Annotated in this window: 48 protein-coding genes; 21 read left to right on the forward strand and 27 right to left on the reverse strand. The window is 45.2% G+C overall.

Translation table 11 applies throughout. The annotated features are described in order from the left end of the window. Positions 1-404 precede the first annotated feature (404 nt). Positions 405-2231, forward strand: coding sequence for an AAA-like domain-containing protein (locus RIG27_RS07140; protein ID WP_446343741.1), 1827 nt, complete (start codon positions 405-407; stop codon positions 2229-2231). A gap of 209 nt (positions 2232-2440) precedes the next feature. On the opposite strand, the gene purB is transcribed toward RIG27_RS07140, so the two are convergent. Continuing rightward, complete coding sequence (purB, locus tag RIG27_RS07145) at positions 2441-3736, reverse strand: adenylosuccinate lyase (RefSeq protein ID WP_446343853.1); 1296 nt, start codon at positions 3734-3736, stop codon at positions 2441-2443. A gap of 176 nt (positions 3737-3912) precedes the next feature. On the opposite strand from purB, the gene RIG27_RS07150 reads away from it, so the two are divergent. From RIG27_RS07150 to RIG27_RS07175, 6 genes are all read left to right on the forward strand, one after another. Next, a complete protein-coding gene (locus tag RIG27_RS07150; protein WP_446343743.1) occupies positions 3913-4302 on the forward strand; it encodes a hypothetical protein in 390 nt (129 codons plus the stop codon). A 346-nt stretch (positions 4303-4648) separates the two neighbouring features. After that, positions 4649-5470, forward strand: coding sequence for a PEP-CTERM sorting domain-containing protein (locus RIG27_RS07155; RefSeq protein ID WP_446343745.1), 822 nt, complete (start codon positions 4649-4651; stop codon positions 5468-5470). A 297-nt stretch (positions 5471-5767) separates the two neighbouring features. Continuing rightward, positions 5768-6544 carry a PEP-CTERM sorting domain-containing protein gene (locus RIG27_RS07160; RefSeq protein WP_446343747.1) on the forward strand — a complete coding sequence of 259 codons (777 nt, stop codon included), beginning with the start codon at positions 5768-5770 and terminating at the stop codon, positions 6542-6544. Positions 6545-6746: 202 nt separating this feature from the next. Next, entirely contained in the window at positions 6747-7646 is a 900-nt protein-coding gene (locus RIG27_RS07165) for a hypothetical protein (protein WP_446343749.1), read from the forward strand. Positions 7647-7752: 106 nt separating this feature from the next. Continuing rightward, on the forward strand, positions 7753-9699 hold the full coding sequence (locus tag RIG27_RS07170; RefSeq protein ID WP_446343855.1) for an Hsp70 family protein: 1947 nt from the start codon (positions 7753-7755) through the stop codon (positions 9697-9699). A gap of 421 nt (positions 9700-10120) precedes the next feature. Beyond that, on the forward strand, positions 10121-10912 hold the full coding sequence (locus RIG27_RS07175; RefSeq protein WP_446343751.1) for a DUF4058 family protein: 792 nt from the start codon (positions 10121-10123) through the stop codon (positions 10910-10912). Between the two features lie 24 nt (positions 10913-10936). On the opposite strand, the gene RIG27_RS07180 is transcribed toward RIG27_RS07175, so the two are convergent. From RIG27_RS07180 to bchB, 5 genes are all read right to left on the reverse strand, one after another. Further along, on the reverse strand, positions 10937-11275 hold the full coding sequence (locus RIG27_RS07180; RefSeq protein WP_446343753.1) for an AAA family ATPase: 339 nt from the start codon (positions 11273-11275) through the stop codon (positions 10937-10939). A 93-nt stretch (positions 11276-11368) separates the two neighbouring features. Further along, positions 11369-11794, reverse strand: a complete 426-nt coding sequence (locus tag RIG27_RS07185) for a hypothetical protein (RefSeq protein WP_446343755.1) — start codon at positions 11792-11794, stop codon at positions 11369-11371. Further along, positions 11781-12002 carry a hypothetical protein gene (locus RIG27_RS07190; protein ID WP_446343757.1) on the reverse strand — a complete coding sequence of 74 codons (222 nt, stop codon included), beginning with the start codon at positions 12000-12002 and terminating at the stop codon, positions 11781-11783. Before RIG27_RS07190 ends, RIG27_RS07185 begins: the two co-directional genes overlap by 14 nt. 227 nt (positions 12003-12229) lie before the next feature. Continuing rightward, positions 12230-12352 carry a hypothetical protein gene (locus RIG27_RS07195; protein WP_446343759.1) on the reverse strand — a complete coding sequence of 41 codons (123 nt, stop codon included), beginning with the start codon at positions 12350-12352 and terminating at the stop codon, positions 12230-12232. Between the two features lie 213 nt (positions 12353-12565). After that, positions 12566-14092 carry a ferredoxin:protochlorophyllide reductase (ATP-dependent) subunit B gene (gene bchB, locus RIG27_RS07200; RefSeq protein ID WP_446343761.1) on the reverse strand — a complete coding sequence of 509 codons (1527 nt, stop codon included), beginning with the start codon at positions 14090-14092 and terminating at the stop codon, positions 12566-12568. A gap of 576 nt (positions 14093-14668) precedes the next feature. Between bchB and RIG27_RS07205 the strand changes: the two genes are divergently transcribed. After that, the gene (locus tag RIG27_RS07205) at positions 14669-17833 is read left to right on the forward strand and encodes a type 2 lanthipeptide synthetase LanM family protein (protein WP_446343763.1); all 3165 of its coding nucleotides are present in this window, start codon (positions 14669-14671) and stop codon (positions 17831-17833) included. A gap of 351 nt (positions 17834-18184) precedes the next feature. Here the strand turns inward: RIG27_RS07205 and RIG27_RS07210 are convergent, their stop codons facing one another. Beyond that, positions 18185-19192 (reverse strand): radical SAM protein, encoded by a 1008-nt coding sequence (locus tag RIG27_RS07210; protein WP_446343765.1) that lies wholly within the window; start codon positions 19190-19192, stop codon positions 18185-18187. Positions 19193-19347: 155 nt separating this feature from the next. Then, positions 19348-19542, reverse strand: a complete 195-nt coding sequence (locus RIG27_RS07215) for a hypothetical protein (RefSeq protein ID WP_446343767.1) — start codon at positions 19540-19542, stop codon at positions 19348-19350. 245 nt (positions 19543-19787) lie between these two features. On the opposite strand from RIG27_RS07215, the gene RIG27_RS07220 reads away from it, so the two are divergent. Continuing rightward, positions 19788-21941 (forward strand): peptidase domain-containing ABC transporter, encoded by a 2154-nt coding sequence (locus tag RIG27_RS07220; protein ID WP_446343769.1) that lies wholly within the window; start codon positions 19788-19790, stop codon positions 21939-21941. Positions 21942-22638: 697 nt separating this feature from the next. Continuing rightward, on the forward strand, positions 22639-23889 hold the full coding sequence (locus tag RIG27_RS07225; protein WP_446343771.1) for a glycosyltransferase family 4 protein: 1251 nt from the start codon (positions 22639-22641) through the stop codon (positions 23887-23889). A gap of 546 nt (positions 23890-24435) precedes the next feature. Here RIG27_RS07225 and rph read toward each other — a convergent pair. The 3 genes from rph to RIG27_RS07240 all read right to left on the reverse strand — a co-directional run bounded on the left by rph (position 24436) and on the right by RIG27_RS07240 (position 26393). Beyond that, positions 24436-25152 carry a ribonuclease PH gene (gene rph / locus RIG27_RS07230; protein WP_446343773.1) on the reverse strand — a complete coding sequence of 239 codons (717 nt, stop codon included), beginning with the start codon at positions 25150-25152 and terminating at the stop codon, positions 24436-24438. Positions 25153-25313: 161 nt separating this feature from the next. After that, complete coding sequence (locus RIG27_RS07235; RefSeq protein WP_446343775.1) at positions 25314-25910, reverse strand: adenylate kinase; 597 nt, start codon at positions 25908-25910, stop codon at positions 25314-25316. Positions 25911-26213: 303 nt separating this feature from the next. Continuing rightward, entirely contained in the window at positions 26214-26393 is a 180-nt protein-coding gene (locus tag RIG27_RS07240; protein ID WP_446343777.1) for a hypothetical protein, read from the reverse strand. Positions 26394-26412: 19 nt separating this feature from the next. Between RIG27_RS07240 and RIG27_RS07245 the strand changes: the two genes are divergently transcribed. The 4 genes from RIG27_RS07245 (at position 26413) to thyX (ending at position 30226) form a co-directional block, all read left to right on the forward strand. Then, the gene (locus tag RIG27_RS07245; RefSeq protein ID WP_446343779.1) at positions 26413-26949 is read left to right on the forward strand and encodes a P-loop NTPase family protein; all 537 of its coding nucleotides are present in this window, start codon (positions 26413-26415) and stop codon (positions 26947-26949) included. Positions 26950-27017: 68 nt separating this feature from the next. After that, positions 27018-27914, forward strand: a complete 897-nt coding sequence (locus tag RIG27_RS07250; protein ID WP_446343781.1) for a hypothetical protein — start codon at positions 27018-27020, stop codon at positions 27912-27914. A 59-nt stretch (positions 27915-27973) separates the two neighbouring features. Continuing rightward, positions 27974-28555, forward strand: coding sequence for a dCTP deaminase (gene dcd, locus RIG27_RS07255; RefSeq protein ID WP_446343783.1), 582 nt, complete (start codon positions 27974-27976; stop codon positions 28553-28555). A 315-nt stretch (positions 28556-28870) separates the two neighbouring features. After that, positions 28871-30226 (forward strand): FAD-dependent thymidylate synthase, encoded by a 1356-nt coding sequence (gene thyX, locus RIG27_RS07260; protein WP_446343784.1) that lies wholly within the window; start codon positions 28871-28873, stop codon positions 30224-30226. 365 nt (positions 30227-30591) lie between these two features. Here the strand turns inward: thyX and RIG27_RS07265 are convergent, their stop codons facing one another. From RIG27_RS07265 to RIG27_RS07290, 6 genes are all read right to left on the reverse strand, one after another. Further along, the gene (locus tag RIG27_RS07265) at positions 30592-31863 is read right to left on the reverse strand and encodes a sensor histidine kinase (protein WP_446343786.1); all 1272 of its coding nucleotides are present in this window, start codon (positions 31861-31863) and stop codon (positions 30592-30594) included. Positions 31864-32089: 226 nt separating this feature from the next. Next, positions 32090-32761, reverse strand: a complete 672-nt coding sequence (locus RIG27_RS07270) for a response regulator transcription factor (protein WP_446342951.1) — start codon at positions 32759-32761, stop codon at positions 32090-32092. A 70-nt stretch (positions 32762-32831) separates the two neighbouring features. After that, positions 32832-33140: a hypothetical protein gene (locus RIG27_RS07275; RefSeq protein ID WP_446343789.1), complete on the reverse strand. Its 309-nt coding sequence runs from the start codon at positions 33138-33140 to the stop codon at positions 32832-32834. A gap of 491 nt (positions 33141-33631) precedes the next feature. Next, entirely contained in the window at positions 33632-35596 is a 1965-nt protein-coding gene (locus RIG27_RS07280; RefSeq protein WP_446343791.1) for a mechanosensitive ion channel domain-containing protein, read from the reverse strand. Between the two features lie 192 nt (positions 35597-35788). Next, positions 35789-36163 carry a four helix bundle protein gene (locus tag RIG27_RS07285; protein ID WP_446343793.1) on the reverse strand — a complete coding sequence of 125 codons (375 nt, stop codon included), beginning with the start codon at positions 36161-36163 and terminating at the stop codon, positions 35789-35791. A gap of 264 nt (positions 36164-36427) precedes the next feature. Beyond that, positions 36428-36976 carry an FHA domain-containing protein gene (locus RIG27_RS07290; RefSeq protein ID WP_446343795.1) on the reverse strand — a complete coding sequence of 183 codons (549 nt, stop codon included), beginning with the start codon at positions 36974-36976 and terminating at the stop codon, positions 36428-36430. A 243-nt stretch (positions 36977-37219) separates the two neighbouring features. On the opposite strand from RIG27_RS07290, the gene RIG27_RS07295 reads away from it, so the two are divergent. Further along, on the forward strand, positions 37220-39244 hold the full coding sequence (locus RIG27_RS07295) for a protein kinase domain-containing protein (protein WP_446343797.1): 2025 nt from the start codon (positions 37220-37222) through the stop codon (positions 39242-39244). Between the two features lie 28 nt (positions 39245-39272). Here the strand turns inward: RIG27_RS07295 and RIG27_RS07300 are convergent, their stop codons facing one another. The 3 genes from RIG27_RS07300 to RIG27_RS07310 are packed head-to-tail and all read right to left on the reverse strand — an operon-like array spanning position 39273 to position 43320. Continuing rightward, positions 39273-39695, reverse strand: a complete 423-nt coding sequence (locus RIG27_RS07300) for a type II toxin-antitoxin system VapC family toxin (protein ID WP_446343799.1) — start codon at positions 39693-39695, stop codon at positions 39273-39275. After that, positions 39695-41341 (reverse strand): restriction endonuclease subunit S, encoded by a 1647-nt coding sequence (locus RIG27_RS07305; RefSeq protein WP_446343800.1) that lies wholly within the window; start codon positions 41339-41341, stop codon positions 39695-39697. Before RIG27_RS07305 ends, RIG27_RS07300 begins: the two co-directional genes overlap by 1 nt. After that, positions 41335-43320: an N-6 DNA methylase gene (locus RIG27_RS07310; protein WP_446343802.1), complete on the reverse strand. Its 1986-nt coding sequence runs from the start codon at positions 43318-43320 to the stop codon at positions 41335-41337. Before RIG27_RS07310 ends, RIG27_RS07305 begins: the two co-directional genes overlap by 7 nt. Positions 43321-43567: 247 nt before the next feature. Between RIG27_RS07310 and RIG27_RS07315 the strand changes: the two genes are divergently transcribed. The 3 genes from RIG27_RS07315 to RIG27_RS07325 all read left to right on the forward strand — a co-directional run bounded on the left by RIG27_RS07315 (position 43568) and on the right by RIG27_RS07325 (position 45815). After that, positions 43568-43951, forward strand: coding sequence for a hypothetical protein (locus tag RIG27_RS07315; protein WP_446343804.1), 384 nt, complete (start codon positions 43568-43570; stop codon positions 43949-43951). Beyond that, positions 43929-44288 carry a DUF5615 family PIN-like protein gene (locus tag RIG27_RS07320; RefSeq protein WP_446343806.1) on the forward strand — a complete coding sequence of 120 codons (360 nt, stop codon included), beginning with the start codon at positions 43929-43931 and terminating at the stop codon, positions 44286-44288. The genes RIG27_RS07315 and RIG27_RS07320 overlap by 23 nt, the downstream gene beginning before the upstream one ends. A gap of 228 nt (positions 44289-44516) precedes the next feature. After that, positions 44517-45815 (forward strand): ABC transporter ATP-binding protein, encoded by a 1299-nt coding sequence (locus RIG27_RS07325; RefSeq protein ID WP_446343808.1) that lies wholly within the window; start codon positions 44517-44519, stop codon positions 45813-45815. Positions 45816-45880: 65 nt separating this feature from the next. Here the strand turns inward: RIG27_RS07325 and RIG27_RS07330 are convergent, their stop codons facing one another. Then, positions 45881-46642 (reverse strand): MinD/ParA family ATP-binding protein, encoded by a 762-nt coding sequence (locus tag RIG27_RS07330; protein WP_446343810.1) that lies wholly within the window; start codon positions 46640-46642, stop codon positions 45881-45883. A gap of 311 nt (positions 46643-46953) precedes the next feature. Further along, positions 46954-47781, reverse strand: coding sequence for a type I methionyl aminopeptidase (map, locus tag RIG27_RS07335; protein WP_446343782.1), 828 nt, complete (start codon positions 47779-47781; stop codon positions 46954-46956). 335 nt (positions 47782-48116) lie between these two features. On the opposite strand from map, the gene RIG27_RS07340 reads away from it, so the two are divergent. After that, positions 48117-48731 carry a Uma2 family endonuclease gene (locus tag RIG27_RS07340; protein ID WP_446343812.1) on the forward strand — a complete coding sequence of 205 codons (615 nt, stop codon included), beginning with the start codon at positions 48117-48119 and terminating at the stop codon, positions 48729-48731. A 354-nt stretch (positions 48732-49085) separates the two neighbouring features. Further along, positions 49086-51467, forward strand: coding sequence for a VIT domain-containing protein (locus RIG27_RS07345; RefSeq protein WP_446343813.1), 2382 nt, complete (start codon positions 49086-49088; stop codon positions 51465-51467). An 81-nt stretch (positions 51468-51548) separates the two neighbouring features. On the opposite strand, the gene RIG27_RS07350 is transcribed toward RIG27_RS07345, so the two are convergent. From RIG27_RS07350 to RIG27_RS07365, 4 genes are all read right to left on the reverse strand, one after another. After that, positions 51549-52370 (reverse strand): tetratricopeptide repeat protein, encoded by an 822-nt coding sequence (locus RIG27_RS07350; RefSeq protein ID WP_446343815.1) that lies wholly within the window; start codon positions 52368-52370, stop codon positions 51549-51551. A gap of 607 nt (positions 52371-52977) precedes the next feature. Next, on the reverse strand, positions 52978-53406 hold the full coding sequence (locus RIG27_RS07355) for a pentapeptide repeat-containing protein (protein ID WP_446343817.1): 429 nt from the start codon (positions 53404-53406) through the stop codon (positions 52978-52980). 293 nt (positions 53407-53699) lie between these two features. Beyond that, complete coding sequence (locus RIG27_RS07360) at positions 53700-54344, reverse strand: DedA family protein (protein ID WP_006098423.1); 645 nt, start codon at positions 54342-54344, stop codon at positions 53700-53702. A gap of 257 nt (positions 54345-54601) precedes the next feature. Then, positions 54602-54850, reverse strand: a complete 249-nt coding sequence (locus RIG27_RS07365; RefSeq protein WP_446343820.1) for a Ycf34 family protein — start codon at positions 54848-54850, stop codon at positions 54602-54604. A 126-nt stretch (positions 54851-54976) separates the two neighbouring features. Here RIG27_RS07365 and RIG27_RS07370 point away from each other — a divergent pair, with 126 nt between their 5' ends. Continuing rightward, the gene (locus RIG27_RS07370; RefSeq protein ID WP_446343822.1) at positions 54977-56218 is read left to right on the forward strand and encodes a CCA tRNA nucleotidyltransferase; all 1242 of its coding nucleotides are present in this window, start codon (positions 54977-54979) and stop codon (positions 56216-56218) included. Between the two features lie 325 nt (positions 56219-56543). Here the strand turns inward: RIG27_RS07370 and RIG27_RS07375 are convergent, their stop codons facing one another. Beyond that, positions 56544-57398 carry a hypothetical protein gene (locus tag RIG27_RS07375; protein WP_446343823.1) on the reverse strand — a complete coding sequence of 285 codons (855 nt, stop codon included), beginning with the start codon at positions 57396-57398 and terminating at the stop codon, positions 56544-56546. Positions 57399-57671: the final 273 nt, after the last annotated feature.

Genomic DNA, 57671 nt, shown 5'->3' on the forward strand with positions numbered 1-57671 from the left:
ATGGATAGGCGGTCAATACAGCTTGAATATACTACCTTAGTAAGATACAGGTTAATCAAATAAAGCTAATCGCTTCCTGTATATTGAACCAAGACAACCTGGCATAGCGGGTTCCGTCCAGAAACAGGCTACACGTAGTCGCATCTGTGGACGGGTAAAATTTCAGCAGCTACATTGGTGTTGAACATTTTTGTATTGTTCCGGCGCGGTGGGGCATCCCGTGCCGTTAATAAAGCTCAGTTAATGTCCCGTCCCAATAGGTGGAGTCGCTGAGAAGCCCACATCATAATCTTTTTGATTTGATGTGGGAGTATGTCACTAGTGACAAGTCGTTTTAGTGGCTAAACCCGCCCCTACGATTGTGGCTAAACCTGTCCCGACAATTAACCTATTACTTCAGGGTAATGGAACAGCAAGAGTTCACCAACGCATTTACCAAACTTACCCAGCGACAAAAGGAAGTTTTACAGAAATTTGTCGCCGGGAAAAATGATAGTGAAATTGCGGCGGCACTCTGTATTTCTCAAGGAACGGTGCGAAAACATATCCAGAATATCTGTCATATATTTGCCCTAAACAATGACGAAGATAAAGGATCATCTCACCGTTCTAAGTTAATTACTGCCATTGCCCATAATTTACCCAATTTAATCCCAGGGGATACTCTGGCGGCGACCAATCAGCCTCAGGTTATCCTGAGTTATCATTGCGGAAATGACCCCGATAAAAGCCTTGCTATACAATTAGAAACGGCGTTAACTGCCCAAGGGTGTCAGGTGTTCATTGCCAATAGTAGTCTCCGCATGGCAACTCAGGGATTGCAGCAAATCTACGCCGAATTAAACCGTTGCGATCGCGTGGTGTTATTATTATCCCCTCTGGCGGCGTCCAGTGAGATGGTAACCGAAGAGGTACAATGGGCAAAACGGCGACGAGATCAACATCCAGAGGGGAAACCCGATATTTTGGCGATTCGGATTAATTGCCCGTGGACATTACTCAACCATGACTTACGCGGTTATCTCCAAGGCGTGTCTCAGCAGGAATGGCGATCGCCTGAAGATACGCCGGTTGTGTTAAACTCAGTTCGGGATTGGCTTTGTACTGATCAACCAACCGTTACCCCAGAAGGCAATCCAAAATCCGCAACGTTTCCCAGTGCCTATTCCCTCACCCCTAATCATCCGCCTCAACCTGTCGCTGAACCGGAATTACCCCGAGGACAAGTCGAATTAGCCTCGGCGTTTTATGTGGAACGCCCTGGTGTTGAACAGCGTTGCTATGAAGCGGTGGCTAAACCCGGTTCCTTGATCCGAATTAAAGCGCCGCGACAAATGGGCAAAACCTCGTTAATGGCACGGATTTTACATCGGGGAACTCAGCTTAATTATGCCACCGTTCCGTTAAGTTTTCAACTAGCGGATAGTAATGTTTTTACGAATTTAGATCGCTTTTTGCAGTGGTTTTGTGCGGTGATTACCCTCGAACTAGAATTACCCGATCGCTTGGATAAGTATTGGAGTAAAATGTTTGGCAGTAAGGTGAGTTGTAAGTCCTATTTTGAGCGGTATTTATTGGCAACGATTGCCACACCGTTGGTGTTAGGGTTAGATGAAGTGGATCGGGTGTTTCATTATCCTGAACTCGCGGCAGATTTTTTGGGCTTGTTGCGATCGTGGCATGAAGAGGCGAAAAATAGAGAAATATGGCGTAAATTGCGATTAGTCGTGGTGCATTCAACGGAAGCTTATATTCCCATGGATATTAATCAGTCTCCCTTTAATGTGGGATTACCGATTGATTTACCGGAATTTGCAGCCGAACAAGTTCAAGATTTAGCCCAGCGTCACGGATTAGGCTGGGAATCGAATCAGGTGGAACAACTAATGGCAATGGTGGGGGGTCATCCCTATTTAGTCCGACTAGCGCTGTACGCGATCGCACGTCAAGAGATTACGTTAGCACAACTGTTAGCGACAGCGCCAACGGATGCTGGATTGTATGGCGATCATTTGCGGCGACTTATGTGGAATTTATCCCAACATCCTGAGTTGGCTACAGCCTTAAAGAAAGTGGTTACGGCTGATTATCCGATACAATTGGAACCGATGCAAGGATTTAAGTTACATAGTATGGGATTGGTGAATCTGCAAGGGAATGAGGTGACGCCTCGGTGCGATTTGTATTGTCAATATTTTCGGCTGCGTTTGAATCGTGTTCATGATTCATAAACAGGGAACAGGAAACCGGGAATAGGGAACAGTACAAGAGGGCGGGTTTTGAACAAATGTTATCATCCACAAAGAAACAAATACCGTCTAAACCCGCCCCTACGCAATACTTAACACTCCCATTTTACCGATGTTTTTGGTTGGGCAATTTCTAAGAGTTCTTGCCAACTTTTTAAGGTTTCCTGAACTACCATACTCCATCACCTTTCTTAAATGCCTAAACGTTGATAAACCTCGTCGAGATGGCGAAAATGATGTTGGGGATTAAAACAGTCCTCAATTTCATCGGGTGTTAGCTGACTCTGAACACGAGAATCTTGGGCGATGAGTTCCCGAAAATTTCCCCCAGGTTGATTCCATGCCTGATGAGCGCAAGACTGGACAATACTGTAGGCGTCTTCTCGACTGGTTCCCTTTTCTACGAGGGTTAACATGACTCGTTGACTAAAGATGACCCCTCCATAGCGATTGAGATTCCGCTTCATGTTTTCTGGGTACACCAATAGGTGTTTGACTAAATGAGTCATTTCATGAAGCATAAAATGGGTCAAAATGCAAGTGTCTGGCAAGATAACCCGTTCCACAGAGGAGTGAGAAATATCGCGTTCGTGCCATAGTGCGATATTCTCCAATGCGGCGACAGCATGACCCCGGAGAATCCGCGCCATTCCACTTAGGCGTTCAGACCGAATCGGGTTACGCTTATGGGGCATGGCAGAAGAACCTTTTTGTCCTTTGGCGAAGAATTCTTCAACTTCTAAGACATCGGTGCGTTGTAAGTTGCGAATTTCTACTGCAAAGCGTTCCAGGGAAGCCCCTAACAGTGCCAACTGCTGGACAAATTCACCATGACGATCGCGGGAAATCACCTGAGTTGATGCCATATCGGGATCAAGTCCCAGCTTCTGAGTCGCGATCGCTTCCACACGGGGGTCAGTATTGGCGTAGGTTCCCACTGCACCGGAAATCTTCCCCACAGCAATATGTTGACGCAAATTCACCAAGCGATCGCGATGTCGCAGGATTTCCGCCAACCACCCAGCCAGCTTAAAGCCAAAGGTAATTGGTTCCGCATGAATTCCGTGCGATCGCCCAATCATCACCGTGTAGCGATGTTGTTGCGCCTGATAGCGAATCGCTTGAATCAGTTGCTCTAAGGATTCCACAATCAGATTCAGACTGGCAACCAGTTGTAATGCCAACGCCGTATCTAAAACATCAGAACTGGTTAATCCCAAGTGGATGTAGCGCCCCACATCCCCCACATACTCATTCACATTCGTCAGGAATGCGATCATATCATGACGGACTTGAGCCTCAATTTCCAAGATGCGATCGACATCAAAATTTGCCTTCGCCTTAATTTCCGCAACCGCATCCGCCGGAATATCACCCAATTCCGCTTTTGCTTCACAAACCGCAATTTCCACCTGTAGCCAGGTTTTGAATTTATAGGTATCCGTCCAGAGTTCGCCCATTTCAGGCAAGGTATAGCGCTCGATCAATGCCTGTATTGCCCAATACAACCGTCATATTGTACAACTGTACTTTGGTTTATTCCATTTTTTTAGCTATTGGATTGTAAAAGCTTTGTAATTGGGAGACATAAGTCCGCCTTTGTGGACAGGTATCTTCAGGGCTAGCAGGCTAGACTAGCAAAAGTACCTATTGCAATATTTCCATGTTTGATCCTACGTCCCTACTTGAATTCTCCCGCGCCCATTGTGTGGCGATTTGTGGGGGGTTAGTTCCCCTTAACTTACTACTTACGTTACAGACGATGATTTTGACGGGACTCCAGCGCCCTCAACGTCAGGTGCGGTTAGCGGCTGCATTTGCTTATATTCCGGCTGGGGTGATGGTTCTCCATGTTTGGACATGGTTGATGATTGGGGTGGTGATGGCACCCACGTTTATCTTATTAGGTTTAGCTTGTATCTGTGTGGGGATTAATAGTTGGGCAAGTCTTTCCCCCCAAACGATGGCGGGTTTACTGCGAGGGGGGTGGTTCTGGGTGATGAGACGTATCCGCCATTCCGATAAGCGTCGTGATTCGGTGGTTGTTTCTTAAGTTAAACGAACAAGATCCCCGAATTCTCAGGAAAATCGGGGATTTTGCTTGTGCTAATCGCCCCAGTTGCCCAACCCCTCGGTAATTACCTACGCCCATCACTGAGGAAAGGGTGACTTGATCTGACGTTTAATTCTCTGCAACGCTTGATTTTCCTGGTTTTGAGCCGTTTTCGGGGTGGGGGTTCGTGGTGAAGTTTTGAGAACATTTGTCGATTCTTCATAAAAACTTTATATAAATACTGAGTTTTGGGGCTACATCTTTACCACAACTTCATAGACTTAAAGCTTTATCATACTAATATCTATATAGAGAGACAAATTTACATCTACTTCAAGAGAAATTTATGATGAGTCAAAGATTTATAAAGTCTACTCAACAATTATCGATAGCTGCTACAGTAGGAGCAATAGCTGCTACTACATTAAGTGTTAATCCCGCTAGTGCTTTTACGATTACAACGGGCGGTATAGCTAAAGGTAGTCCTGCTGGAATTGAAGGACTAACCACTAATGTATCTAACGCAAGAGTCATCACTTTCAACGAAGCTGTTGACTCTCCGTTTACGACAGTTGATCAAATAGATCAAAAGGGCGCTACTTACTCTCCGGGAAATGCCTTAGTCATCAATAACGGTGGCGCTTTTGTTAGTCAAACAGGTGCTATTCCCTATTCCGGTACACCTAGCGGCACCACTAACAACACTTCAGCCTATCTTTCACTTCCTACAAATAATAACAATGGTGTAAGCCAAGTTACCATTACGTTACCTACACTGTCAAACTACTGGGGTTTACACTGGGGTTCAATGGACGATGCAAGTGCCAATAGCCCAGCTAACCAAATTGAATTTTTGCGAGATGGTACAGTCTTAGCAACTTTTACCCCAGATAATTTAACAGCTTTGGGTCTAGATGTAGAAGCCGGAGGCGGTCCTGATAACCAAGGACTTGCAAGAGCGAATCCCTACGTTAATTTCTTTTCTGATAACTCAGGAGAATGGTTTAACGGAGTAAGACTGACTCAACTGGGTAACAATAATAATATTGCCTTTGAAAGCGACAACCACGCTTATCGTCCAGTTCCCGAACCTCTCACCATTCTAGGTTCCGGCTTGGCTTTAGGATTTGGCGCTATCTTCAAAAAACAACAGTCACGGCGACGTTAGTTAATTCACTCCTGATCTCATAACCTTTACTTCTGTGTAGAGACGTGCCATGGCACGTCTCTATAATTTTGCGCGGAGTCCTGAAACGGATTGATAAACATCAGAGTTTTCTTCAGACCCCCGACTTCGCCAAACCAATAGTAATTCTCCTTTTACTAAATCTTTATATAAACACTGCTATTAATTCTGCTATCTTCACTGAAGCTTCACCTAAAATCCAGCTATATTAAATTAACATCTACCTAGAGAAACATATAAAGTTCTCTTTATTAAAGATTAGATGAGCTTGATAAACCGATGACAATGAATAAGGATGCATCAATCATCACTACCGTAGCAGCTACAGCAACGGCTATGATCGGGGTTATTTACCTCAGTGGGTTTACGATTACCACGGGCGGTGAACTCAAAGGTAGCTCAGCCGGAAGTGAGGGACTGACTACCAGTAGACCCGGTGCTGTGGTTATCGATTTCAATGATGCGCCTGACCTTGACTTAACCAAGGTTGGTGCAGTTAATCAAAAAGGAGCAACCTACTCTCCAGACGACGCATTAGTGATTAACAACGGTGGCGCACTCGTACCAACCAAAGGAGCAGTTCCTTTTTCCAGTGTGACTCAAAATAACACGTCAGCTTACTTGTCACTACCAACAAATTCTCAGGATGATGGAGACATTAACCAAGTCTCGATTCAGTTACCCAAACCATCCAACTATTGGGGAATGCACTGGGGTTCTATGGATTCGAGTAATCAAATTGAATTTTTCCGAGGTAATACCCGTTTAGCTCGGTTTACACCCGATAATTTTGTCAGTTTGGGAGTGGGTCCTGGCGTTGGGGGGGATAATCAAACGGAAGAGTCTAACAATCCCTATATGAATTTCTCGGCTGAGGGATCAGAGCAATGGTTTGATAAAGTCGTGCTGACTCAACTGGGTGATGATGAAACCCTCGCCTTTGAAAGCGACAACCACGCTTATGATGCGGTACCGGAACCCCTGACGATTCTGGGCTCAGGGCTGGCTTTGGGATTTGGCGCTTTGTTTAAGAAACAACAGTCACGGCGAGGTTAGTCAATTACATTCCTTTTTGATTACCTTTGGTTCTATGTAGAGACGTAGCATGCTACGTCTCTACACTGTTGTTGGAATGACTTCAAAGCCAGAGGTTGACCGAGGATGAACCATCAACGATAAGCTTAGGAATGTATTCCACACAACTAAGAACTGCTATAGGGTATCTCTTAGGAGCAGTGCGACAGTCTCAATATAGGCGATGACCACATTACTAACGCTTTTTAGCAAACAACGACAGGAACTGCAAGGCGCGATCGATAAAACCACGAATCCAGAACAGGTGGTGATGCTGGTGCAAAACCAACTCAATACTCTGGAAAGCAGTTACATTGGGGGACTGAGTGTCTCTCAAGTGCGTCTGGCGGCTTTTTTCCTGGATGCACTGCGCCAGTCTGTGGCGACGCTAGCCGCAGCGAATCCTACCCACCCGATGCAGTTTACCACCCCTGAACCGGAGTCTGAGGCTAAACTAGGGCGACAATTGTCTCCCAAACGCCTGATTCTTAAAGTTCTCCAGGGACTTCTCTGTATCGGTATCTTGGATTCACTGTTCAACTTGAGTTCCGATGCGCCTGGGGCGTGGTTAGATATTTTGCTGATGGCTTTGTTGGTTGGGCTTGAGGTTGTCTCTCAACTGGATAAAAGTTCTCTAGAAAACCCCACAGACACACCTGAATCAACCGCCTCTCAGCTTACCCTGCGAATCGATAGTCAAGTCTTGTTAGACAATATAGCAGAAGCTCTCAACACCATTGATTTAGCCGTTGCTCAAGCCCAAGATGGGAAGAAAACCGTCGAGGCGAATGCAATTGAGGAACAACCCGAACTATTAAATCTGCTACAACGGTTGATAGGCGCATCTTTTCTAGAAAAGCCTCAGATGGCGCTAGAACTGACTAAACTTATACCCCAAATTTTGATCGAGCAGGGTATTGAAGCCAAACTCTATCAACCGGATGATGTCAAGAGTCATCGGGAGTATTTTGACTTTGAGCCAAGTATCAACCCCAATGCTAACGAGTATATTACAATCGCGCCCGCTTTAGTGAAAGGCGATCGCTTATTGCGGCGGGGACGGGTAATTGAACCGAGACGTTAATAAATAATCAATTATGAATGATGTAGTTTCCTTGACCAACTCTGAACACAACGAAAGCATTTCACCCCTAAACAGGTCCCCATTATCTCCTATTATTCCAGATAATATGCACGTTTTAGAAACAATTGGATTTGATTTAGGACACGGTGAAACAGCCGTGGCTAAAGCGCTAGTGGAGAGCATTGATCCACCAGAAATGCTGGAGGTGAATAATAAGAAAGTGCAAATTACCGCCTTAGGCTGGCATCCGGATCTGGGTTATTTGGTGGGGGAACAGGCTTTAATTCAAGTGGGTGTAACTCAACTGGATATTGCCTTTAAACAAAAACCGAATGCAGATCTAGATTACCGCAAAACCATCCGCTATTTTCTGGAAACCTATTACAGTCTTTTGCAAAAAAGCAAGCAACTGGAAGGGGAAGAAAAGAGCCATTTTTTCGTCGGTTGTCCATCCGGCTGGTCAAAGCGCGATCGCCAAGAGTACCAAACCATCTGTAAAGCAGCTGGAATTCCCCGCCTCAGCGTAGTTCCCGAATCACGGGCGGCGTTTATGCAGGCGAAGGAAGGGGGTAAGCTGGACTATGATAAGCTCAAATCGGCGGTACTGATTATTGATATTGGCTCGTCCACAACCGATTTTACGTTAGTCAAGAGTTTACATGAAATTCCCCTGGATTTTGGTAGTAATACCCTAGGTGCTTTCCTAATTGACCGAGCAATTTTTGATCGCACCGTGGCGAACTATGAAGATACCGCCTTATTAAACTGGGTGTTTGAAGAATATCCCCATCATAAATCCCGTTGTCTGTTGGCTAGCCGTAAAGCCAAGGAAGATTATTTTTCTAACGAACAACTCTACAACCATCCCCAATCCTTTGCCCGTGGCTTTGAATCGATTAACGAACAGATTTATTTTATCCCCCAAGTCAACAAAGCCGTCATGACAGAGATATTAAACCAACCGTTAACGGAATTAGAGGGGAAAAGTTGGATTGAATCCTTTCGAGAGTCAGTCATTGAGGCAAAAGAAACCCTCGCCAAACAAAAGATAATCCCAAAAGTGATATTAATGACAGGGGGAGCATCACGGATGCAATTTACCCGTCAGATTTGTGAAGAAATTTTCCCCGAACCCGCCACCCAGGTGCGTCCTGATCCCGAACCGGAACGGTGTATCGCCCTAGGATTAGCACGAGTTGGACGCTGGGATTTACGGGCGGAAGCGTTTAAAAAAGAAGTGGATCAACGGTTTGATTCTCAGAAACTAAAATCGATTATTGAACGACATATTCCTGAGTTAATTGAACTGCTGATTAAACCGCTATCTCAGGGGTTAATTGACAACGCCGTTAAACCCAGTTTACAAGACTGGCGCATGAATAAAATCCGGACGTTAGGTGACTTGGAAACTCGGATGAAGCAGCAGGCGCAGGCGTGGATTAAACATGATTCTCTGGGGAAGAATGGCACTGAATCCGCACGACAGATTGTCAAAAATCAATCAATTACCTGGTTTAACAGCAAGATTCAACCCGAATTGTCGGTAGAAACTGACCCGATTTGTCAAAAATATCAGATACCCCGAAGCAGTTTACGATTTGAGGAAGGGATTGATCCGGATGTGGTGAACCCCGAAATATCCGTGGGCGATGCTATCTTGGCGGATACGGTGTTACTAATTGTCAATATCGTGATTGGCGGGGGAACGGTTGGGGGGATTATTGCCTTGATTTTAACCGGACATTTGGCTTGGCCCCTTTTAGCCATTTATGGGATTTCGGTACTGGCGGCTGGTGTAGAAATTACGCGCAGCAAAACCCAGGAAGCGATTAAGACCAAGTTAGATATTCCCAGTTGGAGTCGTCAATTTCTGTTGAATGATAATAAGATTAACTCAACGTGCGAACAAATGAAACCGGAGTTAGAGAAGGTGTTTCGGGAACAATTAATGGAAAATCAGGAGGCGTTTGATGAATTAATTAATAAGGTGGGGCGAGACTTGAAGAAAGCGCTCAATGCGAAGGCACAAGAGGCTGTAATTTTAATTCAGTAGAGAATGTTAGTAATAGAGATAACAAAAAACTGTAGGGTGGGCAAGGTTAATTAACTCTAGCGTTGACTTTCCCAACTTTATCGCACTTGCCCACCTTCCCCAGGTTATACTTTCTGGTTTTATCCGATAGATTAAGAAGGCGAATATTGCTGCTACCCTACGATTCACAAAGGGCGTATACCCCAAATCTTGCAGCCCTGGTAATAAATCTCAACTTACCATTTGGTGGGCAATAGCAACAAACGATAATATAAGGCTTTCAAGGTTGATAACTCTTGCCCACCCTACATAAAATTTACAATTGGTGGAATGGAGTTTGCAGGTTTTTTGGGCGCATATCGCTTTTTCCGGGCGCAGTGCGCCCCTACAGGTATAAATAGCGCTAACCTATAACTATACAGCCTCACACCCCAGCAATCTCATGCCCTCACCGTTTCCTGGGATGAATCCCTATCTCGAACAACCAGAAATTTGGTCGCAGGTTCACAAATGGCTGACGCTTCTCATCGCCCAAACCCTGAACCCGCAACTTCGCCCCAAGTATCGGGTGGCGATTGAGGAAAGAGTTTACGACGCGAAGGGGGAGGATTCGCTGTTAGTGGGAATCCCTGATGATGTGGTTGTGCAATCTTCTCAAACTTCAACCCCTGAGCAAAATTCAGCTAATATTGCCGTCGCGACTCCGGCGGTGAAACCCAAGAAAGTTACTCTTCCCATGACTGAGACAGTTAGGGAATGGTATTTAGAAGTGCGTCAAGTGGAAACGGGAGATGTGATTACTGTTATTGAAATTATTTCCCCTAAGAATAAACGTTCTGGAGAAGGTCGAATAAAATATGAAAGCAAACGGCAAAAACTTTTAGATAGCCGCACTAATTTAATTGAAATTGACTTACTTCGTCAAGGAAAAGCCCTACCCATGAATGGGCAATCTCTCACTAGCCATTATCGGATTCTCGTCAGTCGCTCATCTGAACGTCCCCAAGCTGACTTGTATGGGTTCAACTTGCAACAAGAAATTCCTGTATTTCCGTTACCCTTAAAACTAGAAGATACAGAACCTCTGATTAATTTACAAGAGTTGCTGCATCGCCTCTATGATCAAGGTAGTTATGATCTAGCAATCAATTATCACACAGAACCCAAACCTTCTCTATCAGAAGCTGATGCTGCTTGGATGGATCAAATCTTGCGTGAACAAGGATTAAGGTAAAATTTGCTAGTCAGATGTGCCAGATTAGTCTCTACATGATGTCTTATGACAGCTAACGGCTATTCCTACAACAAGGTGATCAAAAGCAAGGTCTATCAAATTACTTCCTTGCCAATTGAAGTCAGTGGTTGGCGGAAAAAAATAACTAAACTTATAATTTATACTTTTACTTTCATCAATTGGCTGATAGCAGCAAGCTAAGGTATGTAAAATTGTAGACTTTCCACACCCATTAGGTCCTAAAATTGCTGTTAATCTTTTGGGTTTAAAATTAATACTAAAGTCTCTCAGGTTTTTTAGCGAATTAAAGTATAAGCTAATTGCTTTTTGCTGCGAAGGAGCTGATTGTTGTGAGGTTGACATACAAGGCTATGGAGATAATTTCAAGATAAAGTCAGGAGGTGAATAGAGAGTGCGATCGCAAATACTCAAACAGACCAAGCAAGCACGACATCCTTACGCTGAAGAGTCTTTCGGTCGTATCTCAAAAGCAGATTGAGAGCGATAGAAACAAACATCAAATTCCAGAAAAAAATTGGCTTGTCCTAACAACAAGGGAATACCAGAGGCTTGAGTCCATGCAAACACCAACTGCACAGGATTAAATTGGGCGACTACCGCTGACATAATTAGGACACGAGCCTCAAATCGAGCGAGATTACCTGTTAACTGTAGTGGCGTTGTCGCTTGCTCCCAAACTGCACCCAACTCAATACCTAGCTCATGGGGTAGTACGTTAACCGCTGCTCCCGTGTCAAGCAAGCCCGAAGATGTAATCGATTTTCCTTGATATGTCAGGGTAATGGGCAAATAGGGTCGAAGACTCGCCGCACCAAATGTAGGATCAGCTACGGTGAACGAGTATCGTTCAGCATTCTGCATGGTCATTACTCTTTTGTGCTTCCAGTGCTTTGAGCATAGTATCCGCCGCCTCAAACGCATCATAGGGAGACCAAACGGGATAAGTTTGACTAGACTGTAACCCATCAGTTTCTTCTTGAGCTAGCTCTGCAACTAAGAATTCCATAAGCCGAAACTTATCAGCACGAGATAGTTTTTGCAGTGTTGGTAGTAAGTCTGTTACGGACATGGCACAAACCTTAGAGGAGCTAACTCTAATTATAGACAGTGCGATCGCACAACTCGAACCTGACTTTTCACCTGAAGCATAGAAACCTGCGTAGGGGCGGGTTTAGTTACTTATGGGTGCAACCGAAAAGATAGTAGTGAAACCCGCCCCTACAAGATCAAAACTTATATCCCTTCATTGCGCCACATACCCTGAAACGTAAGAACTCGAACCCACGGGACATCCTACTACCGCAAGAGTTGCAACGTTTCCCGAATTCGCTCAAACGCCTGTCGATACGCCGCCTCATTGCCACTTCCTTTCGCCAGACTAATCACAATCATATCTTGACCATCGCGACTGGGAAGCACAATAGTCTCAAACTCGTACAGAGCAAAACGATATTATGGATGCTATTGAAGCGTGTTCTGAATTAAAGGCGTTTATCAATACAATTTTATCTTTGTCTGGAGGAGACGCAATTCCATAACAACAATTAATCTTAACCTCCAGAACGAGTAGAGACGTTGCATGCAACGTCTCTACAGATTTAGGTGTCTGGACTTAAACCCAATAGGTATATCTTACGCGCCGACAGATTCTTTGGCGGCGTACATCACCTCAAGGGTAATTTCACTAAACCCTCGTTCCCGGGCAAATTTCTCTGTATTTCGCTTCACTTTACCGCGCACGAAACCTGGAACTTTATTCAATTCAGTTTGTGCTTCTTTATTCCAATTCAAATCAGAACCAGCGGAAATCCCTTTAGTAATTACTTCCTTTGTATCATGACCACCGAAGATTTCCAACAGGTGATCTTCCATTCCCAAGGTAAAGGAATTGTACACTAAATCAGCCATTTGATTTGTCCCCTCGTAACCCATGAATGGTTTATAACCAATGGGGAAGTCTTGGATGTGAATTGGTGCAGCAATCACACCACAGGGGATATCCAACCGCTTACCTACATGGCGTTCCATCTGAGTGCCAAAAATAGCCGAGGGTTCAATCCGCGCGATCGCATCCCCAATTTCGCCGTTATCCTCACTAATTAGGATCTCGTCACAGTACTCGCTCACCTGTTCCTTAAACCAGTCCGCGTCGTACTTGCAGTAGGTTCCCGCTAGCACCACATGAATCCCCATCTCCCGTGCCAAAATCTTGGTCATTGCGGCGGCGTGGGTATTGTCACCAAAGACAACGGCTTTCTTCCCAGTCAAATTCTGACAGTCAATGGAACGGGAGAACCAAGCGGCTTGGGACACATACAGCGTCTGATTATCAATAAACTCCTCGTAATTGACATCAGCACCTTGCTGATTGAGTACCTGCTGAATCTTACGGATACACCGCGCTGTTTCCACTACCCCCATCGGCGTGATATCCACATAAGGCATATCGAACTCTGCTTCTAGGTAACGCGCCGCCATCATGCCGATTTCCCGATAAGGCACTAAATTAAACCAAGCGCGGGGCAAATTCTTGAGATTGTGAACCGAAGCGCCTTCTGGGATTACCTCGTTCACTTCAATCCCTAAGTCAGCCATTAACCGCTTCAATTCGGTGCAGTCATGCTGATTGTGGAAGCCGAGGGTGGAAATGCCAATGATGTTCACTGAGGGTTTTTCCGTCTTCCCTTCTGGTAATTCCCCTTTCTTGTTCGCTTTCTTCAGGTAAAATTGGACAATTTGTTCTAAAGTGCGATCGGCAGCTTGCAGTTCATTAACCCGGTAGTGGTTCACATCTGCCAGCATCACATCGCTATTGGCTTCAAGTTCAGCGCGTTCCACGAAGTTAGCCAAATCTTCTTGGAGAATGCTGGAGGTGCAGGTGGGGGTCAATACAATCAGATCTGGGGTGACTTCCTTATCCTTACGGATGATATTATCCACCACTTTTTCCTGAGAACCCCGTGCTAAAACGTGTCGATCTACGATGCTGGCGGTGACTGGGGTGTAGTCTCGTTCCCGTTCCAGCATCGATCGCATCACGTTAAAATAATCATCGCCCAGTGGTGCATGCATGATCGCGTGGACATTCTTAAACGAACTGGCAACGCGGAGGGTGCCAATGTGAGCCGGACCTGCATACATCCAGTAAGCTAATTTCATACCGAGTTTCTCCCTTGTATTGGTTGCACAAAGCCCAATTGAGGACGAATGGGCAGTGTTATTGATGAGTTTATGGTTGAGGTCGTTTCTGATTGTCTCAGACTTTTCGCATTTCGTGAGTAGGTATTAACACTGATTTTATAGGCAGGTAAATCGCCCAAACCCCTTGAGTGACTGGGATTCAGTCTCATAATAAAACAACTACACGGTTGTTTATTGCAATCATTCTTAAACTTTCGCGAAATTCCTCAACGTTCCTGTTGCACGCTTAACAGTCGGAGCTTCGGTACAATACAATATTTATATTTGTTAGTAACCTGCTCCCGAATCGCTGAATCTAGAATTTCCATTGAACTGTTATTTTGTCTTGAATTACAATAGGAATCATCGCCATCAACTTAGTAAAGCAGGACTTACGCACAAACGCCATTTATGGTAGGGGCACGGCAATGCCGTGCCCCTACAGGTAGCTTTGATCTATTATGAGCGATTAGCTACCGATCACAAATCGGTAAGCAATCCCAACCTCCTTTCAACACAGACTCATACTTCGCTCAACGTCTAGCAATTGATGGCATGACTGAGGATGAATTGATTTACCTCCTCGGTGAGCCAATTGAAGCGGTAAAAAATCGTTTACCTGATGTTCCCGATTGGTTACAGGAGTTAGCCTATGGATGGGCCAATTATACTGACACGGATACTAGCGTAATCCTGCCGCCAGAAGAGTTGAGAGAGCAAAAAGAAGCTGGTTTCTTGTACGCCATTGAGCCGCTAATCAACCAAGGAATTGAGCGGCTTAAAAAAGGAATCGAATCCCTCAGTCAGAACCAATCAGATTTGCCCTTTGACCCCAACACAGTAGCCCGGTTGCTATTTGCCAATCTGCCAGCAGAATTGCTGTGGAGGTTGAGTCGCACAATGGTACTGGAATTGAATGTGGCTCGTCTACAAGGGCAATTACAAGGCGAGACGGCTGAAGCACGATTTTTCAGCTTCTTACAACGCTTACGCGATTTCCAGGGGAATAGCTGCGCTTACCGCGACATTGCTCTGTCTCTACTCCAAGAGTACCCGGTTCTGGCTCGGCAAGTTGTTATCTGTATTAATAATTGGGTCAGATTTAGCCGAGAATTTATCCAACATCTCTGTGCCGATTGGGAGGCTATTTGCACCACATTTACACCAGAAGCCGATCCAGGTGTATTAGTACAACTCGATACAGGTGCGGGAGACAAACATCGGGGCGGGCGTTCGGTAATAATTGCTAAGTTTAGTTCGGGATTTGAGATAGTCTATAAGCCCAAATCTCTAGCAATAGACGTGCATTTTCAGGAACTCCTCACTTGGCTGAATGAACGGGGCAATCACCCCCCATTTCGCACCCTAAACGTGATTAATCGCCATACCTACGGTTGGGTAGAATTTGTTCATACCCAAGCTTGTAATTCCCCAGCAGCCGTTGAGCGTTTTTATCAAAGACAGGGGGGCTATTTGGCATTACTTTATGCTGTAGGGGCAACCGATTTCCATCATGAAAATTTAATCGCCGTTGGCGAAGATCCAGTTTTAATTGACTTAGAATCTCTGTTTCACCCGGAAAGTGAGGAGTTTGATACTCAAAAATCCCTGGTTGTTGCTAGTAAAAGGATAGTTGACTCCGTTTTACGGGTAGGATTACTCCCGCAGCGAATATGGGCAAATCGGGAATCTGAGGGGGTGGATATCAGTGGTTTAGGGGGTGCAGCTGGGCAGATGACACCAAATCCTGTACCATCTTGGGTGGGAATGGGTACGGATGAGATGCGGTTGACGAAACAGCGGAAGGCGATGCCAGGAAGTCAGAATCGTCCTAGTCTTAATCATACTGAGGTGAATGTCCTCGACTACACCGACGCGATCGCAACTGGGTTTACAGAAGTTTATCAGTTACTCCTGAATCACCGAGACGAGTTGTTATCAGACAATGGTATATTAGCCCGGTTTGCCGAGGATGAAGTGCGGGTGATCTTGCGCCCCACCCAAACTTATGGGTTAATATTACAGGATAGTTTTCATCCCGACTTGTTGCGTAACGCCTTAGATCGCGATCGCTTTTTTGATCGCCTTTGGCAAGAGGTTACCCATCGCCCGCATCTGACAAAAGTAATTCCGGCTGAACGGGATGATTTATCGCAGGGTGATATACCCATGTTTACCACACGCCCTAATTCCCGCCATTTGTGGAGGAGTACCCATTCCCAATTAGACTCCCCTCTCCTTGCAGGAGAATTAGACTCCCCTCTCCTTGCAGGAGAGGGGCTGGGGGAGAGGTTAACCAACTCACAAATTACTGATTTTTTCACTGAATCCGGAATGGCATTGGTGCAACGCCGCCTTCAGCAACTGAGTGAAGCGGATTTAACTCGCCAACTGTGGTTTATTCAGGCTTCCCTGACAACCTTGTCAGTGGATGCAGATCGGGCAGGATGGACAAGGTATCATCTTAAGGAAACCCAGACTCCTGTCACTCGCGAACAACTTTTGGCGGCGGCTTGTCGAATTGGCGATCGCATCGAAACCTTAGCCTTGCGGGGTGAGGAAGATGTTACCTGGTTGGGGTTAACCTTAATTAAGGCACGCCACTGGACATTGTTACCCTTAGGTATGGATCTCTATGATGGGATACCAGGAATTGCTTTATTCTTGGCTTATTTAGGCGCGATCGCAAAGGAGAAACGCTACACCCAGTTGGCACGAATAGCCTTAAGTTCCATTCAACATCAAATAGAGCCAAGTAAATCATTAATTCGCTCAATTGGCTGTTTCAGTGGCTGGGGTGGAATTATCTACAGTCTCACCCATTTAAGTGTACTGTGGCAGCAACCGGAACTATTGGCTGAGGCGGAAGGATTACTCGATCCACTCACAGAATTAATAGAAAAAGACGAGCAATTCGATATCATTGGCGGTGCGGCTGGGTGCATTGGCAGTTTACTGAGTCTGTATCACTCTCACCCATCTCAACCCATACTTGATACAGCGATTCAATGTGGCGATCACCTGTTGGCTTGCGCTCAAAAGATGGCAGTGGGGATGGGTTGGAAGCCAGTGGGTATGGGCAAAAAGCCACTGACTGGATTCTCCCATGGTGCGGCGGGTATAGCCTGGGCATTGTTGAAACTAGCTGCTGTCACAGGCGAAGAGCGATTTCAGGAAGCCGCACTCTATGCGATCGCTTATGAACGCAGTCTCTTTTCCCCAGGCGTCGGAAATTGGCCCGATCTACGCGAATTTGAGACTACCGTAGGTTCTGGCAGTCCAGGACAAGTCAATTATATGACAGCTTGGTGTCATGGTGCAACCGGAATTGGCTTAGCTCGATTGCGCTCTATGCCTCATCTCAATGATACCGAAACTCGTACAGAAATCGACACCGCCCTCAACACCACGCTTACCCAAGGATTCGGGATGAATCATTCCTTGTGTCACGGCGATTTGGGTAATTTAGAATTACTCCTGCAAGCCAGTCTTACCCTCAATGATCCTCAGTGGCAGGAGCATTTAAACCGTTTGAGCGCGATGATTCTCCAGAGTATAGATCAATATGGCTGGCTATGTGGAGTACCTTTAGGCGTTGAAACACCAGGATTGATGACAGGGTTAGCAGGGATTGGTTATCAACTGTTGCGATTAGCCCAACCTGATTATATCCCCTCGGTGCTAGTGCTTGAGCCTCCTACTCTTAACCATAGCCATTAGAATACTTTTTTAGTTATTGTAGGGGCGCACGGCGTGCGCCCATCAAACTGTCAAATCTCTTCCACCATTTTAGCTGTGTCAGTCCATTACTGGCGTGATCCACTTAAAATAGGGCTTTGTTTGTAGTAAGCACGAAGAGTGCTATAACACATAGCTATAGAGGGCTAAGGTTCCCCTACTACGAAGCCAATCTCTTCCACCATTTTAGTTGTGTCAGTCCACTACAAAGTATAGAGTGGTAGTAATTCTAACAAAGATAGGCATGAATAATGTAGCTCTAATGCTAATATTTATGATTATTGCACAGTGACCAAATATCAGAGTTTTACGACTTTTCCAAAATGTTTACCCTCATTCCTCGGCGTGAGAGGCGATTGCTTCATACCAGTCAGTGATGGGTATTTCAGTCGGTGCCGTTAGCTCATCAAATACCCGACGGCAAAGTTCTAAAAAGGAAGGGTAGCATTCCCGACGCCAATTAGCAGCCAGTTGCTTGAGAGACGCTTGTCGCAGATTTCCCAGAGCATATTGGCGAGCAAATCCATGTTGAATTGGCACAACTGTACCATCAGCCTCAATAATCAGTGGCGACAAAATATCAGCAAATAAGCCCTCCGTATTCTCAAGTAAAGACGTATCTGCAAAAACCATACCAGGATATGCCCGCAACACATCTCGGTGGGCAAGATCAACTTGCACATAAAGACGATCCCCAAAGGCTTTTTGCAGGCGCATCCCTTGCAGATAGGCATAGGCGGATTGGCTCTCGTTTGCTCTTACTCCCGCTAAACGCTCCTTAGCACGTCCAACTTCTTCAAGGGGATGAATCTGCAATAATTTCGCTCCTTGTTCAATGGCGAAATTGGCTACCCAGTCTAAGTCCTGAAGATTGTACCGTGTTAGAGTAAAAATAAATCCGAAAGGAATGCCCGATTGTCGAAGCCCTTCAAGTCTTGATGCCATTATCTCAAAAGCTTGATCTAAAGAGCGCATTCGGTTATGGAATTCAGGTACACCGTCAAGACTAATTGCTAGTAAATCCACCCGGTTACGTAGCTTCTCCAGGTGTTTCTCATCTAAGAGCATCCCATTTGAGGTAACGGTTGTTACCATACCACATTGATGAGCCTTTTCCAGCAGCTTGTCGAGTGGTTTGTAAACAAGAGGTTCTCCACCTGAAATGTTAGCAACTGTATAGCCTTCTGCACTAGCGTCAGCTATTGCCTGTTGGAGAAGTCCCTCATCCAGTTCCTCCTGTTCTTGAGGACTAGAAGAGGAGTAGCAATGAAGACATTGTAGATTACATCTTCGAGTTGGGTGGATGTGTAGAATTTTCCGACACTCTCCAGTTGATGCCATAAAATCATGCTACTCCAAGCACTAAAAACTTCCTAAAATGTTTAGGGAGCGCACTCCCTATAACACTGCCTTTTTCATGAGTCAGTTTTCAGGTAGGCGATGCCCACCTGACCGAAAAATGCGACGTTGTTTTTGGGCAACTTCTTGACGACTTCTTAAAAACGAATAGTTCCGTCTTGTATATTTTGCAACTCGTTCAACAAAACAGGAGGTAAAATTATTCCATAGGGAAAGAAGTCCTTGGGATAAATCCCACCGGGAGGGAATGGATATAGGAATCCCCCTTTCAACTCTTCTAGTTCTTCAGGGGTAAGTTCGACAAACAATTCTTTATCTTTAAATTCTTCCATTTTTCGTTAACCTAGGACAAGTAAATTTACATTATCATCGGATATACTACCACGAGAATCTTTAAACGTCAAATGGCGCGTAGTACGCCATGACTATAATGAAATCGGGGTAAACACAAGTATTTATACTTAGTTCAATTCTTCAAAAATTCAAAAGAACATTTATCGGGTTAGGATTGTTGTGGAAAATAAGGCTTGCTCGGCAAGAGTCAATAACGATACAATAAGGTTTTGCCTTCTTAGCGGTGACCAAATATCAGACTGTTCTCCAACACAGCGAAGAAGATTGCGGTGCAGCTTGTCTGGCGACGATTACCAAACACCACGGGCGTTCCTTTACTATTAGTCGTATCCGAGAAGCCGTGGGCACCGGACAACAAGGAACCACATTATTGGGACTTAAACGAGGCGCAGAAACCCTAGGATTTAATGCCCGTTCCGTCAAAGCCACCCCAGAAATTCTTAACCAATTAGATCAAGCCCCCTTACCTGCCGTCATTCACTGGAAAGGCTATCACTGGGTCGTATTATATGGGCAACGGGGCAGAAAATACATCATCGCTGATCCCGCCGTCGGTATCCGTTATCTATCCAAATCAGAACTCGCCCAAGGTTGGATAAATGGGGTAATGCTCTTACTTCAACCTGATGCGAGTCGCTTTTTCACCCAACCGGATGATAGCGATAAACCCAGTGGCTTTCTCCGCTTCCTCAAGCGAGTCTTACCCTATCAAGGAATTCTCGGCGAAGCATTATTAATTAACCTAGTTCTCGGTTTACTTTCCCTAGCTTACCCCTTCTTTATTCAAATTCTCACTGATGAGGTGTTGGTACAGGGAGATACCCAATTGCTAACCGGAGTCGTGATTGCAGTGATGATCATGAACCTGGTGCAAAGCAGCCTACAACTCGTCCAATCAAATCTAATTGCCCACTTTGCCCAACGCTTAGAATTAGGACTTGTCCTGGAATTCGGACGGCAAATCCTGCGATTACCTTTAAGTTACTATGAATCCCGTCGCAGTGGCGAAATCGTCAGCCGCCTCCGCGATATCCGCGAAATTAATCAACTTGTCTCCCAAGCGATTATCAGCCTTCCCAGCCAGTTTTTCATTGCCCTGGTTTCCTTGGGCTTCATGGTGTTCTATAGCTGGAAACTGACAATAGCGGCGGCGGTGATTGCTGTGTTAATGACCCTTTCCACAATCATTTTCCTCCCCACCCTACAACAGAAAACCCGCCGAGTTCTAGTCACCGATGCTGAAAACCAAGGGGTTTTAGTCGAAACCTTTAAAGGCGCACTTACCCTCAAAACCACCAACGCCGCCCCCCAAGCCTGGGAGGAATTTCAAAGTCGATTTGGTCGTCTTGCCAATGTCACATTCCGCACGATTCAAATTGCCATTTATAATAACGTATTCTCCGGATTAGTCTCCAGTATCGGTAGTATTACCTTACTATGGTTTGGTAGTCGTTTAGTTATTGGAGATGACTTAACCATCGGTCAATTACTGGCATTTAACAGCATGAATGGTAACTTTACCACCTTGATCAAAACCACAATTACCTTTGTGGATGAATTCACTCGTGCCAAAACCGCAACCGAACGCCTCACCGAAGTCATCGACGCCACTCCAGAAACCCCAGATGACAGCAAAAAACCCTTTGCCAAAATTCCCGAAGCAGCGGATATTATCTGCACCAATCTTAACTTCCATCATACCGGACGAGTTAACCTACTCACCGATTTCTCCCTGACAATTACTGGCGGAAAAGTCACCGCTTTAATCGGCAAATCCGGCTGTGGTAAAAGCACCTTAGCCAAACTCATCGCCAGTCTCTATTCCCTGCAATCGGGCAATATTCGCATTGGCATTTATAATCTCCAGGATCTCTCCCTAGATTGTCTGCGACAACAAGTCATCTTAGTTCCCCAAGAACCCCATTTCTGGAGTCGTTCCATTTTAGAGAACTTCCTCTTCAGCTATCCCAACGCCACCTTTGAGCAAATTGTCACCGCCTGTCAAATTGCCAATGCAGATGAATTTATTACACAACTTCCCGATAAATATCAAACGGTTTTAGGTGAATTCGGGGCGAATATTTCTGGGGGACAACGCCAGCGATTAGCTATCGCCAGAGCAATTGTTACTGACCCCCCGATACTAATTTTAGATGAATCAACAGGCGCTCTTGACCCCGTAGGCGAAGCCGAGGTTCTGGACAAGTTACTGTTTAATAGACAGGGTAAAACCACAATTATGATTAGTCATCGTCCTCGCGTAATTAACCGCGCCAATTGGATTGTTCTCCTCGAAAATGGACAACTCAAACTCACCGGAACCCCCGATGAATTACGCCAAATTCAAGGAACTCATCTAGACTTCCTCAACCCTTAACCCTCAACTAAAGTTGGGGCTAAAAGCTAAAACCCGTTGAAACGGGTTCAAAGAGTTAATTCATTCTAACCGCAATAAACCCGACAATCTCAATTGAGTCAATACCCATCCCAAAACCGTAGGGGCGCATGGCGTGCGCCCGGTTTAACCCTGAGCGAAGTCGAAGGGTTAAACGTCAAATCTATTCCACAATTTTAGCTGTGTCAGTCCACTACAACCAGCGAATTTGGTATAACTTCTCCATAGCGGCTAATAATTATACTATATCAACCTAATAATGTCAAAAAAAAATTCTATTTTTTACAAAAATACATACATCCAAGCTCTACAGTTTTTTGCGCCTATATGTGCCAAATTAGCGCATCACTCTCGCTAAATCAGGCATGACAGCGACTCTTGAGCCGGAATTGTTTAAAAATAGACACACCAATCCCCAATTTTCAATTCTACCAAATCGCTGAACTAACGTAAACTCGTCGCTTATTGAGAATAATTCTCACACTTTTTTTTGCCGTAACGTTCTGTAAATCAACAAATTTCTCATCTAAACCCATGAAAACGAAAAGGTTTAATTATCACCGACAGACTAGACTCTGAACGAATCCCCGATCTGTGATAATGGACACGAGATCCCCCAGTTATCTAGGAATAAGCCAACAAGGGAAAAACTGTATCCCAGACTACGAACCATCACCTAATGCGAATCTTATTTTTGCATTCCAACTTTCCCGCCCAATTCCGCCACCTCGCCGTTACCTTGGCGCAAAACCCGCGTCACCAGGTCGTCTTTGGCACAACCCGCAAAGAAGGTCAATTACCGGGTGTTGCTAAAGCTATCTATGCACCGTCTCGCCAAGCCCGTCCAGAAACCCATCACTACGTCCGCCCCTTGGAAAATGCGGTACTACAAGGGCAAGGGGTTTATCGTTTATGTGAGCAACTCAAAGCCCAAGGATTTATCCCCGATGTGGTTTACGGTCATTCCGGTTGGGGTTCTACCTTCTTTATCAAAGACAGTTTCCCAAAAGCGAAACTATTATGCTATTTCGAGTGGTTTTATCACGCTCATGGTTCAGACGCGGACTTCGATCCAGCAGAACCCCTCAACGCCGACGACGAAGCCCGGATTCGGATCAAAAACGCGCCGATTCTGATTGATTTGTACAGTTGCGATCGCGGACTCTCTCCCACCCATTGGCAGCAGCAACAATTCCCCCCAGAGTATCGGGAGAAAATTACGGTACACCATGATGGGATTGATCCGAACTTTTTTCAACCAAAACCGGGACATAAATTAGTCCTACCCAGGTTAAATTTAGACCTATCTCACGTCGATGAACTTGTCACTTATGTCGCCCGAGGAATGGAACCCTATCGCGGCTTTCCCCAGTTGATAGAAACCATTGCCTTACTCCAAGAAAAACGCCCCAATTGTCATGCGGTTATCGTGGGGGAAAATCGTGTCGCTTATGGGAAATCGCTTCCCGATGGCAAAACCTATAAGGATGCCATGCTAGAAAAATTCCCCCTGGATCTCAACCGCATACATTTTACCGGGTTACTTCCCTATTCCGATTATCTGCAAGTATTACAAGCCTCAGCGGTTCATATTTATTTAACCCGTCCGTTTGTTTTATCCTGGTCAATGTTAGAAGCCTTATCAACAGCGTGTTTAGTGGTGGCGTCGAACACTGCACCTGTAACTGAGGTAATCCAGGATGGGGTGAATGGTTTATTAGCCAACTTTTTTTCGCCCCAAGACATTGCTGAACGGGTGGAAGAGGTGCTGAATCATCCTAACGGGATGGCGGCGCTGCGAGTTCAAGGGCGAAAAACGATTCTGGAGCGTTATGATTTAGCTCAATTATTAGCGCAGCATATCCAGTGGATCGAACAAACTGTTTTAGCAAAAGTTCAGAATGCTTCCTATTCATCACAATCGGGTTGAATGCTTTACTCTTCCATCAAACACCCCCGAATCCCAGGTTTAATCCCAATCCCAACCCATTGGTTAACCACTTTGTCCCAAGTTAGTCCCAAGTTATACCAAGTTGCGTTCTATCATGTCTAGGACGAGCGAAGCGAAGAATCTGGACAGATGCGCGAGCGTCACGGAGCCTGCTCTCGTGAAGGGTTTCACTGCGTTTTGCTCAGCATGACAGATTCTACCTTAGACTGCAACTTGGTATTAGTCCTAGGGCGGATTATTGCCATTGATATACTGAGAAAAAGATTGTGCGATCGCGCTGGTTAAATTCTATTTGTTACCCCAGTAGTTTTGTTGCTTCGGTTAGGGCGCACGTCCGTGCTACGGGATTGTGGTATTGTTATCCTCATTAACGGAATTGCGATCGCGAAGATGGGAAATCCCTTCCGGATGGCAAAACCTATAAGGATGTAATGCTGGTGGGCAATGCCCACCCTACGGTATATCAAGGGTTTTGGCGAGCCGAACATGCAGAAGGCGAGCGTGCCATTCAACTTAAAATCCAGATTAGCTCAGGGCGTGACGTTGAGCGTCTAACAACTCCTTAATGCCTATTTCTGCCATATCAATTAACTGATTAAGCTGAGTCCGACTAAAGCTTTCTTCTTCCGCCGTCCCCTGAATTTCAATAATATTTAATTCGTCGTTCATGACAATATTGAAATCCGTTTGCGCGGCGACATCTTCTTCGTACTTTAAATCCAAAAACGGCTCACCCGCCAACAGTCCCACCGAAACCGCTGCGATTTGGTGACGGATTGGCGATCGCTCTAATTCTCCAGCTTGGACTAATTTATCTAACGCCTCAGCTAGGGCGACGTATCCCCCAGTAATCGAAGCGGTGCGAGTTCCTGCATCAGCTTGCAACACATCCGCATCCACAAACACCGTGCGTTCTCCTAAGGCGGTTAAATCTACAGCCGCTCTTAAACTGCGTCCAATTAGCCGTTGAATCTCTTGAGTTCGACCCGATAGTTTGAGTAATTCCCGGGTTTGGCGTTGGGGTGTGGCGCCGGGAAGCATCCGATACTCGGCGGTTAACCAACCACTACCCGTTCCTTCCAGAAATCGCGGGATTCCCGGCTGAATGGTGACATTACACAACACCTGGGTATCACCACACTTGGTTAATACAGAAGCTGGTGCAAACTTAGTGAATCCGCGTACAAAACTGATGGGACGCAGTTGGTTGGGTTGGCGATGATCAGGACGTTGCCAAGACATGGTAGTTAAGTAGGTGTGAACAATTAAAGTTAACGGTGGGGATTGTCATTCGTCATTCGTCATTCGTCATTTGTTTATGTAAGGGTTTGAGGACTATTGACATAACTTGTCGGGTGTTAGGTTTATTTCCACTAACCTACTTATTTCCGATTCAAAAAATTTTAATCGTCCAGTTCAAGTTTGTGCAAGATATTCTGCTGAACTTGCTCTGACGGTTGGTTGCCGTTTATCGTCAACAGCTTTTGACGATAGCCATAGTACTCCAGGATGGGAACGGTGCGCTCGTAGAATAACTCGATGCGGCGCGGGACAATTTCGGGATGGTCATCCAGACGAGACTTGGTTGATGGGGTGCTATCTTGAGCTTGGTTTTGGGATCGCGCCACGGAACGAGTCATCATCACCGATTCGGGTACAGTTAAGTAAATTGCCCAATCTAGCTGCTGATTTAAGTCCTCCAGCAGAAAATCCAATTCCTCGGCTTGGAACGCGGTACGGGGATACCCCTCTAACACCCAACCTTTCGCCGTGTCGGGTTGCAGCAGGCGCTGGCGCATGAATTCGATCAGGATTTCATCCGGGACTAATTCTCCCTTCTCGACGTAGGGCTGCGCCTTATGACCTAAGTCGGTTTGAGACGCGATCGCACGACGCAAAATGTTACCACTGGAAATCTCCACGATCCCCAAATGGCGACACAACTGTCGCGCCTGTGTGCTTTTCCCTGACCCTGGACCTCCCAGAATCACTAGTCTCACGATAATAGCTCCTCTGTTCCTAGCCTGGACAAGTCTTTCATCAATGTTGCACAAATCCTTTGCATCTGGGCAGGTTTTGACGCTACTGACCGTCATTTTGCCACGAATCCCCCTGGATGAACATTCTCCGGGACTTACTCTTGACGGACTTGTAGATATGGTGTTTGATTAGGGATGCCACTGAAAAAAATACGCTATATCTTGTTCGCTGCATCGATTGAATTTCTAGTTAAGTTCCTTGAATTACTTGTAGGTTTTGTGATACAGTGACAATGTAGGCAGGGATAGGGGAGAAGGAAAGAATTATTGGACTTGAGTTAAGTTGTAAACGGCTATAATCCCCAACCCAAAAGGATTCGGTGGAATAGTAGCAGAAACAGGCGATCGCGAGACACGGTTAACAGCGAATTCTGCCAAAAAGCTGTCTAAAGCGACCATGAGACACTGATCGAGGAAAGCTTGAGCAGTGTCCATTAGATTCATTGCTCTTTAATAGTTGACTATGGTTTCCCAGTTAGAAACTCCTACCCTTAATTCAGCGCATCACCTGACCTACAGCCTAGAAGGGCTGGTACAAGTCTTTACCAGTGCCCAGCGCAGCTTTTTTACCAATGTGATTGCCCAAGGCTTGAGAATCGCTGGACAGGGGACACCCGTGCTGGTGGTTCAGTTTCTCAAAGGGGGTATTGGTCAAGGACACCAGCATCCGATTCGGTTGGGACAGTATTTAGAATGGATTCGCTGTGACTTGCCACGATATATTGATACCCCAGAGTTAGATGAGGCAGAACATAAATCCCTCAAGCAGTTGTGGCATCATACTCAACAGTTGGTGTATGAGGGGAAATATTCTGTCGTTGTCCTTGATGAATTGAGTTTAGCCATCAACTACGGCTTAATCCCCCTCAGTGAAGTCTTGAGATTTCTGGAAAGTCGCCCCAGTTCAGTAGATATTATTCTCACAGGACCCGATATGCCACCAGAACTTCTAGAGGTGGCTGACCAAATCACAGAAATTCGTCGCAGTCATCAGCCTTAGTAGGGGCTTGGTTACTGTACAATTTTGTACAGGAAAGTGTTTTGTCGCTCATTCTAAGGTAAAGTGACATGGCAACGGAAGCGAGAGCGGTTCGTTTCCAGATTGGAAACATTGAGGTTTCTGGTTATCAGCTAATCTCTGATCAGGATCAGCGTCTGTTGTTCACCCACAGGCAAATCGCCGAAGTCGTGGGTAAAAGCAAGGGAACAGCGCAAAAGTTTTGTAAATCAAACGAAAACAACTTGCCAGAAACCGTCAAGACTGTGGTTCCGGATAAACCCAGACCGATCGCGTTATCATCCTGGGATGCAGCCGTAGCGTTTTGGCAACATCAAGCTAATGCTGGGAATGAGACAGCAACAGCTTTGGTGGAAGTGGTGAGTTGCACACCGCTAGAAACGCTTCAGATTGAACCAGCGAGTGAGATAGAGCCAGTTGAGACATCCTATCCCAAAGACATCGAAGGCGCGATCGCACAATTACCCCAAACCGATGAATTCCCCCTCGATAATGAACTCCAACAACTGGATCAGGGGTTACGGTTAATCGCTAAATGGTTAGAAGAAGCGGGATTGGATCAACGTGCGATCGCGTCTTGGAAATTGAATGTACTCACCCAGCGTTTTCCGGCTTTAGCCAGTGCTGCGAATCAAGCACAGCAGCTTTTAGTCACCCATTCGGTTGAGGAACCATCGGGGATGATCGCCTCCCAAGTCGCACAGAAGGTGTCAGAGCAATTAGGACGAAAAGTGAAAGCCGCTCAAGTCAACGCTGCACTCCATGAATTAGGCATTCAGGAATGGACTAAACCCGGTTCTAGGGAGCGACGACTCACCGAGAAAGGAAAAGCATACGGGCGAGCCATGCTAGCCACATCCAAAACGAATGCCTGGAGTGGAGCGCAGTTGCGATGGTTTGATAATGTTGTGCCTTTGTTATGTGAATATTTGGCAGCTTCAAAATAAAATCCGTTAATTGGTGGCTATTTAGGTTATCCTATTAAACTGGCTATAATTACCTGACGATGATTAAAAACGATACCTGGATAACTCAAATGGCTGACAAGGGTATGATTACACCTTTTGAGCCAAAGTTAGTTCGTCGCGTTGATACGCTACATGTTATCTCCTATGGTTTGAGCAGTTTTGGCTACGATATCCGGCTTTCACCCGTGGAGTTCCGTATTTTTAGGCATATCCCGGGAACGGTAGTTGATCCAAAAAACTTTAATCCAGAAAACTTAGAACCGACTCAATTACATCATGATCAACAGGGAGACTATTTTATTCTTCCTGGACATAGTTATGGTCTTGGCGTCGCCTTGGAACGTATTGAAGTGCCAGAAAATGTCAGCGTCTTATGTATTGGCAAAAGTACGTATGCCAGAGCCGGTATAATCGCCAATTTAACTCCTGCTGAAGCAGGGTGGCGGGGGCATTTAACCTTGGAGGTTAGCAATAGTTCTCCCGCCGATTGTCGGATTTATGCGAATGAGGGCATTGTCCAATTGCTCTTTTTTGAATCAGAGCTATGTTCGGTGACTTATGAGCAACGTAAGGGTAAATATCAAGATCAGCCGGAAAAAGTGGTTTTTTCTAAAGTTTGATATGATAATTAGTTGGGCAAGTTTTAGCCGGTATAATTACGATATAATCTCGCCTATATTGGCGTGACACGCCAAATCAATAGGGATGATGATTGTGTCCAAAAACTGTAGGGGCGCAAGGCTTGCGCCCAATTCAACGGTAAAATCTATTCCATTATTTTAGCGAGTACAATGCTCGGACTACATACAATAATTTCGCTATTATTGACATTAAAATTTAAATAATAAATAGCTTATTAGGGGTAAGCTTGAGTGTACCCGATAAATTTATTGTCAATAAGATCAAGCTTGGATTTATATTGAGGTAATAACGAAGTGGAAAAATTTTGTATCGATATAATTGCGGCGACACCCAATCCGCAACAATTGGTTTGGGCAGCAATGCACCAAGATTACTCAGAAGATTATGTTTGGCATAGCCGCGATCGCTGGCCCCATGAGCAACGTTCAGGTGAACTGATTGTCAAGCATTTGTTAGCGGGTGAGCGAGGACACTATGGATGTTTAGAACATCCCCAAATTACATTTAATGTTGGCTATTTTCCTCACTCAATGATGCAGCAAGTTCGCACCCACAGAGTTGGCGTGAGCTTTGACGTTCAATGTCTGACAGCTAATACTCAGGTGACGTTTGTCAACGATAAGGGAGAAGCTCACCTAGAACTAAAAAAAACAATTGGAGAGTTGTATGAGCTGTGGACAAAGGGTGAACAAAGCTTCCCTCAGAGAGCTATCCCAGTAATCAAAGGAGAGTCGTCTGGATGTTATCACCGCGATGGCAAGAACCACATCCGCAAAATGAATTTGCGCGTTCTTAATGAAAACAATGGTTTATTTGAAACAGGGACGATTAAAGATGTCATAATACGTGGAATTCAGCCTGTTTACCGAGTTACTTTAGCTGATGGAAAAACCCTCGATTGCACGGTAAATCATCGATTGTTTACATCAGCAGGTTGGCAGACAATGGGTGATGCCGTTGGCTTAGTTACATCTGCTGATGGCTGTGTTATTAAACTAACGAAGTCTTGCTCAGTTATGTGTAATGGCATGGCAGTGGCTAACAAGACTAATCCGTTAGATTGGCAATCTCAGTTACAGTCTGCTGACACTAACATTCAGGCACACCCTGTCAAGGTTACTAAGGTTAAGTATCTGGGTGAGCATAAGACCTATGATTTAGAGGTAGAAAGTCAATGGCATAATTTTGTCGCTAATGGAATGGTGGTTCATAATTCCTTTCGCTATACCGGACAGCGAATTATTAATGTTGCTCAAGGAAAGCAAGACATCGAAGAGGTATTTTACCTACGCCCTGTGGGAAACTATACCAACCGTCAGGGAAAGCGTTATTTCTATTCTGAAGCCCAACGGAATGAAGACCTAAAGTGGTGTTTAGAGGCTTGTAAACGGTATCAGCAACGAATTGAAGAAGGGTTATCTGAAGAACACGCGAGAGGCTTGATTCCCTTCGACGCCAGACAGAATTTTGTCCTGAGTTGTAATATGCGATCGCTGATGCATCTTTTGGACTTAAGATGGAAAAAAGATGCTCAACTAGAGGCGCAAAAGTTCTGTGAGCTTCTCTATGTACATTTTGAACAATGGGCTCCGGCTGTTGCTCAATGGTATAAAGAAAACCGTGCCAAAAAAGCGAAATTATCGCCCTAGTACAATAAGGTAGATAGCAGAATTTATAGTAAGCTATTCGGCATTTAAAACTTAATATCAATAATGGCGAAATTGTTATAGTGCGAGCATCTTGCTCTCTACTAATACCCAATGTTAAATGCATGACAGCTTATCTGCGTTTTAGTTTATTCTTTGGTTGGGGCGGGTTTAGTCACATCAGGGTGGGAAAAAATGATAATAGTGAAACCCGCCCCTACATTCGGAAAAACTCTGGATAAGATGTCAGTTAAACTAAATCCGGGTTTCCCACCCCGCTATAATTTAGTCCGCGTAGGCGGACTTTGTTTGTATAGCAGCGATTTTAATCGCCATGGCAAAAAGGGGTAACAAAGGCGGATTTGTTATTAAACGGCAGGTAAACGCACCTGAAAGCAGCTACCCACTCCAATTTCACTCGTCACCGTGATTTTCCCACCATGACGTTGCGCGATCGCTTGAGCAATAGCTAAACCCAACCCTGTCCCCCCTTCTCGGCGAGAACGGGCTTTGTCCGCCCGCCAGAAGCGATCAAACACAAAGGGTAATTGTTCTCGCTCAATGCCAATTCCTGTATCCTTAACACTAACAACGGCAAAGCGATTATTTTTCGCTAAAATTAGGTCTACTTTCCCTTTAGCAGGCGTATATTGAATCGCATTTTCCAGCAAGTTACAAAATAAACGACTCAGTTGTGATTCATCCCCCACCACAGAAACTGTAGCTAGCCACTGAGACTGGATTTTCACCTCTTTGTCTTGTGCAAAAGGTTCTAATAACTCCAGCAAGTTATTTAAAATCTTATTCAGAGAGATTGTGATTTTCTCACGGCTAGGCGTTGATATCTTACTATCGTTTCGCGCTAAAAAAAGTAAGTCTTCTGATAAGTGACTCATCTGATCCGTAGCACTCGCGATCGCCGCTAACTTTTTCGCATCTTTAGGATGAATTCGTTCCGGATGATTTCGCATCACATCAACCGATGCTTTAATTGCCATCAAAGGACTGCGTAACTCATGAGACGCATCCGCCGTAAACTGTTTAAGTTGCTGAAAACTTTGCTCAATTGGCTCCAAAGCCTTCTGTGTTAACCACAGTCCGCCCAAACCCACTAAACCTAACCCCATAACACCACCCATTCCCAATCCCCACAGCATTTGGCGTTGGAAGATTTGGATATCCTCCATCGATTGTGAGGCACGAATATACCCTTCTAGAGAGGGCTGATTGGGGGTTGAGCCATCTTTAAACACCGAAATTGTATACGTGCGAACCTGTCTAGGCTTTTGCGTTTCCTCTTGAGTTTGAGAACCGACTTGGAGTCGAGAGTCCAACTCTAATGCACCTCGACTTGCCAACAGTTGACCTTTGGCATCAAACCATTCCAAGCTTTGCTGATCCCGATTAAAAATATCGCGCCAGGGAACCGCATCCACTTGATTCAGATATCGATGTCCCTTCATTTTGACAGGCGTAAACGAGGCGGCAGCGGCTTGAGCCAGAGTCAATAGTTTTTTATCCAGTTGGTAATAAAGATTGCGGCTAACAAAGACATAAACTCCCGTGCCAAAGAGACTCAAAATTGCTGCCATTACAGTTAGGTAAGACAACAATAGACGCCAGCGTAAACCTTGAAACATTCTAAGAACCGTATAGATGTAGCATCCTACGTCTGAGTTTTGATTGTGTAGGGGCGGGTTTATGTGCTTTCGTTTCACTATGTATGATAAAATTTATTCAAAACCCGCCCTGACCGATTGTAGGGGCGGGTTTTACCGATAACGTTGAGGATAAAACCTCTAACTGAACTAAACCCGCCCTGACTAAATTATGAGGTTTTAATTATAAATCTTCCCCAATCACCAATCATTGTTTTAAACGATAACCCAAACCATAAACCGTTTCAATCAAATCACTGGGAGCGCCACCCGCTTCAAGTTTCTGTCGTAAACTGCGGATATGCGCTTTCACCGTCGCTTCTTCCGGGAGTCGCTCAAAGGGCCACAGGTGTTCTAAGATTTGAGCGCGGCTAAACACACGACGACCATGGCGTAAGAAAAATTCTAACAACGAATATTCTTTGGGTGAAAGTGATAAGAGGCGATCTTGATAAAAAACTTCACAGGTACTTGGATCTAACCGTAGTTTACCCCACTCCAATACCGGGGGGGCGGTGGAAACACCCCGACGCAGTAAGGCTCGAATACGAGCTGATAATTCTTCTAGGTCAAAGGGTTTAACCAAATAGTCATCAGCTCCTGCATCCAATCCCACAACCTTATCAGTAATTGTATCCTTAGCCGTTAGCATCAGAATCGGAGTACTACAGCCTTGGGAGCGTAGTCGCCGACAAAGTGTAATCCCATCGATTTTGGGTAACATAATGTCGAGCAAAATTAAGTCATAGGTGACAGAATCAGCGAGATTTAACCCCTCCTCTCCATCATGCACCACATCGATCGCATAATGTTGATCGGTGAGATCTTCTTCTAGGGCATCGGTAATGCGCTCATCATCTTCCACGAGTAAAAGTCTCATTCTGACACCTGTTACTTAATATGACTTGTCACTCCCAAGGTAAGCTGTTCACGTTCTGATCAAGCTATGGTTATGGCGTAGCCTCACCGTCTTCTTCTTCTTCTTCTTCCTCTCCAGGCATAGCCTCAGTTTCTTCCTCTTCTTCCTCTCCAGGCATAGCCTCAGTTTCTTCCTCTTCTTCCTCTCCAGGCATAGCCTCAGTTTCTTCCTCTCCAGGCATAGCCTCAGTTTCTTCCTCTCCAGGCATAGTCTCGGTTTCTTCTGCTGGAGTTGGCTCTTCTACACCCGTCTCATCAGGTGTAGTTGTATCAGTCTGACAAGCTCCCAGCAATGATGTCAAACCCAACAACAGTGAAAAAGCGATAATCTTCAGCTTCACAGCATTACCTCCTAAAATTTTCCAAATTCAACCTTCTTACCGGGGTAATCAAGTTGCTTATACGTTTCTACTTGGCGTTAATGGCCGTTAAACCCTTAAACAGCCCTGAATTTTTCGGGTTCATCTGCCAAGTTAAACTCAAAAAGTAAAAAACTCGATAAAACCGCCCAATAGTTTCCGTCTTGCCATAAAACCCGTAGCCACTCCGGTAGGCATCATCTTGTCATGAGTCCGATCTCCGACGCCCTAGGTTCAAGTCATAAGCTGTCACACATTTAAATTGGGAATGGGTAGCGAGCAAGATGCAAAGCCTGCGGCATGGCTTCGCTTAACGCATTACAAGGGTTTTGCCGTTTTTGACATTAAGGTTTAAATGCCGAACAGCTTACCAGACGGGTGACTTCCATCGATCTGAATTGCTTTGTCGCCAAATTCTGCGGGAGCAACCGTATTGATAAATGCCTGTGCTGTCTTCAGCCGAATCCCCTGTATCAGAAATTATCTTGATAAAATCGGTAAAATGAATAATCATCTTGGAATGCATAGTCATCAAGAACATGATGAATAATACTGCTATCAATGAAAATTTGTCCGATGCGAATCGCTTCTTGTCGAGAACTCTGAGTCCGTTGTGCTAGCCATTCCACGGCTTCTGCACCAATGAAGCATTGAGGATAAAGATTTCCTCGATAGCGACGATCTTTTATTTCCACACCATCTGCACCCCGCATCGCTGCAACTAATGCTTCAATTTCTGTCTCGGTTAGGGTTTTGGCTGGAGTGATTGTCCGGGATACTGATCCGGATATCTCAGTCGTAGACGTGAGCGAGTCTTGCGGTTGAGAATGGGGAGTATGGTTGGATTGATTCTCATTCGCAGGCTCAATTGATCGAGGAAAAAATGTCGATGAATCCCGATCTAATAACAGATTGAAAATTTCGTCAAGTTTAGGCGATCGCAGATGTAAATCCCGTTGCGGAAAGGGAATCTCAATATTATAATGACGCAGACAGGCTTCAATCCGATAGTTGAGATCACTTTTAACTTTAAACTGTTTCTTCGGTTCTCCAGTCCACACCAATAAATCAAAGTCGAGGGAACTCTCCCCAAACCCCTGAAACCATACCTGAGGCGGCGGTTGCAGCAGCACTTCGGGATGATTTTTGATAGCTTCAAGTAAGGCGGTTTGCACTTTCTCGATATCTGAACCATACGCCACACCCACAGGAATCCGCAGCCGAGAAATCGGGTTCCCATGACTCCAGTTAATTACCTCAGTCTCTAAAAAGCGGGAGTTGGGTACGATAATGGTGACTTGATCTAACGTACAAATCTCCGTACTGCGTGCGCCGATGCGTTCTACGGTTCCCAGTAATTCACCCACTTTGACAAAATCACCGATTTGGATGGGGCGTTCAAAGGTAATAATAATCCCGCTAATAAAGTTATTGGCAATATTCTGAACCCCAAAACCAATCCCTACACCGAGAACACTGGCAAGAATGGTTAAAGACCCAACATCTAAACCCCAAATTTGTAACAGGACAATCCATCCGAGAAAGGTGAGAACATATTGAGTGAGGACAGTAATCACCTCTTGCAATCTGGGTTCAGCCCCGGTGTGGGCTAAGACATAGGATTTAAACAGCTTAGTCAGAAAACTAACCGCAAACCACAAGCAAACAGTTAAGCCCAAAAGCAATAGTAATTCTAGGGCAGAATATTTACTACTACCTAAGCTAATCACTGGCGCATTAAGAATACCAAAAACCTTAGCGATAAAATCGAATAACTCATAGCGCCAAATCCGACTGGCGGGAAACAAATCGGTCACATAATAGGCGATCGCGATCCATAATCCGCCCTGTAACCCTAGTCGGGCAAGGCGTACCATGAATTGGGCGGGATCTTCCCAGGCGTGAAACGAGGAGGTGGGTTGTCCTAGCCACACTCTCAAGCGATGAGACACCCATTTTCCCAGAAACAGTAAACCAACATGAATCGCGATCGCAACCAGTATCGCCCCAAGGACAAAGCCTAACGCCTGACGAATATAGGCGGGCGATCGCTCAAATTCTGCTTGTACAAATGCCTTTTCCAGAATTCTCTGCCAAATTCGGGCTTGCTGAAGAGCAGTTAGTTCTGGTAGGACATCCTTGTCGGTTACAGTGAGTAAATGGTCTGACTCAAGCAAGGAAGGAATAGTTAGGGTGGTTTGATCCTCTGTCTGATTCACTTCAACGCTGACAGGTTGAGAGGATTGCACCGCTTGCGCCAAAATATCGTTAATCCGCTTTGCCCGATTTTCGGCTGTATAGTTATTATTTAAACTTCTTACCTGTAGTAAAACGCGACCATCTAGCACGATGGGTGCTTTGTCATTATGATTGGTTGGGGAGGTTTGGGCAAAGCTGGGAAATGGGTTCAGCGTCAGCAGTAGCGTCAGCAATGCCAACAGGATAAACCGCCAACGTTTTAGAGGGAGCCGGGGGAGCCGGGGGAGCTGGGGGAGCCGGGGGAGCTGAGGGAGCTGGGGGAGCTGGGGGAGCTGAGGGAGCTGAGGGAGCTGAGGGAGCATTTTTAGGGATGGGTTATTTTCACAAATGACTATTAACGCCGAATAGCAGACATCACTAATTGGATAAGTTTAATGCTTCATTAGCCAAGGTGAAGGATTGTTGATCATGTTGACGAAACCTGTTAAAACTTGGTTGTACGTTCCATAAACTTCTCTACCGACTTGAATATCCATATAGCTACATTTAACAGCAAACTCTATCCAAGTTTGAGTTTGAGCCGCTTCTGCTTCACAGTCATTCAATTTAGCAATAAAGGCAGCTTCATATCGTCTTTTACGCCAGGCTTCTGCTAGATTGGCACAAACTGAGCGAGAAGAACGACGAATCTGGTCAGTTAAAGAATATCGCTCCTCTACAGTAAATTTTTTAGATAACTCGAAAATTATCATGGCTGAATCAAACGCCATCTTATAAACTTCTAAGTCTCTATGGCTTTTCAACATGTTTCTACTCATCTTCCTCGACTAAACCAAATACTTACTACTCAAATAAACTATAAGTTGAATGTCACGCTCCTCGTATTCTGGTGGGCAATGCCCACCCTACTGGCTTGGCAAGCTTAAAACAGTGGTCAAGTATTTTCAAGGAACCCTTATGAGAGTAGCGATCCAGAAAAATTTTACCCACAACTTTAAGCTTGCCAGCCTACTACGGTGTATCTTCCCCAGCTTCCCCCAGCTCCCCCAGCTTCCCCAGCTTCCCCAGCTTCATTTCACCAGACGACTACTAGACGGCGCTGTAGGCGACTGTTGAGGGCGCGATCGCTCTAAAATTGTGCTGGCTACTGCCCAGGCGCCAAATGTGGTTAACAAGAGAACGCCGATCCCAATCGCCCAGATCACTACTTTCTTTTGGGGGATAGACTTCACCGACGGTTTAAAACTGGCTACATTGGGACTCTGGGCGGTGGCGTTCAGGTCATTACTGTGGACTAAGGTGGCGGTCATTTTATAGGGACCCATCCGTAGGGTATCTTTAAACGAAATGGGTTGATTGGCTTGACGCAGGGGTCGCCCATTCAGAAATGTACCGTTAGCACTGCGTTGATCGGTAATATAAATTTGGTTATTTGCCACCGTAATCAGGACATGAAACCGTGAAATCTCTGGGTTAGCCAGTTCTAACCGAGATACCGACTCTCCTCCCCAATACTCTGGCATTTGATCCAATTCTCGACCGATCGCGATCGGTGCAGCTAAGAGCGATCGCTTGACTTCCCCCATTTCTGGATCTTCCCAGGTTAATTGAATATACATAGACGTGGTAGACCTCGAACACCTGCTATAGTAATGGTTCCCGTTTTTTGAGTGATCGTGCAGGCATTCACCGAAACTGCAACGCCTGTTGTCACGTCAAGTTTTTTGGGTCGTCGATTCAACAATCGGGTAAAGGATTTTTGATAACGGTGATGATGATTTGATTCCTATCAAAATCATATCGTTAAAAATAATTACGATAATAGGTTAAGGATGCAGTTTTCCTGTAACGAGGGGTAGGGTATGAGTTTCAATCTTTTCCGTCGCTTTCAATCCACGAATACGGATCAACCCCTCGGTGGACGCTATAAAATCGAGCGTCAACTAGGAATAGGTGGATTTGGTCAAACCTTTCTGGCGCAAGATCTCCATTTACCTGGACACCCTCAATGTGTGATTAAGCAACTTAAACCGAAAACCACTGACCCCGCCAGCCTAGAAACCGCTAGACGCCTATTTGACACCGAAGCTCAAGTTCTCTATCAACTGGGTAATCATGACCAAATTCCCCGGCTGCTGGCACATTTTGAAGAGAATCAGGAATTTTATTTAGCACAAGAATTAATTCTTGGCAATCCCCTCACCCAGGAATTGAAAAAAGGTCAACAATGGTTAGAATCTAAAACCATTGCCCTACTACAGGATATTCTCCAGGTTTTGGCGTATGTCCATGAGCAAAATGTCATTCATCGCGATATCAAACCCTCTAATCTGATTCGCCGCCAGCCGGATGGCAAAATTGTCTTGATTGACTTTGGTGCGGTAAAGCAAGTCACCACCCAATTTAGTCATCCTCAATCGGGACAAACCAATTTAACCATTTCCATTGGTACTCAAGGCTATGTTCCTAAAGAACAGTTGGGTGGACAACCCCGGTTTAGTAGTGATGTGTATGCGGTGGGTCTATTAGGGATTCAAGCCTTAACCGGGACACATCCTCGATTGCTGCGGGAAAATCCAGAGACGGGGGAAATTCAGTGGCGTGATTTAGCCCCTCATGTTAGTCTCAACTTGGCTGAAATTCTGGATCAGATGATCCGGTATGATTTCCGCGATCGCTATCAAACTGCTACCGAAGCCTTAAACGCCCTGCAACGTCTATCCAGCGATATTCCAGCCTCCGATACAACGCAACGATTACCCGATTCCTCAGACACCACAGCATCGATTCCAGAACATTCAAAGCCTTCTCAAGAGCAGGAGAGAGGTTTGGAGAGAGGTCTTCCAGATTCCCCAACTCCATCCCCATCAACCACCAGTAGCACTCAGTTACCCGAAACCTGGCGGAATTCCCAACCCGCATCAGGGAGTTCGGTTCCTACAATGGTTACACCCGGTTCAAACCCAAAACGAGGGCTGAATCTTTGGTGGGTTGTAGCAATTTTAGGCATTGTCGGCGGAACGGCTGGAGTCGCGACAACACGGCTGATTCCGCAGTTTACCAGCAAAACGACGAATCAGAGTCAGGAATTAACTGTTAATTCTGCGAACTCTGCAACTCAACCATCGCCCACATCATCCCCTGAACCTTCCCCCACTGAGGAGACACCAACGAATCCCAGTTCAGACTCAGAGTCACCTACCTCTGAACAGCCTACTCCTGATACACCAAAAACAGGTAAACAACCGTCTCCTGTTCCTTCACCGGAATCAACTCCTTCCCCTTCTGTGAAAAAGTCACCCCCAGTCACTCAAAATCCTGCACCCCCCAAACCCGCAACGCCAACACCAACTCCCCTAGCGCCAAAGCCAACCAAGGTTCAGCCAACACCATCACCCGTTCCATCGGCTTCTCCTTCCCCTAATACCGCCAACGCCAAAACCCATTGGCAACGCTGCTATGATTTAAACACCCAGCAGCGTCCCCAAGAAGCGATTCAGGCGTGCGATCGCGCTTTAGCCATTAATCCTGATTATCCTGAAGCCTTGTGGAGTAAGGGTGCGGCGTTGGATCAGTTAGGAAGACACCAAGAAGCGCTAAACCTCTACGAAAAAGCCACAACCCTGAAGCCAGATTTTGCCGAAGCCTGGATTAATCAAGGTGTTGCTTTAATTTTATTAGGTCAACCGGAGAAAGCGATTCCTATTCTTGATCGCGCCATTCAGCTTAAACCCAATTCCGCCAACGCCTGGATTAACAAAGCCGAAGCCTATATGGAATTGGAACAGTATGATGACGCGATCGCGTCTTTGCAAAAGGCGCTAGAAATTCAACCCAATAATGAATATGCAGCAACCATGTTAATCGCAGCCGAGGCGAAAAAATGAAACCTCTATCTCAACGGTTAAAAAGAATCTATCGTTTGCAACGTCGCATCAAAGCTGTATAACCTGCTTGTACAAAGTGCTTGTCATAAGCTAGAGCCTCAAAAATAGATTGTTCTTCCATAATTTTGAATGAGACACAATCCGTCTGACTCCACTCCTTATCAGGACGTTGTTCGTATAAAGTTAATGCCGCCTGAAATTGAATGCTGGTCTGAGGAATGATGGTGGTGTTAGAATGCTGGTAAAGACTTTTTATCAGATTAACAGCGACCTGACGAAAGTACTCGCCTCTAGCTGAGAAGTCATTCAATACTTCAGTCAATACCATTTCACTCGTAACGATATGAGCAGGTTGAATCGCTTTTGAAAGATTGACAGCTTTATCATGCAAATCATCCTTAGGATTGAGAAATGCTACCCAATAACCCGTATCCGCAAACAAAATCCTCATCAATCGTCCTTGTGCTTCTGTTTCTGGTAATAATCGAACCTCCTCGCTAGATCAGTGGGTAACTTTTCCCATTCTTCATCAGGAACTTGAGCAGAAATTTCGGCAACCAATTCCCAAATGGGGGGCGCATCAGGATCGAAAGATAACCCTCCAATTTCAGGAACTTCACCAACTGCTTGTGTTTGACATTCAACAATTCTACCCTTCGCAATCAAGTTTTCTAGCTTACCGATAGCATCTTGCTCCTTACGCCAAGCTTGATCACGTAACGCATTGGCTTTGAGAACTAGATTGCCAATTTCGTCTCTGATAGAAGGTTCGGGTAAGGGAATAGGCACAGATGCTAGCATTTCTAAGTCAACGTGAACAATCACCGAGCCATAAGAATGCCGAGTGATCAAACGATGACCATAATCGGATGCTAGCCAAGCATAAAGATAACCTGAGTTCATACCCGACGCAGCTACAATTCTTGTCGCATCCTCACTAGCTGCCCACTCTGCCATGTAAGCTGGAATGATTTGTACCCGTCCAATTGTGCCAGAACGGGTTACGGCAATCATATTTTCTTCTAACTGAATTTCCGGCAAATCCTTAGTGTGTGCGCCTTTAGCCAGCCGCTTAACGTCTACTGGAGCAACTTGGAAAATCTGCTTACTGCTAAGTAGAGGAATTCCACCTTTCTCGACATAAACTCGTTTGCGGAATTTAGTGATTGCTCGAACTTCTCTCGTGACTCGCACATCGCCTACGGTAGTCACTTCCACAGATAAATCGCGCAACTTTTTCTCAGCAGCCAGAGCAATCGGATTATGAAAACTACCTTCTAATCGTCCCATCCACTGCGAGGCTTTGATGGTATTAGTCAAGGATTTATTATGATTAGAAACTATTGAGTTCAGATCGGGCAAATTTAAGCGTTCATGCAGTCGTTTATCTGCCTCATCCAATAGCCGATTTGCTTCATCTCGCAGCTCACCAGCCTTGCACATCTGCCTGCCAATCTCAATCCGCCGAATAGCGTGCAAGTTGGGAATTAGAACTCGTGCGAGGTGTTCCGGTTCAATTTGATTGACAACAGATCCATACGTCCCCTGAATCACCTGGAGACGACCATAACGGCTCCGTAGGAAAGCTGAAATGTATCCAGCAGTGTCGGGATCACTGGCTTGAAGCCGGATGACGTGTTCAGAAAGAGCCTTACCTAGAAAAGTTTCACTTGCTAGACCAATATTACCGATAGTTCCAGAGCGAGAAAGTAATACATCCCATTTATTAGGCAAAAAATTATGCCAATTTGGGGTATACTTACAACTTATAAAACGATTAGTGGTGGGACGTAAGCTAATAATTTCAGAGCTAGACAAAAATGGTAATCCCTGTTCAGCACTTACGTAAACTCGCTTAAAGCGATGAGGGTAATACCCCCCTTTGCAAAGTCCTCCTTCACCATAGAGAGGTATGAGTTGTAAACCGCTGTTTTCTAAGGCTGTAACTACATTGCGAGCGTCAATACTAAAAGCTGAGGCTTCCAGACGAACGCCTGCATCAAAAACCTCACTAAGCTTGACCGTTGTAGAAAATTTTTCTAGCTCAGTTTCAGCCGTTGGAGGTCTATATTCCGGTTGATATGCAAAGTTTACCATCTCAACACCACCTGCTTTTTCCAACTCAAAAACTCATCAGCAATAAATGGAGTGTCATCAGCCTCTACCTTTTGGCGAGGAATAGGTCTAACGGTTCCCTCTCCAGTTGCTGTACGCTCTAGGAGAGGTGTTTCTTCAGGATTAGGGGGAAAAAGTATTTCTTCTCCCTGATCATCCCGTCGGTAAACGGTATTCCCTCTCTTATCATGCCCTATTGCCTTTACCTGCGCCATAAAAATTTCATAATCTGACATAATCCCTTGGTTAATTTCTGCTTCGGTCTTCTTCTGGAGAATTAGCACCGAAGTTTGAGTGCCGTTGTGAGGCTGGAATGTATCGGGATGAAGATCAATTGATGCCACAATACGACAGTTTTTAATCATCCAATATCGCACATAGAGTAATCCTGGCGCTCCCAAAATTGCATCGGGTAACACAATCCCCATCCTGCCTCCAGGTTTTAAGAATTGCCAGCAGCGCTCAATAAATAGTATTTCTGGCGGCGCAGACGTTTGAGGCTGCTCCGTAGGTTCCCAACCGGTTGACGTTTCTTGCCAAATATGTCCAAGTTGATACTGACTGAGTGTTTCCCTGTCTTTGATGGGTAACTTTGAACCAAAAGGAGGATTTGTCGCGATCATATCAAAATGTGCCAAATCCTTATAACTTCGTAAACTATTAGAGTCAATCTTTAAGGCAGCTGCAAGTTCTTGCTTAAATCGACTTTCCCATTGATGAGGATGCAACAAGGCATCTTGTCTTAAAATATTTCCAGAGCCATCATTGTTCATCACCATGTTCATTTTAGTAGCTTTCACGAGATCTGGATTAATATCAATTCCAAAGAAACACTGTTTAGCTTTTTCTTGAATTTTGGAATTTAGCTCCTCGCGCATCCACGAACTAGATTGTTCCGTAATTCCTGCTTCTTGTCTCAGCTTTTCAATGACCTCGTTCATCGCAATCACCAGAAAACCACCTGTCCCACAAGCCGGATCTAGAATCATTTCATCAACTTTGGGATTAAGCATCCGTACTGTCATGCGCTGTATGTTTCGCGGGGTAAAGAATTCTCCGCGATCTCCTCGCAAGTTTGCTCCGACTAGCTCCTCATAAGCTTTTCCCTTCACATCGATATGCGTATCGAGGAAGCTGTATCGTTGAAGTTCTCCCACAATATAGGCTAATGAACGAGGCTGAAGCTTGATTTTTTCGTTAGCATCAAAAATGGTTGGGTATTGTGCTTTAACAGCATCAAAAATTTTGCTAATTCTGTTAAAAACAGTCAATCGACCATCATTAGTAGATTTTTCACGGGCCGTTGCATAAAACTCGATAGGCTTGGGAAAATTACGTTCATCATAAATTTTACAAAAGATGACTTTTAACAGCTCAAAAAAAGCAGGTTGTTTCTGCAAGCCATCTGTTACATAAATATGGTCGTGGCAAATTTTGAAAGAAAATAGGAGATTATCACCAACGGCATTCTTTAAAGATTCCCGTGTCGGTCTGTCTACCTCTTCAAAACTACCATCCTTTGATGGAATATCATTCGGTTCTATCGTTTCAATAACCTTACCATCCTGGTCACGAATAAATCGATAAACAGCTTTGAATTTGCCATTTGTCCACATCCCCCACTCAGCGCCACAAGCTAAAATATAGGACTTTAGTTGCTCAACACCATCCTTACTCGCTGTAGGCTGTACAGAGTCTTTCTTGCATTCAATGATGATCCAAGCATTTTCCTGCTGATGGGGAATTCCCTCGCGAAAAATTACCAGGTCAGCACGAACCCGCCTGCTACCAACCTTGATTGGAAACTCAACCTCAATCTGCTCTGAAAAAAAATTTAACTCCAGTATTAAACGACGCTCAATATTTTGACGAACGTACTCTTCAGGTGTATCGTTCCGAATTTTTTGATCGATGAAGTCACAGATCTTCCCGTCCGGAAGTGTTGCCAGTAGCTTAGCCATTGCCCTTATGCCCAAAAGTGCAGCAATTTATCCTGCTTAATGTTTTACTATAAATTGATGAATTAAAATCAACACATTTATTTTGCTGTACAGGTTCCCTATTCTTATTATAATATTTAATCTTGTTTTTGAGTCGTTAAGCCAATGCACTTATGTTCGCTTTTGCTTCAAACAGACAAAGCGATCGCGTATTTGGATAAACTAGATCTAGTTGTATATAGACACCGGCATGGGTCGGAGTATCTCCATGTCTCTGCAAGAGATAAAAGAACAGGTTAACCAATTATCGGTAAGCGATCGCCTCGCCCTGATCAGTGCGATCATTCAATCCCTGGATGATACCAACCTACAGGAAAACTGGTACTATCTGGTAGCACGTCCCCATCCGTGGCGACGCCAACTTTACATAAAAGGACGCAAACTCCTGGCTTCAACAGTTTGGCAAGATAAGATTGTCAATGAAATGACACCAGAACAAGCCGCAGAAAATTGGGATTTGCCTCTACCTGCAATCTATGAAGTGATCCATTACTGCGAAAGTCATCGGGATCTGATCAAGCTAGAAGCAGACGAAGAACGTTATCGTTTAGAAGAAAAAGGAGTTTTACTTGAGCCTACAACTACTCCTTGATGAAGATTCTCAAGCAAAATACTTGGTCAATTTACTTCAAAAAGTCGGTCATAATGTGCTGAGTGTGAATGAAGCAGATTTGATGGGTCAAGCGGATCTAAGGGTACTCAACTATGCTAGACAACAAAGGCGAGTGTTACTAACCCGTAACTGCGATGACTTTCAGGAACTTCATCAAGCTAATCCCGTGCATCCCGGTATCTTGGCAGTGTTCCAAAATCCTGATATTGCCAAAAATATGAGTTATCAAGCCATTGTTCAGGCGATCGCGAACCTTGAACAAGCAGGCTATACTTTGGAAAATCAATTCATTGTTCTCAATCAATGGAACTACTGAATGGCTAAACCGAGAAAAATCCTGGCGATCGCAGATGAAAAAATTAACTTCAAGTTTAGAGTTTGTAGTCAGCGCTGTCTTCGCTGATGGTACTAAAGTACCAACTACGAACCCAGTTTGATAAGCTGCTTCTCACCGAAAACTTGGGTTCGGAACCTCAGTTCATGACGCAAACGAACATAATAGTATAGTTAGCTCTATCACTGTCGCTCATCCCCAATCATCATCGTGTCCCAGGTTGTTCTCGAAAACGTTTACAAAAGCTTTCCTAGTCGCCAGGAGGGGTCAACTGTCGCGCCTGTGACGACAGAACCCTTGCTCACTCCTAGCGATGAAGCGCCACTGGTAGCCGTTGATTCCTCCTCTCCGTCATCGGGAAGCGTGAATGTTTTGCGGCGGATTAATCTGAGAGTCTACGATGGCGAGTTTATGGTATTGGTGGGTCCTTCGGGTTGTGGCAAAAGTACCCTGCTGCGGGTGATTGCGGGATTAGAGGAATTAACCGGGGGGAAAATTTGGGTGGGCGATCGCATGGTGAATGATTTGCCCCCGAAAGCCCGCAATATTGCTATGGTGTTTCAAAATTATGCCCTCTATCCGCACCTGACGGTCTACGATAATATTGCCTTTGGCTTGCGGCGAACAACGGTGGGATTAGCCTACGACAAGTCTACAACCGAGATGCCGCTTTGGGTCGAGAATGCTTTAATTAGGATGACGCGATCGCTCCCTAAACGATGGCGTTATCGGTGCGATCGCGAACGGGCGATTGATGACCAAGTTCGCTACGTTGCCAAACTCCTGCAAATTGAACCCCTGCTGCATCGACTTCCCAAACAGCTATCTGGGGGACAAAAGCAACGAGTCGCCCTAGGGCGTGCGATCGCCCGGAATCCCCAAGTCTTTCTCATGGATGAACCCCTCTCTAATCTCGATGCGAAACTCCGGGCCCAAACCCGTAGTCAAATTGTGCGCTTACAACGCCAGTTAGGAACCACCACCCTCTATGTCACCCACGATCAAACCGAAGCCATGACGATGGGCGATCGCATTGCGGTGATGAATCAGGGAGAAATTCAGCAAATTGCCCCTCCCCTAGAACTCTATAACCACCCCGCTAATCGGTTTGTCGCCGAATTTATCGGTTCTCCGCCGATGAACTTTATTCCGGTTCAATTTAAAGCGCCCCTGCTAATTCAGCATCGCCAATTTCGGCTGACGCTTCCAGAAGTTTGGCAACCCTTTCTGCAAGACTATGATGGACGTTCTTTAATTCTAGGAATTCGTCCCGAACATTTGAGTGTCAGTGTTCCCGCCCCAAAAAACTTATCGGTCACTGTTGAACAAGTTGAAGCCTTGGGCAATGATACCTATTTATTAGTCAAACTGGATCGAAAAACCCGCTTACAAGCCAGAATTCCCGCCGATCATCTTGTCAAAGTCGGCGATCAAATTTGGTTATCGATTAACGCGGATAAAGTTCATTTCTTTAACGATAGAACAGGTAAAGCCATTCGGTCTAATTAGGGGAAAGCTGAATAAGGGTTGTAGAGACGTAGCCTGCTACGTCTCTACTACGAACCGCGTTTTAATTACGTCATAATTTGCTGTGCCACTTTTTTAATTTCTAGACTTAAAGGATGACTCGGAAAGCGGACGCAAAATACATCACCGCTAGCGAGTTGAATCATCTCTTCTGACAAGGGTAAAATACCTGCAACTGTAGCCTGATAGGTTTGTGCTATATCTTGCTCTAATGCCTTAAAGTCAAGGGATTCATGGGCTTTATTCACCATCAACAGTAACTTAGGCACTTGCAACTTACGTGCCACATCAACGGTAACAGCCGTTCCTTGAAAGTCTTGGCGGTCTGGACGTAGAATAATGAGTAATACGTCAGAGATGGTGATAGATAGTAGGGTTTCTTCATTCAGACCCGGGTGAGTATCAATGAAGAGATAGTCTAGCTTTAAGGCTTGAATTAAATCCTCAAACCCGTCAATTAGCATATTCACATCGTATCCTTCTCGCAAAATCCGGGTAATCTCTCCCATGCGAATACTGGACGGAATCAGATAGATTTTGCTATTGATTTTGCGGTTTTCTCCCAGGATGGAACTGACATCATACGCCGCATCTTGAATTTGACAACGCCCCCATAAATAATCATTTAGGGCGTTTTTCATTTTGTTCTCATCGAAGCCGAAAAGAACGTGAATGCCAGGAGACTGGATATCAGTATCAACAATACCGACTCGATATCCAGCTTTAGCAACAGTCGCGGCTAGATTCGCTGTAGCATTTGATTTGCCCGTACCACCACGGAATGAGTGAATCGACACAATTTCCGACATTTTATACCTCTAACCTCTAGGATGTCGATTAGTTTTGACCCAACGCTAGGCTCAGGGAACCTGGTGTTTGTGTAGGGGCGGGTTTTACTACTATCATTTCTGATTAACCCAGATGTGACTAAACCCGCCCGAACCGATTTGTGTAGGGGCGGGTTTTACTACTATCATTTCTGATTAACCCAGATGTGACTAAACCCGCCCAAACCGATTTGTGTAGGGGCGGGTTTTACTACTATCGTTTCTGATTAACCCAGATGTGACTAAACCCGCCCTGGCTAAGTTTTGAGTTGATCTATCTTAACTCGACTGATTCACACCTTACTGCGGTCAGTTAAAATTTCGTATCCATCGGCTGTCACTAACACAGTATGCTCAAACTGAGCGGATAGGGCATTATCGACGGTTACGGCAGTCCAACGATCCGATAAGATACGGGTAAACTTGGAACCTGCATTAATAATCGGTTCAATTGCCAGAGTCATCCCTTCCCGTAACTTCACATTGGGCATTTGCCGAGTGCGGAAGTGAAACACAGAGGGTTCTTCGTGCAGGTTGCGTCCCACGCCATGACCGGTGAAATCTTCCACCACAAAAAAACTATTGGCGTTCACATGATCTTCGATCGCGCCCGCAATGTCAAGCAGGTAGTTCCCCGCTTTCACCTGTTCGATTCCTTTATACAGTGCGGTTTCTGCGACTTCTATTAACTTGGCAGCGTTGGGTTTAACATTACCCACGGCAATGGTAATACAGGAGTCGCCATGGAAGCCTTCATAGTAAGCCCCGGTGTCAACTTTCAGCACATCCCCCGCCCGAATCACCTTTTTCCGACTGGGTATTCCATGCACCACTTCGTTGTTGAGACAGGAACAGATTGAAGCCGGGAAGCCGTGGTATCCTTTAAAACTAGGTGTTGCTCCCATTTCGCGGATGCGCTTTTCGGCATGAGCATCCAAATCCGCCGTCGTCATCCCCGGTTTAACCTGTTCGGAAATTTCTTTGAGAACTGTGGCGACTATTTTAGACGCCTGCCGCATAATGGTAAGTTCAGACTCGGATTTAATTTCGATGCCCCGACGTTGTTTTTTCGGACGAGACGGCTGGGCGGGTTTGGAAAGCAGGTTACTAAGAATATTCATGTAAACGATGAAACCGAGAATGGGTGAGCGTTATGGGGAGATCCCCTTGCCTCTTCCTACCTTGGCAGAAAGCCTGCTGACAAAAAAGGTACGTTCAGGTTTCAATTCCCCGATGTTGCCGATTCAATCAGTTTCTGTCGGCTGGGCAAGGGTGATCCGGCGACAAAGTTTTATCTTATCATTAGATTAGGCTAACTCCGGCTTATTTGCTAGATATCGTGTTAATCAACCCTTCTTTGAATCTGATAAACAGGCACGGCATTGCCGTGCCCCTACGGGTTCGATTCCTTGGGTTATTGAAGTTGATGTCCCCGTTCCCAATTGTGGTGATAATCATGGTTCAATTCTTACAAAAATCAATAAGTTTCGCTGAATTTATCCAATGGAAGCCAGCCAATAAACGCTATGAACTGCATGATGGAGTCATTATTGAAATGCCACAGCCTACAGGTGAACATGAAGATGTTGTAGGATTTTTAGCTGAAAAGCTGACATTAGAATATGTCCGCCTCCAGCTTCCCTATTCTATTCCCAAAACGGCGCTGGTTAAATCAGCCTCAAGTGAATCGGCTTATTCGCCAGATATCTTGTTGATCAATCGTTTGAATTTGAGCAACGAACCCTTGTGGAAAAAAGAGTCTACTTTAATTCTGGCAGCTTCGATTCCTTTGGTGATTGAAGTGGTTAGCAGTAATTGGCGGGATGATTACTACAAAAAATATGGGGAGTACGAAGGAATAGGAATTCCTGAATACTGGATCGTTGATTATTTGGCTCTGGGCGGTCGTAAATTTATTGGTAATCCGAAACAACCAACGGTTTCTATTTATGTTTTAGTGGAGGGAGAATACCAAGTTAGTCAATTTCGAGGGAATGACTGCATCCAGTCAGTTGCTTTCCCTAACTTACAGTTAACCGCTGAAGAAATATTTCAGTCGGTTAGTTGTTAGTTCAAGTCAGATATTTTTTCAATCAACCCTTTGAATTTGATAAACAGCTTACAACCCCACCTTTAGGGGCACGGCAATGCCGTGCCCTTACTCACCCTATAGATGCTGCATCAGTCAAGAAACCTAACGTTTCACCGGAAGTCTAGAAACCTGTATCGGGGCGGGTTTAGTTATATCTGGGTGCAACCAAAAAGATAGTAGTCAAACCCGCCCCTACACACAGACGCGCCAGTGCCATTCTCCCTAATATGCCATTCAGGGAAAATTAAGCTACTATAACTCTATTACGACCCAGCTAAGTTTAACTACATTTATTTCAATCAAAAAACTCCGATAAAAAAGGACAGATAGCACATGGCACCCGTTCAATCTCCCACGCCGCAATATAACGGCTTATATTGTCAATCTCCAGAGGGAAACTCCCTGGTTTTCCCCCTCAAGCATACCGAGGTTGAGGCGAAAATTGCTGGGAACTTGTCACGAGTCGAGGTAACGCAGCGATTTGAGAACCCCTTTACCCAACCCTTAGAAGCCGTCTATGTCTTCCCCTTACCCGATGAAGCCGCCGTGGATGACATGGAAATTAAAATTGGCGATCGCATAATTAAAGGAACCATTAAAAAACGTGAAGAAGCCCAGCAAATTTACGACAAAGCTAAACAAGAAGGGCGCACAGCCGGATTACTGGAACAAGAACGTGATAATATCTTTACCCAATCCCTCGCCAATATCAAACCCGGTGAACAAATTGATGTCACGATTCGCTATACCAATAGCTTAAACTTTGAACAAGGGGACTATGAATTCGTCTTTCCCATGGTAGTAGGACCCCGATATATCCCCGGTACAACTATTGATGAAAGTGGCGATACCGATGAAGTCCCCGATGCTTCCAGAATTACACCGCCTATTGTACCCGAAGGAACGCGATCGGCACACGATATCGGCGTTACGGTGGAAATTAATGCAGGTGTACCGATTCAAAATGTTCATTCCCCTTCTCATCAGTTGCAGATAGAAACTGAAGGACAAATCGTCCGGGTGCAACTCAGCGGTAATGATACGATTCCGAATAAAGACTTAATCCTGAGATATCAAGTCGCGGGAGACAATACCCAAGCCACCGTCTTAACTCAATCTGATCAACGGGGCGGACATTTTGCCCTTTATTTTATCCCCAGTTTAGATTATCGCCCTGATGAGATTTTTCCCAAGGATGTGGTGTTTCTCATGGACACCTCCGGTTCTCAACAAGGCGCACCCTTGCACAAATGTCAAGAACTAATGCGACGCTTTATTAATGGGTTAAATCCTGACGATACATTCACAATTCTTGACTTTTCTAATACTGTCCGCCATCTCTCCCAAACCCCCCTGGCTAATACATCCGAAAATCGGGAATTAGCCATCAATTATATTAATCAATTACACGCCAGTGGTGCCACCGAAATGCTCAGTGGAATTCGGGATGCGATTAATGTTCCAGCACCAGAGGGGCGCTTGCGGAGTGTGGTGTTACTCAGTGATGGTTATATTGGCAATGAGAATCGCATTTTAGCCGAGGTTCAGCAGGAACTTAAACCCGGAAATCGGTTATATAGTTTTGGGGCGGGGAGTTCAGTTAACCGCTTTTTACTCAATCGCATCGCTGAAATTGGACGCGGAATTTGTCGGATTATTCGTCACGATGAACCGACAGAAAAAGTGGTGGAAAAGTTTTTCCAATCAATTAATAGTCCCGTTTTAACGACAATTGAACTTAACTGGAATGGAACCGGAGAAGCGCCGGAAATTTATCCCGCCATCGCCCCCGATTTATTTGCCCAACAGCCTTTAGTGCTATTTGGACGAAAACGCGATCGCATGGCGGGTGATTTACAGATTAATGGTACTATCGCTGGGGGTGAACGCTATCAAAAGACATTTCACCTCAATTTTAGCGAAACCGGAAATCCAGCCATTGCTCAATTGTGGGGACGAGCGCGGATTAAAGACTTGATGAATCAAATGGTTACTTATGAAACTAAATCGGGAGTTGAGGCGGTAACTGATATGGCATTAACCTATCAGTTATTGTGTCAATATACTGCATTTGTTGCCGTCAGTGATGATGTGCGGGTAGAACCCGGAAGCCAATCGGTTTCCATGAATGTTCCCGTGGAAATGGCAGAAGATGTTAGTTATCGAGGCGTTTTCGGTAAAGCAGCATCTCGTCGTTCAATGTCAATTCAATCAAAACGACGAGCCTATTCAGCTAGTGCGCCAGGTATGTCCCTTGAAAGTCTCTCTCTTTCTGCAGTACCCACGGTATTGGGTGGTATGTATTCGATGAACGCAGATGAGGATAAAATCCCACCTCTACCAACCTCTTCATCCGCAGAAATGGTCAGTAAAGGTATCGATGCAGTGCGGCACAAGTTAGGTCAAAAGCCTTCGTCTCCAGCCGCCAATAATACTCAGTTAGAAGTAGTAAGCGTCACTGGATTGGAGCAAAGTGACACCCTTTCATTGACCCAATATTTGCAAAAAATAAATTTACCCTCTAATTTGAGTGGTGAAATCGTCTTCGAGTTTACCCTAAGTAAAGGGCGCGTCGGGCGAATTCTGTTAGATGAGGAAGCTTCAACCTTGAAAATGGTAAACGTGATTGAGTTAATTAAGCGAAATTTGATCAAGTGGCGTTCTTCTCAATCGGTTAATAGCACCGTGGTGTTAAGATTGCGAATTCAGTCGTAGGATTTAGCTGAATAGAACAGCCAACTGTAGGGGCGCATGGCGTGCGCCCATAAAATTGACAAATCTAATCCACAATTGTAGCTATTCCAATCGTAAAAACTTCTCCAACGCCATCACCATCGCGGGGGGCCAACGGCGGATATTTTCCACCCAATCGATGTCTTTATAGCGCTGATCTAACCCGATCGCAGCTACCCAGTTACTCTCGGCTTCTCCTTGATTCCCGTTAACCCACAAGGCGGCGGTGAGTGAGGCGCGGACATCGGGAAATTGGGGATATTTGCGGATTAGTTTGCGGAGTTCCAGGATTGCCTCTTTTTTCTCGCCAATTTGATAGAGGGCGAGGGCGTGGTTAGCCCGGGCGAAGGCAAAATCCGGGGATAAATCAATGGCTATCTGGTAATTCGCGATCGCGGTTTCCCATTCTCCCTTTCCCGCGTTAGCGTTTCCCAGGTTGTTGTACGCCATCGCGTCATCGGGGTTAATCTGCAATACCTGCTGATAATCTGCGATCGCATGATCCCATTCTCCCTTTCCTTCATAAGCTGTCCCCCGGTTCAAATACGGATCAGGTGCGTTAGGCGCTAACTGAATCGATTGATTAAAATCTGCGATCGCTTCGTCTAATTTATTCTGACTGACTCTGGCATTTCCCCGATTACTCCAGCCTACGGGATTATTGGGTAACAGTTCAATTATTTGTGTCCAATACGCTTCAGCCGTGGCAAACTCACCCAGTTGTGTCGCCGTAAACGCTTTTTGCCGCAATTCGTTGAGCCGCTCAATCTGAGCCTGGGTTAAATCAGGGATTTGGGCTTGTGCCATCACTGATGGCGTTATCCACCATCCAGAGCATACCAGCACTAGCACGATACCGAATAAACTGACAATCCAACGTTTCATGAGAATGTTCAAATCACAGAGGCTATTGATCACTGTACAAGCAATTGGCTTCCCCATCTCCCCCAGCTCCCAGACGCGCCATGGCACGTCTCTACATTGCTCCCTCTGCTCCCCCATCTCCCCCAGCTTCCCCAGCTCCCCCAAACTCCTTTTCACTCTATCTTTACGGATTTCTCACACACTCTTCACACACACGCTACTGAAACCAGTCGTCGCCTCTGTAAAAAGGAACATACCCAAATAAATTGATAGTCTTTCTCAACAAACTCTGATTAGCTTAAGACTATTTCCCTGAGGGGCATTGGGTAAATTGAATTGAGAAAATGCGAATGAGTTATCAAGAAATCCGCTGGTGGACAATCGCTGTTTTAGAGATTGCGATACTGGTGAGTTCGCCGTTCTTAATCCGTATATTTTATCACTTGCCGTAATCTGGAATAACAATACCCCATTGAATTTCAGCTCTGAAACTACTGTGTGGACATACCAAACCACTCTTGGTACAACCCTTGGTATGTCCCATCTTCCATCAACTTTAATAATGTCAAATTTTAGATTTTAGCATTTTGAATTGACTAAAATCTAAAATCTTTGTTCAACCGAGCCGTTAGCTTACCAGCTTTATCCCTCTTACATTAGCGTCCATTAAATAGACTTTACTCAACTTTGCCCCCCTCAAATCAGCACCTCTGAGATTAACTCGGCTCAATTTGACCCCCCTCAAATCAGTACCTCTTAAATCAGCATCCGTTAAATCGGCACCCTTAAGGTCTGCATTTCTCAAATCGGCACCCCTGAGATCAGCACCAATTAAATCAGCCGCTAGCAATTCAGCACCCCTGAGTTGGGCGCGGGTCAATTTGGCGTAGCTGAGGTTGGCTAAGCTGAGGTCAGCACCATTGAGATTAGCGCCCCGTAGGTCTGCTTCACTCAAGTCAGCGCCATTCAGGTCAGTCCTTTCGAGGATAGCACCCCGCAGGTTAGCCGCCGTTAGATCCTTGCCACTGAGGTCTTTTCCACTTAGATTGATCTTCACAGGCTTTTCCATGGTTTTGTTATACAGTCTTGTCTTTAATTGTTATTCATCCCTAGGGATATATTTCATCAGCCATCTGTCGCAAATGGCTTCAGTAAAATTGCTGAATATTTTGAATCTAGGGGAATTGAGTGGCTGAAGAGGAGAGATTTTAAATTAATGAAATCTTAAGGATAAGTAAACCCGCTTAAGCGCCAAACTCAGTTCTTGCAATCCTTCTAAGAGTTTAGACGGATTCATAATTTTTTCTAATCACATCAATAAGGAAAGAGTTGGCAGCTTAACGGTAATCGTCACTCTGATGGTTGATCACTAATTGATACATCTTTGATTTTACGGGACTCCAACCACATAGAAACTCCTATCCAAGCAATCACCAACAGTAGTGCCACGATGCCAAATTTCGCCATCCAAGAGACTAAGGTTTCTAGGGGAATAATCCGTCCCACAAAGAAGGATAAACTAACCATAACGGATGCCCACACAGCAGCCCCCGCTAGGTTACACAAGAAAAATTGAGAGTAAGGCATTTCTGCAATTCCTGCCATCGGTCCAGCAAAGATGCGTAGGAGTGCCACAAATCGTCCAAAAAACACCGCTCTAGCGGCATTTTCACTAAACTGGCGTTTGACTTCTACAAGCTGGGGTTCTGGAATGCGAAAGAAACCTCCTAATCGCAATAAGAATGACCAACCGCCTATTTTGCCAATCCAATATCCACAATTATCACCCAGGACGGCTCCAGTAATGGCACTTGCCAGCACAAACCAATAATTGAGTTCACCACTTCCAGCTAAGAAACCACCTACCAGAGTAATGGTTTCGCCAGGGAGGGGAACTCCAGTATTTTCCAAAGCAATCCCAGAGAAAATAACCCAATAGCCGTACTGATGTGCCAGTTCCTGGATTGTCTCCAGTGATAACAGCTCAAAAGACATCCAGTAAACCCTTTACAAAAATTTATCACCTATCACATTTTCACGTATTTTGGCAAATTGTGTCAACTCGAACAGGACTTACGCCCTCAGGTTATCGGTTGAGACAAGGTATGGGATGGGGTGTGTGGCATGATACAGTAGGGGCGCAAAGACTTGCTTGCGCCCGATTTAACTGTAGGGGCGCAAAGACTTGCGCCCGATTTAACCGTAAAATTGATTCCACTATGTCAAAAGCGAAGTTGTTTTGATACAACTCCTCAAGTTGGCATCAACTCACCTGGACGCAGTTTTGCCCATTTGCCCATTTCTTCCTTAAAGCTGTTACATCCCACGACATCCCATTCCATCTCGACAAAATCCGCTTGAGGACGGATGTTGACATTGATGGTTGGTTCAATCGGCTCAAAATCTGGCGTTTCTGTCAGATGGGGTTGCTGATGCTGGGTTTCCACCGCATTATAGGTGGTGCATCGGTCTACATAGTGGCAGTTAACGCAAATACACATTGCCCAAACTCCAAGTCCTTTTTGTTAGCCTAGCTTAGACCAGCCCTAGATTGACCACTATTTAAATGGATTTTTTGATTTGTCCGATGTCATTCGTCCTTTGTCCCCCAGTATTCGTTACTCACGATGAATTCTGACTTATCGGTTCTGTCTCCTGAAAGGTTTCCCTTCAGTCTAGAGTGGCTACCGCCTCAAGCCTGCTTAGTCGGTGGGGCGGTACGAGATGCGTTGCTGGGGCGACAGGCTGACTATTTGGATTTGGACTTTGTGGTTCCCCATGACGCGGTGAAAGTCGCTCGTAAGCTGGCAAGTCATTACCAAGCTGGGTTTGTGGTGCTGGATGAAGCGCGACGGATTGCTAGAGTTGTTTTTGATACCGCCACCGTTGACATCGCTCAACAGGAAGGGGAAACCCTAGAGACTGACCTGTATCGACGTGATTTTACCATTAATGCGATCGCGTATAATCCCCAGACCCAGCAAATTATTGATCCGTTGCAAGGTGTAGCCGATTGTCGTGCAGGTATAATCCGCATGGTATCCCCGGCGAATCTCCAGGATGATCCCTTACGATTACTGCGGGCTTATCGCCAAGCCGCTCAACTGGGTTTTACGATAGAACCCACCACTCAATCCACAATTCGCCAATTTGCTCCCTTCCTGGCAAACATGGCAGCCGAACGAGTACAAGTTGAATTAAACTACCTACTGCAATCGCCGCAAGGAACACCTTGGCTTACCGCTGCTTGGCAGGATCAATTACTTTACCATTGGTTTCCTTCTACCAAGGCTGATAACTTCACCCAAGTCGCAGCAACGGATAACGCCGCGATTCTACTGGCTCAAACATGGCAGACATTAGCAAGCCTTCTGGAAACCCCAGTCAGTGGCAAATCTTTATCGTGGTTGAGTTTAGCAAAATTGGCGAACGTATTACCCTCTGAGGTTCAACCAGCACAAGCCAAACTTTTACAGTTAAAATACAGCCGCGCCGAAATTCGGGCAGTGTTGATTATGATTCAATACTTACCCCAACTTTTATCTCATATCACCTCACCCATGAGCTTAAGAGAGCAGTATTTTTTCTTTCAAAATGTCGGCTCAGTTTTCCCCGCTTTAGCGGTTCTAGCCATTGCCGAAGGACTATCTGTTGAGTCAATTGCTCCCTTAATTCATCGTTATTTAAACCCAGAGGATCAAGTCGCTCATCCGACTCCCTTAGTCAAGGGTCATGATTTGATGCAACAGTTAAAGTTACCACCGAGTCCTCAAATTGGCGAGTTACTCACAGAGATTCAAATTGCCAGGATTGAAGGCAAAGTTTCGACTCGTGGCGAGGCGTTAGCATTTGCCAAGCGACTTCTATAAATTAGGACACGATGGTATCGTGTCCCTACCGAATCAATTAAGCTGTTCGGCATTTAAACCTTAATGTCAATAATGACGAAAGGATGGTAGTGCGTTAAGCGAAGCCATGCCGCAGGCTTTGCATCTTGCTCGCTACTAATACCCAATTTAAATGCATGACAGCTTATCCCTAAGCTGCGGTAGGCTTGTAGTAGGGAACCTTAGCCCTATATTCTATAGCAACCGCCACGCCAATTAAATCGGGCGCACGTCGGTGCGCCCCTACAGTGTTTGGATGTAAGCGTTATCCACTATATTAGTTGTGCCACTCCATTTCCCTTGTTTCCTAGCTGACTAACTTTAAACCATGATGCCGTTCGCTATCTTCCTCAACCGTATTTTGAACAGTATACTGATTTGACTGTAGCGCCTGTCGCATGGAGATAATTTGTGCCATCATTTGTTCGAGTTGATGGTCTATTTTCTCAACGTCTGAGGGTGTTGGCGATGACGGTTGTGCATCTTGGGCTGGGGTATTACCGAAGACAGCTTGAGCTGATGCTAAGGATGCGGCTAGTGCTTGCATCGAATTCACTTGAGCGGAGGTAATCGGTTGCTCACTAATAGCCTGAGATTCCACTGGCAGCGTCTCAATCACATCTACTGGTGCTGAATTCCCTTGAGACGATATCTGTTCCTCTAATGCGGTTTGCAACGATACTTCTTCTATCTCTGGAGTGTCTTGCTCCATCGCGTTTACGGGTGCAGGTGTCTGAGTGTTTTGATTTACGGTTGTACTGGTTAATTCTGTCGCCTGTTTATCCAACCAGTTTTGTAGCCCAGAAGCATCTAACTGAGATTGTGAGCTTCTGATGTTATCCAGCAGTTTTTGCTTTTCGTCTAACGTCTGGGTTAATTGGGCAAGTTTTTGTTCAACAACAGCCGATTTCCGATTTGACTGTTGCCACCCCATCATGGCTAAACTTGTGAGTCCCATACCTGCGCTCAGTAAGCCCGCTACCCCTAGATACTGAGGTGCAAAGTCTTTCAATTCGCCAAAAAAAAGCGGTTCTTCTTGAACTTGAACCGTCACAGGTTTGGAACCGAATAGATTGAGGGGTAGAGTCAAGGTTGCAAATACGGCTGCTGAAAGTGCCACGGGTGTAAGCATGAATTTGATGGCAGTTGCACTGGTTGTCATTGGTAGTTCCCTCTAAAAGTTACCTGCGTTTGTGGTGATACCTAAGATGTATCAGCCGTGTTCAACGGTTTTGCAGATTACCCCTGTTTATGAATTAACGGCTCTAACCCCGAAAGGAGTATGAAGTTGTAGTGCACCTGATCTTAAAGAGCAGTTCCTTGGAGCCGTATAAAGTTCATCGGATAGATGAATGCTTTATGTCCTTGATTTTAGTTTGCTCTCTCTTTTACTTAATTTAATATAAATTTCGCTAATTGTATATAAAGCTTTTAT

Source organism: Coleofasciculus sp. F4-SAH-05, assembly GCF_040222985.1.
GTDB lineage: Bacteria > Cyanobacteriota > Cyanobacteriia > Cyanobacteriales > Coleofasciculaceae > Coleofasciculus > Coleofasciculus chthonoplastes.

What these genes read in the sequence shown, in the direction of transcription:
- RIG27_RS07340 (WP_446343812.1), top strand. Translation starts at nt 48,117, where the DNA reads ATGGTTCAATTCTTACAAAAATCAATAAGTTTCGCTGAATTTATCCAA.
- RIG27_RS07150 (WP_446343743.1), top strand. Translation starts at nt 3,913, where the DNA reads ATGTTTGATCCTACGTCCCTACTTGAATTCTCCCGCGCCCATTGTGTG.
- RIG27_RS07175 (WP_446343751.1), top strand. Translation starts at nt 10,121, where the DNA reads ATGCCCTCACCGTTTCCTGGGATGAATCCCTATCTCGAACAACCAGAA.
- RIG27_RS07180 (WP_446343753.1), bottom strand. Translation starts at nt 11,275, where the DNA reads ATGTCAACCTCACAACAATCAGCTCCTTCGCAGCAAAAAGCAATTAGC.
- RIG27_RS07345 (WP_446343813.1), top strand. Translation starts at nt 49,086, where the DNA reads ATGGCACCCGTTCAATCTCCCACGCCGCAATATAACGGCTTATATTGT.
- RIG27_RS07360 (WP_006098423.1), bottom strand. Translation starts at nt 54,344, where the DNA reads ATGTCTTTTGAGCTGTTATCACTGGAGACAATCCAGGAACTGGCACAT.
- RIG27_RS07315 (WP_446343804.1), top strand. Translation starts at nt 43,568, where the DNA reads ATGTCTCTGCAAGAGATAAAAGAACAGGTTAACCAATTATCGGTAAGC.
- RIG27_RS07265 (WP_446343786.1), bottom strand. Translation starts at nt 31,863, where the DNA reads ATGTTTCAAGGTTTACGCTGGCGTCTATTGTTGTCTTACCTAACTGTA.
- RIG27_RS07365 (WP_446343820.1), bottom strand. Translation starts at nt 54,850, where the DNA reads ATGTGTATTTGCGTTAACTGCCACTATGTAGACCGATGCACCACCTAT.
- RIG27_RS07270 (WP_446342951.1), bottom strand. Translation starts at nt 32,761, where the DNA reads ATGAGACTTTTACTCGTGGAAGATGATGAGCGCATTACCGATGCCCTA.
- rph (WP_446343773.1), bottom strand. Translation starts at nt 25,152, where the DNA reads ATGTCTTGGCAACGTCCTGATCATCGCCAACCCAACCAACTGCGTCCC.
- RIG27_RS07170 (WP_446343855.1), top strand. Translation starts at nt 7,753, where the DNA reads ATGCACGTTTTAGAAACAATTGGATTTGATTTAGGACACGGTGAAACA.
- bchB (WP_446343761.1), bottom strand. Translation starts at nt 14,092, where the DNA reads ATGAAATTAGCTTACTGGATGTATGCAGGTCCGGCTCACATTGGCACC.
- RIG27_RS07240 (WP_446343777.1), bottom strand. Translation starts at nt 26,393, where the DNA reads ATGAATCTAATGGACACTGCTCAAGCTTTCCTCGATCAGTGTCTCATG.
- RIG27_RS07330 (WP_446343810.1), bottom strand. Translation starts at nt 46,642, where the DNA reads ATGTCGGAAATTGTGTCGATTCACTCATTCCGTGGTGGTACGGGCAAA.
- RIG27_RS07300 (WP_446343799.1), bottom strand. Translation starts at nt 39,695, where the DNA reads ATGAGGATTTTGTTTGCGGATACGGGTTATTGGGTAGCATTTCTCAAT.
- RIG27_RS07215 (WP_446343767.1), bottom strand. Translation starts at nt 19,542, where the DNA reads ATGGAAGAATTTAAAGATAAAGAATTGTTTGTCGAACTTACCCCTGAA.
- RIG27_RS07225 (WP_446343771.1), top strand. Translation starts at nt 22,639, where the DNA reads ATGCGAATCTTATTTTTGCATTCCAACTTTCCCGCCCAATTCCGCCAC.
- RIG27_RS07350 (WP_446343815.1), bottom strand. Translation starts at nt 52,370, where the DNA reads ATGAAACGTTGGATTGTCAGTTTATTCGGTATCGTGCTAGTGCTGGTA.
- RIG27_RS07210 (WP_446343765.1), bottom strand. Translation starts at nt 19,192, where the DNA reads ATGGCATCAACTGGAGAGTGTCGGAAAATTCTACACATCCACCCAACT.
- RIG27_RS07290 (WP_446343795.1), bottom strand. Translation starts at nt 36,976, where the DNA reads ATGTATATTCAATTAACCTGGGAAGATCCAGAAATGGGGGAAGTCAAG.
- RIG27_RS07205 (WP_446343763.1), top strand. Translation starts at nt 14,669, where the DNA reads ATGACTGAGGATGAATTGATTTACCTCCTCGGTGAGCCAATTGAAGCG.
- RIG27_RS07285 (WP_446343793.1), bottom strand. Translation starts at nt 36,163, where the DNA reads ATGTTGAAAAGCCATAGAGACTTAGAAGTTTATAAGATGGCGTTTGAT.
- RIG27_RS07140 (WP_446343741.1), top strand. Translation starts at nt 405, where the DNA reads ATGGAACAGCAAGAGTTCACCAACGCATTTACCAAACTTACCCAGCGA.
- RIG27_RS07305 (WP_446343800.1), bottom strand. Translation starts at nt 41,341, where the DNA reads ATGGTAAACTTTGCATATCAACCGGAATATAGACCTCCAACGGCTGAA.
- map (WP_446343782.1), bottom strand. Translation starts at nt 47,781, where the DNA reads ATGAATATTCTTAGTAACCTGCTTTCCAAACCCGCCCAGCCGTCTCGT.
- RIG27_RS07310 (WP_446343802.1), bottom strand. Translation starts at nt 43,320, where the DNA reads ATGGCTAAGCTACTGGCAACACTTCCGGACGGGAAGATCTGTGACTTC.
- RIG27_RS07165 (WP_446343749.1), top strand. Translation starts at nt 6,747, where the DNA reads ATGACCACATTACTAACGCTTTTTAGCAAACAACGACAGGAACTGCAA.
- RIG27_RS07370 (WP_446343822.1), top strand. Translation starts at nt 54,977, where the DNA reads ATGAATTCTGACTTATCGGTTCTGTCTCCTGAAAGGTTTCCCTTCAGT.
- RIG27_RS07185 (WP_446343755.1), bottom strand. Translation starts at nt 11,794, where the DNA reads ATGCAGAATGCTGAACGATACTCGTTCACCGTAGCTGATCCTACATTT.
- RIG27_RS07245 (WP_446343779.1), top strand. Translation starts at nt 26,413, where the DNA reads ATGGTTTCCCAGTTAGAAACTCCTACCCTTAATTCAGCGCATCACCTG.
- RIG27_RS07155 (WP_446343745.1), top strand. Translation starts at nt 4,649, where the DNA reads ATGATGAGTCAAAGATTTATAAAGTCTACTCAACAATTATCGATAGCT.
- dcd (WP_446343783.1), top strand. Translation starts at nt 27,974, where the DNA reads ATGATTAAAAACGATACCTGGATAACTCAAATGGCTGACAAGGGTATG.
- RIG27_RS07295 (WP_446343797.1), top strand. Translation starts at nt 37,220, where the DNA reads ATGAGTTTCAATCTTTTCCGTCGCTTTCAATCCACGAATACGGATCAA.
- RIG27_RS07160 (WP_446343747.1), top strand. Translation starts at nt 5,768, where the DNA reads ATGACAATGAATAAGGATGCATCAATCATCACTACCGTAGCAGCTACA.
- RIG27_RS07190 (WP_446343757.1), bottom strand. Translation starts at nt 12,002, where the DNA reads ATGTCCGTAACAGACTTACTACCAACACTGCAAAAACTATCTCGTGCT.
- RIG27_RS07375 (WP_446343823.1), bottom strand. Translation starts at nt 57,398, where the DNA reads ATGACAACCAGTGCAACTGCCATCAAATTCATGCTTACACCCGTGGCA.
- RIG27_RS07250 (WP_446343781.1), top strand. Translation starts at nt 27,018, where the DNA reads ATGGCAACGGAAGCGAGAGCGGTTCGTTTCCAGATTGGAAACATTGAG.